This is a genomic window from Pseudomonas sp. IT-P294 (assembly GCF_949767865.1).
Taxonomy (GTDB): domain Bacteria; phylum Pseudomonadota; class Gammaproteobacteria; order Pseudomonadales; family Pseudomonadaceae; genus Aquipseudomonas.
The window spans coordinates 455,671-513,341 of record NZ_CATKQW010000033.1 but is presented as its reverse complement, the minus strand read 5'-3'; the positions used below and the strand labels follow the sequence as shown (position 1 = coordinate 513,341).

Below are 57,671 nucleotides of genomic sequence, written 5' to 3'. Positions count from 1 at the left end.
ATATCGTCAACATGGTCGACATACACCACATGCTCCCGCCGTTCCGCCCACAACATGACGACACCGCCCAAAACCAAAGCCACGGCCACGGTAATTGGGTTAAACAAATATTCATGAATCTTGTCGGCGAACATTACGCCCAAGACAACAGCCGGCATAAAACCGATCAATACGTTCAAGGTAAAACGTTGCGCGTTACGCTGTGCTGGCAAGCCTTTAATAATCTCGAAAATCTTGCGCCGAAATTCCCAGACGACCGCCAGAATGGCGCCCAATTGAATAATGATATTGAACGCCATCGCACGTTCACCGCCGAAGTCGAGCAAGTCCGCGACTATAATCTGGTGCCCTGTGCTTGATATGGGCAAAAACTCCGTTAGCCCTTCTACCACGCCTAAAATCAATACCGTAACTGTCGTCCAAAAATCCATTAGTCTCTCTCACTGACAAAAGCACATCAACTGATCTGCTTTAGATGTATCGCCAACGAGAAATTAAAACGCATCCAGCCGAGTATTAAAACTTAATGTTATTAAATGTCCAGCGTCACCCTATTAACAGCGATGTTATATAACAACAAATATTAATTATAGACAGACCGAAGACCCACCAAAACGTCTCTACCAACTAGACCTGCCGTGGGCATTAACAACGTCCTCAGAAATCGGTATGTAACAGAATGTGTGAGTCGCGTGTAACGTTCATTGATCTGGAAAAGCGAGCGATCACAAAAAAAGATGGCACAATGACACTCTTTTGCCAGCCACGTGCTACATGCTGGAACTGCAAAGAATCACGTCGTAAGCCCCTGCAATGTTAAAAATTTTGTGACGGCCGCTGGAAAATCCCGTGAAATGTTACCAATTGTCAGTCACAAATGAGAATTGGTGCTTTAACATCCAAATGTCAGCACCCAGCCGAGTCAAAGCATGATGCTTACAAGGAAAACAACGACGACCCGCCACTACCACGCGAAGGAGGTGCCAGGCATTCTCACCATGGGGCGGACCCATTCAATAGCGGAGGATTTCAGAACATTAGTTACCAGCCACGTGGCGCATGATATACCCGTTGATACAATGTGCTACAACAATTCATTTAGAAGAAACAGGGACACTCATTCGTACCGCGCAATCTTCATTGTGATTGACAGCCCTCAGGTTTTTATTGAAAGCCTTGCGCTGGTAGATAGTATTCGCGCCCAGAATCAGGCAAGCATTATATTTGTCGCGATTACGGGAAAAGGCACTTACAACAAGATGAAATATTATCTTGCTGGCGCCGATCACTGCATTAAATTCGCGACATTACCGAATGAACACTGCGACGTACTTACTGATTTCTTTGACAGTGCAGAGTGGCAGAAGAAGCACAGCTTGCTCCTCGATCCGACGCGTATGTGCCTGATTGGAGATTATAAAAAGCTGGACGTTTCGTTTCCAGAAATGAAAATTCTTGAAGCATTTTCTGAAACCAGAAACCAAATATTGAGCCACGACGAAATCGCCAGAATCATGGGGCTAAATATAAATTATTACGACCCACGGGCTTTGGAAAAATCGATAAGCCGTCTTCGCGGCAAAATAAAAGGCATGTATGGCACCAACGCCATACAAAGTATTCGTGGCCATGGATATCGTTTAATCAGGGGTCTGATCGCGACCGCTTGATGAGTTAACAGGCAAGGGAGTTATTGCATTATGAACGCAACGGGGAGCGCGTCTTACGTCTATCCTGCGAGTCATTATTTGTCTCGACAATTGATCCTCACTCGCGATGACTGCCCTTTTGGCAGCGAGATCAGAATACAGTTTGACGACCATCAGGCTCAGCCCGCGCCTGCATGGGTGAACCCGATGAGTAGCCTTTACAGTGAAGTACTCACGCAAACACGGCTGATTGCCTTCTCACTCAAAGACCGCAATACCTCAAGCGAAAGCAAGTACCTGAGCCGTCGATTCGTATGCGTCAGGCAGTCGGATCTCGCCAGTTCCGCCCTCGCTGAAGAGTTGATCCAGTGCGGCGATGCGCTGGGAAATCTTGGCCAGACGCTGGTGATCGCACTCAATGAGCTACCCCTCTCGGAGGTCAGCTTCGTCGAAAAAAAGAAAATCCTCAACAACCTGTACCTGTTGAAAGATCACGGCATTGAAATCGCCTTGGATGATTACAACATCGACGATGAAAGTATCGAGATGTTTACAACCCTGAATTTATTCGACTATATAAAGATCTCGCTTTCAACCCTAGACTTGAGCCTTAAACTCACTGGCAACCCAGACCTTTTCAATCGACTCCACGAACGCATGACGATGCTGACGCACACCACCAAAGTTGCATTTATAGCGGACAGAGTGGAGCAAGCTGCTAGCCATATACTGGCTCGCGCATTGCCTTTTGAATACTTTCAAGGGAGCCACTACTCCCCTGCCGACACCCTATTGAATTAAAACTGAGCGTACCCTTCAGGAGAGAGACATGGAAAGCAGTACACCCCTCCCCAGAAAATACTTTGTCGTCGTCACTCACAGCCCGGCATTACAACTTGAGCTTGAGGCATTACTCTCAAGCGAGCGATATAACTCATTCGGCACGTCGCAGGCAAAAATGTTTGTCGAAGGTGTTGCCCGTCCCTCATCAACGCCGAAACTCATGGAGTTTATCTCCCCTCACCTGGACAACAATGTCCCACCTGTTATCAAGCATGATACTCAGCGCATCCTCTCGACATTTGAGTCCGAATGGTTAGCCGCGCAATCCGACACATCGTTTAATAACATCACCTCGCTGACAGGCGACACTCGGGACGAGTCCGTCTCATTGCATGTGCAAGCCCCCTCTCCCTGCTCAGACGTCTGGCAACTGAGCAATGGCAGCGGTGCGCTGATCAAAGATGATGTCGAAATTGTCTTGACCGGCCTTGAGGCGACACTGGTCAATAAAATGCTGCATCATGATGATCGAGTGGTCAGCAAAGATGATCTGATTCGCAGTATTGGCAGAGAGCCCGAGCACTATCGCGGCCTCGAAATGTGCCTCAGTCGATTACAGGAAAAGTTTAAAAATGCCAGTAATGGTGAGCGCCTCTTCCGCGCGGTTCGAAACCGTGGCTATTGCCTGATACAGAAAATCACACGGGGGAAAAGTATCACCTGAGCCCAACTAATGACCCTTTTTTGTAGTGCATTACAAAAACAAGAAAGCACTTCACGACTCTACTTTTCCGCCCACCTTTCACCCTGACTTATTTACTCCCGCCCTGCCTTGCGCCCCCTTACTTAATTATCGACCATTTCTAACACCGCCCATCCAATCTAACGCAACCAACAACTAACAACTCGTTAAAAGTCGTCAGACTGCTTTTACATCGATCAATTAATCTATTCACTGACGAGCGCGCCGCACAGTGGCGTTTCGATCGTCAACGCAACGCCATCTTATAAAAACAATAACGCTGATTTATCAACTTTGGCTGTTGTCTGTCGACGCGCAAATGGACGTATTTTGGGGATATCGCATGGTTAACAATCTTCGTATCAATCGAAATACCCACCTCAAAGGACTGACCTTCTGGGGACAGTGGGCATTGGGTCAGGGCTATGTAATGGCCCTGTTGTTTTTATTGGTTTATTACCAGACCGGAACACTGGAGTTCTATTATCGAGTCTGCGCCATTCTGACGGTATTGGCCTCGGTACCCGCTTATACGTGGTGTGGCGTCTATGCCAAGAAGGACAACTATCTGGCGGGACTGGGACGTTTGCTGATGGGCTGGTCAATGACACTCGCGGCATTGGCCTGCGTGGCATTTATCTGCAAGGCTGATGAGCTGTTTTCGCGCCAGATCATCCTGGTGTGGGCGGCAGCCGGTTACCTGGGGCAAGCTCTGCTGTACGTGCCGCTGCATGGATTCTCGCAATACTATCAACGGTCACTTCAGAGCGAGCATAAAACCCTGATCGTCGGTACAGGCGAGTTGGCATTGGGGCTCGCCAGAAAGCTGCGCAGCCTTGAGCACTTTCCGCTGGTGGGTTTGGTCAGCACGGACACCACGCTCCCGCTGGGCTTGGGAGCGCCGCGTATCGTCGGTCCTCAGGAGCAACTGCTGGAGTTGATCAAAGCCCACGACATCCGCCGTTTGTACATCACGCTGCCCCTGAGCGAAGCGGCAAAGATCGAAGCCATGTACATCGATCTGTTGGGGGCCAATGTCGATGTGGTCTGGGTGCCGGACTTGAACAGCCTGACGTTGCTCAATCACTCGGTACGGGTCGTGGACGGCTTGCCGGCGATCTATTTGAACGAAAGCCCGTTGACCAGCCAGCCCACCGCCGCACTGAGTAAAAGCCTGTTGGAAAAGAGCGTGGCGCTGATGGCCATTATCCTGCTCAGCCCCCTGCTGTTGCTGATTGCCCTGGCTGTGAAACTCAACTCTCCAGGGCCGGTGTTCTTCAAACAGGACCGTCACGGCTGGAATGGCAAGGTAATCCAGGTCTGGAAGTTTCGCTCGATGCGCGTGCACGACGACCATGAAGTCAAACAGGCCAGTCGAAACGATTCGCGGATCACCGCGGTGGGACGGTTTATCCGCCGCACGTCGCTGGATGAGTTGCCGCAACTGTTCAACGTGCTGCAAGGGCATATGGCCCTGGTGGGCCCACGTCCGCACGCGGTTGCGCACAACGATTACTACTCCGGAAAAATTCTCGCCTACATGGCCCGTCACCGAATCAAACCGGGTATTACCGGCCTGGCTCAAATCAACGGATGCCGCGGCGAGACCGACACCCTCGACAAGATGCAGAAACGCGTGGAAATCGACCTCAAGTACATCAACAACTGGTCGTTATGGCTGGACCTGAAGATCCTGGTGAAGACACCCTTCACCTTGCTCTCCAAAGACATCTATTGATGGCTTAGTGGCCGGGCACCGCAGTATGACAAGGGGACGCAAGTCCCCTTTTTCGTGGGCGTCTATCAGGCTTTGCCGCCCGATCAAGGCCATTGACCGAGCGTGACAGGAGCGCCGCCGGGGATCTGGCTTACGGGTTTCAGTGGGTCGGGGATAACGCAGCGAACGCTGCACAGAAGAGGCTTCACCGTACGACCTTAAGGGCACGGCCCTTGCGGTTGGATCGCATTGCGAGCTACAGCGCTGATCGCCCTGTAGCCCGCTCGCTTTTACTCAGTGATCTTGTCGAAGTTGCGGTAGAACATGTCGCTGTCACGGCTATCGGTCATGGAGTGTAGCCAGTAGCTACGATTGAGCCGCGCGCCACCGTCCCGGGTCAGTGGTGACCAGACGATATTGGCGCGGCGCATGGTCGACATGCTCATGAGTTCGTCGAAAGGAATCGAGAGGTAGATGCCTTTGTCGAAACTGCCTTCGCCGTATTCTGCTGTGGTGGCAGTGGTCAACGTGGCCCAGGCACCGAATCGCACGCCATTGGAAAACTCCCGCGACAGGTCGATCGTGGTGCCCCAATCCCGCGCCAGGTAGCGTCCAACGCTCACGGCGGCCTGGGTATCGAAAGGCAAATCGGTGTAGCCGGTGATGTGGCCTGTCACGGTCGAGTAATCACGCAGGCCAAAGCCCTGGTTGAACTCGCGCTGACGCACATAGTTCAGGTCCGCGCCCACCGACCAGCGCTGGCCCGTCGGACGAAACAGCACCTCACCGCCAACGCCGGCAAACATCGATTCCAGATAACCGCCGTAGACCATGCCAAACAGGTCTTTATCGAGCTGCTCGGCGTGGCTGAGCTGAAACGTCGGCATGGTGACGTCCGACGTCGTCAGGTACTTTCGCAGGTCAGTGCGCACTCGGGGCAAGCCGCTCGGCGCGTCGTAGGTAAAGTGGTCGTAGTTGTTCGCCAGATTGGCACTGAGCATGCCGCTCCACCACGTATTACGCGTGAAGCGATACTCGGCGTCCGCATCGGCACTCAACTGATAGAGCAAGCCATCAGGGCCGCCGACGTTCTGTTTATAGCCCAGCCCGACCCCGTAATTGAACGGATCGCGCGCTGCGGTATAGAGCGTGGTCTCGGTGTGTGGCATCGCCGCATTGACCTCGGTGCTGCGGTGCAGGGCTTGCAGCGGTTCCTCATTGTTGACCACTTCGCGAAAGGTCTCGCGCGGCACGCTGGTTTCTTCCAGCGGCAGGTCGTAGCGCTTGTTCACCAGGGTGAACCAGTCGATGTCGTCGTTGACGCTGTTGTCCAGAATCCGGCTGGCGCGACCGACTGCTTTTGCCGAATGGAAATAATTCGACTGCTCGCCATACACAAACAACTCTGAGCCACGCTGGGTGATGCGCTCGACTTTGTAGCCGGCGTTTTTCTGCAATCGTTGCGACACGTTGGCCCAATTGACCTGGTCCGGCGCAGTGTTGGGTGCGTGTGCCGGCAGACGCTCCGCCGGCGGATCGTAAGTCTTGGCCGGCGCTTTGCGGCTGACGAAGTTGGTGTGCAGGGTAATGCCGAACATCGCGGTATTGCCACGTTCCCAGCCAGCGCTCAGGTCAACCGAATCGGTCAGTTTGAACACCGCGCCCAGGTTGATGGGCGAGTCTTGCTTGATCACGTTGTCCTTCGGTTCGTTTTTATAGTCGTTGCCTTCGTACTCGAGTTTCAGGCTGAGCGGCTCCCAGGGGGTCTGGTAGGTCACGCCGCCAAACAACGAGGGACGTCCACGGAAATAGGCGCTGGTATTGACGTCACCGGTGCCCTCGCCCTCCGGCCGGGTCTTGAAGCGATCATCCGCCCAACCCAACGGGTTTTCGAAATCGCCTCGATTGCCGATGTAGCCCCAGGCAATGCCCGCGCTGAAATCGAAATCGTCATAGCGTTTGTTGGCGACCAGGAACTCGCTGGAGAACAGACCGGTGCCGCCCACGTCGCGAAAACCCAGGGCCACATCAGGTGCCCAGTGGGTTTCTTGCCACAGGCGCACCTTGAGGTCCACGGCCTTGTCTTTGTAGCTCTGGTCGCCGCTCAACGATTCGGGACCGTACCGGCGGTTGGTGATGGCGGTGTAGCGAAACGAGCCTTCCAGCCATTCAAATGGCTGCAATGAAACGCTGTAGCGACTGTAGGGGCTGGTCCGACTGGCGTTCACACTCAACTCGCCGGCCGGGGCCATTCGGGCGGTCGGCGTCTGCATCAAGCCCACGCCGCCGAAATCATTCTGAGTCAATCGCGGCTCTGCGTGAGCCAGACCACACGGCAATAACAACACTGCTGCAAAACGTAAATTCAAGGAACCACCTCAGCCAGTTGCGTGGCAAGAAATTCGGCCAACTGCTGATTCAGTTCAGGTATAGGCGGATTGAGATCATCGTTTTTGACGGGGACCAGGATCTTGCTGCCTGCGGCGGGCACCTGACCGCTTTCGCGATTCCACGGCGCGATGCCGACCCGTCGGGTAACGCCATCGGGCTGAATGATCCACAGGTAATCGGCTTCGGCGTCGTCGCTCAGCGGCGAACACGCTTGCAGGTAATCACGAGCCTCTTGCATCGGCCGATAGGTCAGCCGGCACGGTTCGGCGACCGCGCCCAACACGTCAACCACATTCGAACGCGTCGGGTAGATCAGGCTGTCGCCGCCATTGAGGCGAAAGTTGCGCGCGAACCCGACTTCGACCGCCACAGGGTCCAGCACGGCCACCTGGCGCCCGGTCACCGGCAAGCGGCTGACGTGCTCATACAACTGCAACGCCAACGCCGCCCGGCTGGGACGGTCAAAGAGCAACGCCATGCGCTGCAGCACTTTCAAATCGAACAAGACGCCTGCTTTGAGCTGAGTCTGCTCGTCGAGCAGTGACCGTCGCAGCCAGGCCGCCGCCAGCCAGTAGCTTTCTGGATTGGGCCGCGCCATGCGCATCACGTCCAGCACGCGGCCACCGGGTTGCAGCTCGACCGGCCCTGGGTGGCCGACGTCGCCATCAACGCTGACCGCCGCCTGGCTCACGCCCGCCAAAACCCAAAACAGACACAGGCATAACACCTTTGAAAGCTTCAACGGACCGCCCCGCGTTCAGCGGTCAACTGCACGATCTTCACGCGCAGTTGCGTCGTCAGTTGCTGCTCACTTTGCAGGATGAAACCACTGTCGGGATCGACCCAAAAATGATTGGTCGCGCGCAGGCCAATCGCCGGCGCATCAATCTGCTCATCGACACGCAACACAGCGTATTCCTTGTCCAGAATCCTGATGGTTTCCATGGCTTGCCGGGTGAAGCGACTGTTCACCGCAACCCCCACTTCGTAGCCGTGATAGAGATCGATCCAGCGCTGGCTGGTGTAACCGTCGGGCAGCCGATGGAGGCCTTGCCTGAACGGCGAGACCGCGTCAAAACGGGTCCCGTCCAGATCACCACCAAAGCCCAGACCGACAGTGCGAACCGCCAGTCCATCGCGCAGCATCAGCACTTGCTTGCCGGACGCGACCCAGTACTGCAAATCACCTCGGGCACGCACCATTGCCAACACCCCGACGCCGGACGGGGTGGTCAGTTTGAGTTGGGGGTATCGAACTTCGGCCACTTGGGCCGGGGTCAATTCCAGATCATCCGGACCGCTGGCCACGGCTTTGAAGTTCGCCAGCGTGGCCTTCATCAGGGGATTACATCCACACAACAGCAAGGCCGCCATCAAGCAGACGCTAACGTTCAACGTTCTCACAGTGGGACCAGGCCTTATCTGCTGTTGGCTTCACTTAAATTGTTTTGTGCCGCCGCGCCCATACCGAGAATCGAGGCGGATGGCACCAACTGACTGATGAAGCGGTTCCAGCGGGTGACGTTGGCAGGGCCCACGTAGACAATGTCTTGCGGGCGAACATCGAAGTGAGTGGCGAGCGCCATGGCGGACGGCGACTCGGCTTGCAACTGATAGATTTTTGCGGGTTCTGTATCGAGGTTTTCCACACCCCGGATGACGTACACGGCATTGCCGTTCGACGTGGTCTGGTTCAGGCCGCCGACCGAGCCGATGACGTCAGACAGATTCATGGTGCGGGTCTTGAACGTCAGCGCGCGCGGCTGATTGACCTCGCCCATCACGTAGATCTTTTTGCTGTCGTTGTACGGCAGGTACAACTGATCGCCGCCCTTGAGGTAGACCTTTTGCAGCTCGGCATTCTGTTGATTGAGCGCATCGAGATTGAGCGGGTATACCCGTCCGTTGCGCGTCAACAGCAGTCCCGACAAGTCGGCATTCACCGGGTCGATGCCGGCCGAGCCCAAGGCTTCGACCACATTCAGCGCATTGGTGGAAATCGCTTGCGGGCCGGCTTTCAATACCGCGCCCGAGACCACCACTTTCTGACTGGCAAAGCGCAGCACGGCCACATCCACTTGCGGGTCCGAGATGAAGGTCGACAACTTCTCGGCGATATCGGATCGCAGTTGCTGAACGGTCTTGCCAGCGGCCTGGACCTCTTTGATGTAGGGGTAATAGAGCGTGCCGTCGGAACGAACCAGACGGCCATTGGCATCGATTTGCTGTTGCGCCCCCGAGGGTGCGGTCAGTTCAGGGTGGTCCCATACCGTGATGTACAACACATCGTTGTTACCGATGCGGTATTCGTCCGGCGGGGTCAACAATTCTGCGGGCAGTGACTCGTGTTTCTGCGAGGCCCTGTCCATGGCGATGAGCTTGGGGGTAATCGGAATAAGCTCGACCCGACTGCTTTCACTGGCACCTTCGCGCGTAATCTCGCTGGTACTCAGATGTTGCCCCGGCGAAAACATACAACCTTGCAAAGCAATACTTGCCAGCATTAAAAATGGAACACTACGAATCATAATGGCACTACGCTATTCAAGGGCAAACCCAAAACAAGATCGCCCAGTGTTAGCCGGGCAATCTTGAATGACACCTGCGATATTTATCAGTTACTTGTGCCGGTCGTCCCGGTAGTGCCCGTTGTCCCGGTGCTGCCGGTTCCGCCATTGGAACTTCCGCCGCTGTTGGACGCGGCCACGGCACCGGCCACCAATGCGGTGCTGGCCAGCGCCGCTTGGCCAGCCGTCACGTCACCCACAACTTGGGTGTCCAGTGTGAGCGCTTCTTCCGCGGCAAGTGCCCAGCCGCTCGTCATGGACAACAAGGCACATAGCATCATCTTTTTCATATCAAACTCCTTCCGGCGTGTTCTTTATATCTACGGACTTGCGTGTGCTGTTTCCAGTCAATTTTCCCGACCTTAATTAACATCGCCGCCGGATATAACAGTTGGGCGAAAAACACTCCGTTGAAAGCACGCCCATCAGCCTTGATTGAGGTATCCCTTGGGGTGGTTCGATTGCCAGCGCCAGGTGTCCGTCATCATTTCCTGCAAACTGCGCGTGGCCTTCCAACCGAGTTCCTTCTGCGCCTTGGAGGAATCAGCCCAACACTCGGCGATATCGCCCGAGCGGCGCGGCATCACGCGATAAGGCACCGACCGCCCCGAAGCCTGCTCGAATGCACGAACGACTTGCAGCACGCTGTAACCGTCGCCGGTGCCGAGGTTCCAGACATTGATTCCGCTACGCGTCGAGATCGATTGCAGTGCCTTGAGATGCCCGTCCGCCAGGTCCACCACATGAATGTAGTCGCGCACGCCAGTGCCATCGACCGTGGGGTAATCGTCGCCGAATATCGACAGTTCCTGCAGGCTGCCGACGGCGACCTGACTGATGTAAGGCACCAGGTTATTGGGAATCCCACTGGGATCTTCACCCATATGCCCGCTCGCGTGAGCGCCGATCGGATTGAAGTAACGCAACAGCGCGATGCTCCATTTCGGCTCTGCCGTGCACAGGTCACGCAATACGTTTTCGATGATCAGCTTGGATTGCCCGTAAGGATTGGTGGGCGTGCCCGTGGGGAAATCCTCGCGAATCGGCATCTGCTCAGGCGCGCCGTACACCGTGGCCGACGAGCTGAACACCAGCCGGAACACACCGGCCGCGGCCATCGCCTGGCACAGCGTGATGCTTCCGCAGACGTTGGTTTCGTAATATTCAAGAGGCTTGCGCACGCTCTCGCCGACCGCCTTGAGGCCGGCGAAATGCAGGACGGCATCAATGGCATGCTGCTGAAAAATCCGGTCCAGCAAGGGCCTGTCGCACACGTCCCCGTGAATCATTAACGCGGATTTCCCGCAGATGGCTTCTACCGCATGCAGCGCGGCGTCAGAGCTGTTGCACAGGTTGTCCAGCACGACCACTTCGAAGCCCGCTTCAAGCAGCGCAAGTGTGGTGTGAGAACCGATATAACCGGTTCCACCCGTTACCAGAATCTTCATAGAGCGGTCCATAGTGGGGGTATTTAAGTGTTCAACTGTCCGGTGCCAGGTCTATAACTCCCGGCACACATCACACAGCGACGCCCACTACTAATTAGCACCTCACCCGAACTAACACTATTAACCGACACCGACTAAAACTAACTAAACTCGCACCGGCCAGACAACTAATAACATTTCCAAAGTTACAAGCGTGCCACTAATTGCCATGAGTCCACCGCTGGGGTATTAAAGTGCAAACGCTGTAATACATCGATATTCACAGTCCCGTCTTTCGTGTTCTGTGAACAATGACTTTCCAGGATATATCTATGATTCGTAAATGCTTGTTCCCCGCCGCCGGCTATGGCACGCGCTTCTTGCCTGCTACTAAAGCAATGCCAAAGGAAATGCTGCCGATCGTCAACAAGCCTTTAATTCAATACGCCGTGGAAGAAGCACGAGATGCCGGCTTGCAGCACATGGCAATTGTGACTGGCCGGGGCAAACGTGCACTGGAAGACCATTTCGATATCAGCTATGAACTGGAACACCAGATTCGCGGCACCGAAAAAGAAAAGTTTCTGGCCGGCACCCGCGAGTTGATTGAAACCTGCACCTTCGCCTATACCCGCCAAGTCGAAATGAAAGGCCTGGGGCACGCGATTCTCAGCGGTCGCCCCTTGATCGGCGATGAACCATTTGCCGTGGTGCTGGCCGATGACTTGTGCCTGAACCTGCAAGGCGACGGCGTCCTGGCGCAGATGATTCAGCTCTACAAAAAATTCCGCTGCTCGATCGTGGCCATTCAAGAAGTCCCCCATGACCAGACGCACAAGTACGGCGTCATTGCCGGCGAACTGATTTCCGAAGGGATCTACCGGGTCAACAGCATGGTCGAGAAACCGGCCCCTGAGGATGCGCCCTCCAACCTGGCAATCATCGGCCGCTACATTCTGACCCCGGACATCTTCGACCTGATCGCCGACACGCAACCTGGCAAGGGCGGCGAAATCCAGATCACCGACGCACTGATGAAGCAGGCGCAAAATGGCTGTGTGCTGGCCTACAAGTTCAAAGGCCTGCGCTTTGATTGCGGTGGCGCGGAAGGCTATATCGACGCGACCAATTTTTGCTATGAGCAGCTGTACCTCAACGGCCTTTAAGCAACGCTCACCCTGCGCATCCGACATCAAACCCCTTCATCCAGGCAGGCCACTATGACCACCGCAAAACGCTCGGCAGACATCGAACCGAAGGCGAGCAACTTCGCAGTGATGGCCTGGCTGGGCACCAGCCTGCTGGTGGAGCGCATCGGGGTGTTTCCCTCGTCGGGCGATCTCCTTCGCCCGGTCAAGGCGCTGCGTCCCCTGCTCGCTCACCTGAAGAGCCTGTACGTTCAACAGGCGCTGGACATCGAGGAGCACAACGGACTGAAAATGATATTCAACGACTGGCGATTCCGGGTTCGCCCCCATGACAGCGGCCCGGTTGTCGTGATCACGGTTGAGACACGCTGCGATGCTGATCTGATGCCGCTGAAAACCGCAGAGTTGCTGGGTCATCTGGAGCATTTTGAGCGGTGACGATTATTTCAACCCGGCACCGCAACCCTGCTCACCGACCCCATCGACGATCAGTCGATAGAGATGATCGGCAATCAGCCGGCCGCCCGTACCGGGAATGGGATGGATCTTGTCCGGGCCGATCATCGGGGTCGGCCCGTCACTGGCATAGCGTTTGAAGTCGGGACCGAATGCACACTGCAAACTCAAAAACGTGATGGTTTGCGAACGCGCCCAGGGTTCCAGCACCCGGGCATAATCCGCCATCGGATAGGCACTGGATCGCGTGGTGTCCTGACGCAGGATCACGTCGATGCTCGCCGCTGGATGGATCTCGCGAATCATCCGCACCAGCCCTTTGATGTTCTCCAGATAATCCTGGGGCTTTACGCCAAACCCCTGATCGTTACCACCCAACATGATCAGGTAAACGTCCGCCGGTATCTTTGAAACGACTGCCTTCCACTGGGTTTGCCACTGGCTGTCGTCTTTATAAAAGTCAGCGGATGTGGCGCCGGAAGCGGCGAGCTTTGAGACCCTGACGCCGCCGCGATTATTGGCCAACCACAAACCGAACAACGTCGGCGCACCCTTCACCACTTCGAGTCTTAACGCCCAATCCGCGCTGGCGGGGACGCTCAGTTGCACTTCCTGTACCCCGGAACCCGCCATCTTCAACGCCTGCCAAGGGTCTGAAGGTGCCCACCGATAGCGCAACTCATTGGTTTTGCCGTCGCCCAGATAGAGCAATCTGGCCTGGGCAATGGACGTATCGATGACGGCCGTTTGACTGGAATCCACCTCAAGCCACGCCCCTACCTGGCCGGTCACAGTGCGGCTGTCCGGGCTCGCTTGGCCAAGCCTGGAAACGTCCCAATCACCACTGAAAAACTTCTCGCTGCTGCGGGTGTATTTGACGTTGGTACCGCCGAGCGCGCCGCCGTGGTTGAACCCGACATACCCGGGCCCGGCGAAACCGAAATCCTTGGCCAACCGCTGAGTCAGGCTGTTCAGATAAAAGTCCTGCCCGGCGCTGTAGCTGTCGCCAATCACTGAGATGTCCAGCACCTCCCCGGCTTTACCCTTGCCCAGCGCGGCAAATCGCTCACTTGAACTGCGCACCTCGACAACCGGAGCCGGCACGGGACGCACATCATCGACATAGGCCATTGACTCATCCCTCCTATCAAATCACCCGCTGAACACTGCTCAGGATTGAGAGACTTTCAGCTCGGGTATTGGCGTCTTTTTACCGCTCGCGCGCTCACCCAGAAACAGCACGGACGTCAGGGCGAAACGACTGAACATATTCGACAGCAGCACCGGCCCCAACAGCCCGCAGAGCACACCGCCGATGACCAGGAGGCTTTCGTCCGTAATGCCCAGTCGACCGAACGCGAACCGTGAACTGGCTGCAAACAACACGTGAAACAGGAAGATCGCGTAAGAATATCCACCCAGCCAGATCAGTGCTTTTGAACGCATGTCACTCGACAACAGCGCCACGCAGGACGTACAGCCGACAAGTAATCCGACAAGGCTTCTGCGATCGACGATCAATTCGCGGTCCACGGCTGCAATGTAGAGCAATGCGATGGAGATCAACACAAACACGACCGGCCCGATCACTTTGAGCGATTGCTTTATCACCGCGACTTTCTCGTGGCAGATCATTCCCGTGACGAAAAACGGCAGCAAATAGAACGCGCCATTAATGCCAAACGCATCGATCGAGAAAGGCGGCAACAAGAACGCCACCGCTGAAAACAGCAACAACAGGTACAGCCGCGTCATCGTCTGCAACAGACCACGCCACTGAAGAAAACCGACAAACATGAAAATGATGAACACCGCCTGCAAAAACCAAAAATGGTTAACCGGCACATAAAACGACAACAAGGCCTGGAATAACCCGACGTCCTTGTTCACACCCGGCGCCACAGCCTGCAACACCGAAAATGGAACACCGACAAAAAACAACGGCACGATCAACCGTCTCACCTTGCCTGTGCAGTAAGCGGAAAAGTCATTGCCCCTGATTTTGTAGATGGAATAGATGTAGCCCGATATAAAGGTAAATAGCGGCATCCTGACGTACACCATCGAGTCAGCCAGCACTCGAAACGGCGACCCCAGGTCTATTTTCAATCCGCCCCCCAGCGGCCCGATCACGTGATAGAGCACCAACAACAAACACGCCAGGCCTCTGAGGGTTTCTATTTCCAGCGACTTCTTCTTGCTTTGCATACAGCACAAACCTCAGTTCAAGACCCGTGATTCAACCGGCTCGGGTTTTCTTGCGCGCAACTGCAGCCCCAGCCCCAGAAAGAGCACCGGCACCACCATGGAGAAATGCCGCGCGAACGAACCGAAGTCAGGCTCGAACAAGCCCTGCACCAATAAAAACGATAGAGGGATCGCAACCAGCTCTTTGACTTTCGGTTCGATGATCGAGCCCTTGAAATGACTCGCCGTCATCATTTTGAAGATCAACAACGAGGTCATCATCATCAGCACGACAAAGATGATCTGGCCAAGGCCAGACAGCAGGATCAACTCCACCGGGAACGACAACCTGAAGAAGATGCTCATCGAATCCACGGCCTGGGAAACGAAGTCACCGCCGCTGAGCCACGACACAATCAATGACTTCGAGCCCTCCTCCCCCAGGGTCCGCTGTTCGTTGTTACTGGCGCGAATGGACGACACCGAATAGCCGACCAGCAGTTGAATCGCGGTGGCAATCACCAGGTAGAACATGAACAACATCACGAAAAAGCTGAAGCGCGACACACGCTTCTTCATCACGCAGACACCGACCCAGACCAACGAAAACAATATCCAATAGGGCCGAATCAACACGCCATAGAACAGTGCAGAAAGAAAAAAGCCCGCCCGGTATCGCTTCGAAAAAGAAAAAAACAGGATGGCGATGACCGCCACCGACACGATGATTTCCTTGGTCAGGTTATCCAGAAAAAACGACCTGACCACGCCCCACAGGCACAGGGTGAGAAAGATCGTCAGCGGTATTCTTCTGAAGATAAAGATCGGAATAGACGTCAGGAACAAGTTGCACAACATGCCGTAAGCCCACGCGTTATCCAGGTTGATCCCGGTGGGACGCAACAGGTACGCGGAACATTCGTAGGAAGAGCGGTCTGGCGAAAACGGATTCCAGAAGTTGCAGTTGTCCGAGCGAACGTAGGACGTCCACAAGGTCATCGCATCAGGACCCGGATCGCGGTGCATCAACAGCGGCATCGCAATGGACAGGAAAAGACCGCAAAACAGAATCAGGAATGAAATGGACGAATCCAGTTTTCTGCCGCGAAACTCGATGGAAGGCAGGGATAACGCCATTACACAGTCCCCTTCGTCCGGGCAAACCGAGTCAGCAATGCAATGACGACCAGTTGCACCGTAATCGAAAAGACATTGCCCCACGCCGCGCCATAGATTGAATAGTGCTTGATCAACACGTAGCTGACGGGCAGCGAAATCACCAGGCAGATCGCCGCACTGGCCAATGACACCCGACTGTTCTTGGAGGCAATAAGGCCTCCCCAAACGATGTCGCCAATGGCGCGAAGCGCAAACGAAAAAATCAGGATCGCCAAAATCCTGTTGTCCGGTCGCGGGACTGCTGCATCGACATAATCCAGCAGGATGTTGAAAAAGGCATAGATCGCCACCGCCACAGCGCCGCAAACCAACAGGGAACGCAGCACCCATTGATTGAGGAACAACTGCCGAACCGTCAGCGCCTGTGGATTATTCTTGTAGCGCTTGGCGAGCACGGGAATGCCGACGACAGCAACCACCGCGTAGGACAGCGCTTGTAAAGTGTTGGCGGCGGACCAGGAATACACGTACTTGCCGAGGCTGGCGTAGGGTTCAATGTCCAGAATCAGAAAGCGCTCGGCGTATTGGCTCAACGCGATCAAACCACCGCCCAGGTAAAAAGGCAGCCCGGCTTTCCAGACGGACACCGTGGTGACGGTACTGACCTCCCGCTCCCGGTGAACGTTAACCACAATGAAGTAGCCGGCCAGGATCACCAGCACGTTGGTGACCACCCACAACCACAGCACGCTGGCGATGGAGGACACGACGCCCGTCATGAGTCCGCCCACGGCAATGAGCGCCCAGAGCCCGGTTTTTATGAAGAACAGCAACGCGCCCCAGTTGGCTTTTTGTGCGGAAAAAACAAACGAATTGATTTCGAAGGACAGATGCTCGGTGAGCAATAACAGCGTCACGCACGCGATCAACGCAGCACTCGCTTCGACATCGCCGATCAGTGAGTAAAGCGTGACTGTCGCCACCGACAACAACAGACCCACCGCCAGGTACAGGATCAGCACCTTGTCGACGACACTTCGCGAACTGCCGCCGACGCTGATCAGCCGGTTGATCTCGGAACTGAACCCGACGCTGTAAAACTTCGAGGCTATCAGTGAGGCTGCGACCACGACGCCGTAAAAGCCCAATGCGTCATAGCCCAGATAATGAGTAATGGCCAACACCAGCAAAAACTTGGCACCGAGGGCGCCGCCCCGCAGCAACAGCCGGAATATCATCGAACAATCCCTTTGATGATAGTGTCCATCTGCAGCGTTTTGGCTTCGATTTCCTTACAGGTGTCCGTGAGTCTTTTGCCGAATCGGGTCAGCGCATTCGGCGCATAAACAGTGTCGATGATGGTGTCGACGTTGATGTCCGCACCGTTGATCACCCAGTCTTCCACGCCCATGTCTTCATAGGCGCCAAAGCCTTTGCGCTCATAGCTGATATGGAACGCCGGTACGCCGGCCAGCAGCGACTCGATGGCGCCATGCAGTCTTACGGAAATGACCAGGTCGGGCTGATATTTGGCCAGCGTCGCCTTCAACGGCAGCAGGTCCTCGGTAATACCGAGTTCACGATAAAACGCTCCGTCATCGTTGCCGCGCACCGCGCTTTGCACCGCGCACACCACTTTGCTCTTGGCCCGCAATCGCTGCAGAAGAAGTTTCAGATTGGCCACGTAGCCGACTTTCTTGTCTTTGCTCCATTGCGGCGGTTTGCGTAACACCACGCAAACCACGGCCGGCGACGCTGCACAGCGAGTGAACTTGGGTTGAAGCAGGATCTTCTTGGCCAACGCCTGGACCGCCAGATCCGGCGCGCGATACACGTTTTCATGGGCCGCAAAAATGGCTGAAGAACGGTTGTCGCGGACAAACACTGCATCGGCGCTGGCGTAGTGCTCTACGATCTTGCTGCTCTGGCCATGGAACGGACCGATACTTTGCGGCAGGTAAACCGACGGCACCTTGCTCAAGATGGCTGTTTCGAGTTGCTTGGCATGCCCCAGTTTCAGCTTGATATGTTCAAAGGCACTTTTGGAGCGCATGTACCCACCGCCGACCCCGACAATCAAATCACAGGTGCTCAACAGATCAGCCAGCGCGGTGTAAGACTGGTTGAGAAACACGGCTTCCTTGACCCGGCCAAATCCTTTAGCCGCCATGACAGGCGCGTCATAGCGCTTATAGGGAAGATAACTAAATGATTGGGGGTCCGACGCAACTACGTTGATTAAAGTGTCAGGCCCGAAATTTCGCAGCACCAAGGCAATTGCCAAATCCACGAGAAGGCCATCGCCCGAGTTGGACGCACTGTAGCCATGCAGAATAGTTACGTTCATCATCTTGATTTCTACTTAATAGGTTTGAGCGGAATACACGTCGTAGGTTTGCTGAATCATCAAGGTCGCACTGAACCGCTCGCGCACTTTCTTGCGGCTTTCGGTCCCGAGTTCGAACAATTTTTGCTTTTTGATGTTCAGTAGAATGTTGGCCAGCGCCTGGTAATCGCCCGTCGAAAACAAGTAGCCGGTGATGTTGTCCGTCACCAGTTCGGGCAGCGAGGTGCAGTCACTGGCAATCACCGGCACGCCCATGGCCATGCCTTCAAGCGGCACCATGGCAAAGCCTTCCCAACGACTGGGAACAATCAAGGCATCGGCGGTTTTATACAGCTCGTTGACTTCCGCAGGCGTCACCCAAGGCAGGTATTCCACGGCATCGATGGCTGGGCACTCGACGGACTCTTCATTGACAGCACTGCCCACAACCGTAAGCCGCAAGTCTGTTCGCTCGACTTCAGCAAACGCCTTCAGCAGGACATCGAAGCCCTTCTGATAGTCGAGTCGACCCACGAACAACAGCTGAATGTCCGTGCTCTCGCCTGACTTGTTCTCTTCGCTTTTGTAATGAATACCGTTGTAGATCAGCTTCATCCGGTGCCGGTCGATACCGAACGAGGCCGCCTTATCCATTTCGTACTGGCTGACACAGATAATGACGTCGGTGACTTTCTGCAAAAGCCGCTCGACCAACGAATACACTTTCTGTTTGACCGCAGAGCTCTCCATCAAGAAAGAAAACGCATGCGGGCAGTAGATGATTTTGGGTGCGCGCCATGGACGCATGAGCAGACAGACACACCGGCCAATCACCCCGGAAAAAGTGCTGTGCAGGTGCACGACATCAGGCTTTTCCTTGAAGATCACCCGGAACAGTTGCCAGGCAAACCGCAGGAGGGAGATCACATCCCGCTTGTTCCTAGAGAAGGTTCTGATGTCTTTCTCATCAATACCGTGCAGTTCTTTTTTCTGATCGAACGGGATCAGATACACCAACTCATATTGACGAGCGTCGCCCTCGGGGGGCGTCGATATCGTACGAATGACTGTTGCCACTCCGCCTTTAATCGTTTCGGCCACGTGCAGTATTTTTTTCACAATCTACCCATCTCCATGATCGTAGTCGCAGGCGATAAAGTGCTGAGCGCGGGTATGTTTCACCCCACGCTCGGTTCAATTACCTGGCAGATAGAAATCGCGTCACGCCTTGTCAGAGGCGTATTCATAGTTGTAATAGCCATCGCTGCTATTACCGTAATAACTGGACGCCCGTTTCTCGACGCCATTGAAAATGGCGCCCTTCAACTCGATGCCGTTTTGAGCAAACCGGCGCATGGTCAGCTCGATCTCTTTGGCCGGATTAACGCCAAAGCGCGTCACGATCAGATTGATGGCCGCTTCACGTCCGACAATGGCCGCATCGGTAACAGCCAAAAGCGGCGGAGTGTCGATGATGACCACATCGTAGCGTTCGCTGAGTTCCACCATCAGCTCTCGGAAGTTGGCATGCATCAGCAGTTCCGAGGGATTAGGCGGTACTTGGCCACGACTGATGAAGTGCAGGTTTTCGACCTCGAGTTTATTGATCGCCTGGTCCAGGCTGCAGCGTTTGACCAACAGGTCCGACAAGCCATTGTTGATCGGGGTCGCCAACGTCTTGTGCAAATGACCTTTACGCATGTCGGCATCGATCAGGATGACTCGCTGCCCGCTTTGAGCCATGACAGCCGCGAGGTTAGAGGAGACAAATGTCTTGCCGACCTGAGGGCTCGGGCCAGAAATCATGATGCGGTTGTTGGTCGCGTCCAGCCCCGCAAAATGCAAACAGGTGCGCAGGCTGCGTATCGATTCGATGGACAAATCGGTGGGGTTGCGCAGCGCCAATAGAAAGCCATGATTGGGGCTACTGTCGCCCAGCCGGAGTTTCTTAGTGTCCTCTTCCTGCTGCAACGCGCTGTACGGAATAGAGGCGTAAACAGGCAGCCCAAGTTGCTCGATGGCTTCGGGCCCTTCAAGTCCGCGGCTCAGCGATTTGCGTACCAACACCAGGGCGACGCCGACAAACGCGCCCAGGAAAGTCGCAATAAGCACGATCAGGGCTTTACGTGGTTTGACCGGGGTGGTGATGTCGACATCCGCCGTATCAATGAGCCGCGCATTGCCGACCGCACCGGCCCTCACGATGTCCAGCTCCTGGGATTTGTTCAGAAGTTGGGTGTAGATCTGGGTCGCCACTTCGACATCACGGGTGAGGTTCAACAACTCTTGCTGTGTCGCCGGCAGATCCTGAACCTTCTTCTCCAGTCCACGGCGCTGGCTGTTCAAATCGCCCATCTGAGCCATCAAGGCGCGGTAAGCCGGGTGCTCGCGGGTGAATTTGCGATCAAGGTCGGCTTGCTGCAGCTTTAAATCCGAGAGGCGCGTATCCAGCACCACAATCTGCTCCAGGACAGACTTGGTCTCCAGGGAGATATTCACGGTGTTGCCGCGAGTCTGATAGCTGTTGAGCGCGTTGCTGGCTTTGACCAGATCGTCTTTGACTTGAGGAAGTTGTGCCTGCAAAAATTCCAGGCTCTGAGCCGCCTCGGCAGACGTGCGCTGCACGTTCTGCTGCACGTACAGGGTCGATATCTTGTTGAGTATCTTCACCGCCAGGGCGTAGTCGGTGCTGGCCAGGCCCAGGCTGATGATGCCCGACTCCTTACCTTGCTCGGAGACATCCAGGGCGTCCTGATAACTTTGGATGGTGACGATGCGAGGATTGCGAACCACCTCGAATTTCGTCCCCGGGTTGGCGGCCATACCCGTTACGAGCACTTCGACGCCATTCTCCGCGACGGCAACACCTGCGGCACCGCTGACCAACAAGCCACCGTTGTCATCAAACAGCTGGAATCGGTTTTGCTCACCGGCAACTAGCATCAGCTTCTTGCCCAACAACTCATCGGGCAGTTTGAGCTGTTCGATTTCAAGGCGCTCACCGCCCCAGGCATAACTGCTCATCCCAAAGCGTGCAGGTGACACCGGTTGATCAGGAGCGCTTTTATAACGACGCGCCAGAAAGCCACCTACCACGGGAAAGGTGTTGGGCGTGACCACAATATCCAGGCGCAGATCATCGACCGTTTTACCGATGACCGCGCGGGACTTTATGATGCCAATCTCGGTAGCCGCCGGCGATTGCCCACCCAGCATGCTGCTGATATCCGAGAAGCCCAGCATGTCGTTCTTTTTCGGCTCGACCTGTACCAGCGCGTTCGCCAGATACACGGGCGGCGATAACACCGAATACGCGGCACCGGTCACCATGAACGCACCGGTGATAGCACCTATTAACCATTTATGGTCAATCAATGTGCCGAGTAAACCGAGAAGATCAATCTCGTCTCTATCTTTATCCCGGGTGCTGATTACTGACGGTAACTGCATAAGGTCTATTCTTTTACCAATATTGCTAATCTGAAAATCATCCATCAACGTCCGAGGCGCTGCGCCCATGAGCAAACAGCCTCTTCAATCAATGCATGGGCATGGACAAAAGCAGCTTTTCCCTGACGATATGGATCCTTTATTTCGCGCTCACGCTGCCACTTCCCCAAAAGAAACACTTTGCCTCTGGCATGTGATGCAATATCGAGCACGCGTTTTACATGCTCTTTTTCCATGACCAGAATAAGGTCTGATTCATTAACGATGGCCGCTGTTATCTGCCGTGCTTTGAAGTTCGGCGCATCGCGCCCATGTTCTTCCAGTACCGAAAGTGCATCGGGCTCCATAGACTCGCCCACCCGCGCGCCAAGGCCCGCAGAGGTCACTGAAATTGAAGGTTCCAGCGCATTGCGCAGCAACATTTCGGCTGTGGGACTTCGGCAAATATTGCCGACGCAAACGACAAGAATTTTTTTGAACAAGGCTACTCTTCCCGTTGTAGTGTCGAATCGGCCAATGTGCAGCGGGAGTTGAGTGAACCCATAAGATCGTCCCGCAGTCAGCGCTGGATCCATCATGAAATTACAAGTGTATTAAATACCACGACCCACAAAAGACGCCCAACCAGAATAACTGGACCAAAAATAACAACAGCATGTCCGCGATTATTTATCCGACAAAAAATAACAACAGCGTGTTTTAAGCAATCGATTAATGGGATGGCTGTATTGACGAGTCGATGGTACTTTCATTCAACTAACACCGGGACGATACACTTGATTACCAGGAAACCTGCCAATGACCTTGACGCGCTTTCGATTGATGACAACTTCCGTGCTCTTTCTATGCGCCGCCAGTCCTGCTTACGCCGGGCAGCCATTTGCAGTGCTGGCGAAAGACGACAAGACAATAGGCGTTCAAGTCAAAATCCAGAACTTCACCGCTAACGATGCTCAACAGATCAAAGCCTCGGGATTTGGGTTCGTGCGCTTTGGCGTATGGACCAACAGCTTGGGCACCCCGTCGTATCAACAGCAGATCAGCGAAGCCTTCGCCGCCGCCAAAACCGCTGATCTGCCGGTATTGATGACCGTGCGCTCAACCAAACCCTTGACCAGTACGACAAACAGCAGTGACAGTGATCTCGCCGCGGCAGGTGAGGCATTCGCCCGCTCGGTCATCAGCCTGGACAACGCATACCGCACCCAGCTTGTCGCCATCGAAATATGGAATGAACCGGACTTGCCGAAGTATTGGCCGACTCAAGACTTCGAAGTAACGTTTGTGCCCTTCATGAACGCCGTGTGCAACGGGCTGCAAAAACGCGACACTTCAACCCCGCTGATCGGCTTTGGATTTGCAAAGGCACCTGCCCAGGGCTCCAAGGCTACCGTCGCACTGAACAAAATCATCAATGACCACCCGCAGTGCCTGAGCGCGGTGTCCTATCACCCCTACGGCATGTCGAGCGCGCAAATCAGCGATGCTCAAGCCTTCATACTCGATAACTTTCATCTGCCGGGTGTCATCAGCGAATGGGGCGTGCCATCGCTCAGCTCCATCGGCGGTACCACCGGGCAAGCCTCGCGAATCAGCCAGTTCATCAGCGACACCCAAAAACTGAACATACCGCTGACATCCATCTACGAATGGAAAAACAGCGATTCTGGAGGCAATGATCGCGAGAGAAGTTTTGGGATCTTGTCATCGGACGGGACTTCAAAACCTGCGGGAACGGCGGTCAAGTCGCTATTAAAATCACACTAGCCAATCTATGCCCCTTCTATTGGAGAGGGGCTTCTTTGTCCAACTGCGAATAACGCTCGATGTCCATCGCCAGCGATGCCTCCACCAGCGCATCAAACAGAACGATTTGCGCTTGGAAACGCGGGGCTTGCTTGAGCGTCTGCGCGTCGTTCATTTGCTCGATCAACACATGGGAGACCTGGATGGATGTGCTGGATTCCACGCGCTTCAGCCAGAAGGGAATGTGGGCTGCGCCTTTGATGCTCGCCATCTCCAGCAAACCCTGCATATTGTCCGGGTGGTGTTTCCTGGAAACCTCCATCAACGCTTCAAAAACGTCGGTCAGTTTTCTCAAGACATAACCCAGAATAAGGCGATCGACGACCTCCACACTGACGCACGCTTGTTGCTCCTGTGAAGCCATGTTCCGATCCACTGCATCCATTTATCAGCAGCACATTACACGGCATCCGCACCTCTCTATTTGACATCTTATAACGTCTGCACCTGACCCTTTTTAACCGCGACAGAGGCTCAAATTCAGGCATGGAAGTGGACGCACCGGCGTTGACCGAGCGATGCCAACGGTCAATCGCTTTGAACCTGTGTCGTGTTTTGGCATCGTATTATCACTACCGTGCCCCGCCTTTCAAACATCCGTTTTCCGGTTGTTGCCGCCGGGACCCATCGATACATACATGCGCCCTTGAGTGGCTGTCAGCGCTCGGGTAATGTCATTAGACCCATAGGACAGAGCACGCCCATGACTTCCAAGCTGGAACAACTCAAACAAATGACTACCGTGGTTGCCGACACCGGCGACTTCGAAGCTATCGCTCGCGTTAAACCCGTGGACGCTACCACCAACCCTTCCCTGCTGCTCAAAGCCGCGGCCATTTCCGGTTATGCCGAGTTGCTGAACGCCTGCGTTCACGACTGCAAAGGTGATGTGGGCCTGGCCAGCGACCGTTTTGGCGTTGCCGTCGGCCAGGAAATCCTGAAGGTCATACCGGGTCGCATTTCCACCGAAGTGGATGCTCGCTTGTCGTTCGACACTGACGCCGTATTGAAGCGCGCGCACCGTCTGATCGAGTTGTATGACAAAGCCGGCATTGGCCGCGACCGCGTGCTGATCAAGATCGCTTCCACTTGGGAAGGCATCCGCGCTGCCGAGATCCTGGAAAAAGAAGGCATCCAGACCAACCTGACGCTGTTGTTCTCGTTTGCCCAGGCTGCCGCGTGTGCCGATGCAGGCGTGTTCCTGATTTCGCCCTTTGTCGGTCGTATCTACGACTGGTACAAGAAAGCCAACGGCAACGACTACACCGGCGCGGATGATCCGGGCGTGCAGTCGGTAACGCGCATCTACAACTACTACAAGGCCAACGACTACAAGACCGTGGTCATGGGCGCCAGCTTCCGCAACTTGAATCAAATCGAGCAGTTGGCCGGGTGCGATCGCCTGACCATCAGTCCGGACCTGCTGGAGAAACTGGCGGCCGACACCGGCAAGCTGGAGCGCAAACTGGCGCCGGGTCATGCCGGTGAAGCGCGCTTGAGCTTGAACGAAGCGCAGTTCCGCTGGTTGTCCAACGAAGATGCGATGGCGACCGAGAAGTTGGCTGAAGGTATTCGTCAGTTCGCTCGCGACCAGGAAAAACTCGAAGCATTGCTGCAAGCCAAGCTCTGATCCAGCAAGGCAAACGCAAAAAGGGCGAACCTTGACGGGTTCGCCCTTTTTTATGCGTTGATTTTGGGGCTGTCGCGCAGCCTTGGGGGAGCTTGCTCCCTCACCAGACGTCAGTGGCGCTCGAGCGCGTTCACCAGGTCATGGAACGCTTCACGATTGGAGTCGTTCAGTCCCATGAGGATCTTGTGCGCTTCCAGCACTTTGATTCGCACCACTTCTTCGGACTGGTCCTGATCCGGCAAGTCGGTCAGGCACTCAGGGCACGGAATCGGGCGGTCAACAATGTTGAACACTTGCTCGAAGCCCATGGACTCCAGCAGACGCGTGATGTCTTCGTGGGTGGTGACGACGGTCGGCAGCAGGCCGACCTTTTGCCGCGACAGGATCGACAATTTGGCCAGCAGGCCAAGGGTGGTGCTGTCTATGCTGCGGGTTTCGGTCAGGTCGATCACGATCGCGTTGAAGTTCAACGCCGTGAAGATCCGATCAATAGTCGCATCCAACGCCGAACACAGGGTCAGGCGAACTTCACCGACGAACTTCAGGACAAAGGTGCCGTCCTGCTCGGCGAACTGGATTCTACCGGTACTCATTAAAGATTCCTGCTCAACACCAACAGGGCGATATCATCCGGCATCTCCCCTAGCGTGGCCAATCCAAAAACCTGCCGCAGACCATCCAGGCTGCCGCCCGCTGCCTTGACCCGTTGGGGCAAAGCCGCTTCTTTTTCTTTGAGTGTCGGTTCTGGCAAAAGGTCCAAAATGCCATCGGACATCAGCGTCAGGCTGAACGTCGGCGGCAGTTCCAGTACGTGGTCTTCGTAGGTAGCTTCATTGAAGAGGCCCACCGGCAGGCCACGCCCTTCCAGATAACGAACACTGTCTGGCGTGTACAACACTGGCAACGGCAAATGACCACCGATGCTATAGGTCAACAAACCTGTCTCCTCGTCGATGACTCCACCGACCATTGTGACGTGTTTACCCAGCTTACAACTGATCAGGCCCCGGTTGATATGACCAAGAACCTCTGAAGGCTTGAATTCCGGCAACGTACCGCTGCGCTTGGACTCGAAAAGCAAGCGCGTGGTCATGAATTTCAGCAGCACAGTGACGAAGGCTGAAGAGGCGCCATGACCGGAAACGTCCGCCAGGTAGAAGGCTACCCGACGCTCGTCGACCCGAAAGTAGTCAACGAAATCACCCGACAGGTACAGCGACGGGATGATCTGGTGAGCAAACTGGAACTCATCGATGGTCCAGGGGCTGACCGGCAGCATGTTCATCTGCACCTGGCGACCGGCGTTCTGGTCTTCCTGGAGCAGGTTCAGGCTGGCGGCGAGCTCACGGTTGGCTTTTTCCAGCTTCTCGCGGTAACGCTGGTTTTCCACCAGCAAGCGTGCGCGATCCAGGGCTCGGCGCACAGAGTGCTCGAGCACAGCCAGATCTTCGAGAGGCTTGATCAGGTAATCCGCCGCGCCCAGGCGCAAGGCCTCGACCGCGTCGTTCATCACCCCGGCGCCCGACACCACGATCACCGGGGTTTGCGGTGACCGCTCGGTGACCTGACGAATGAGTTCGAGACCGCCCATCTGTGGCATGCGCAGATCGCAGATGACCAAATCGGGCTTGTCTTGCTCGAATACCTGAAGACCCTGCTGGCCGTTACTGGCCTGCAGGACACTGAAACCACTGTCTTCCAAGTAGGCCGCGAGGCTCGCGCGCACTACTTCGTCATCATCGATTATCAGCAGCGTGGCACTGGTTTTTGGCATGTGGGCAAACGGCGCCAGAATTAGGTTGGCGTAGCAGGCGGGGCTGTGGCCCGGCTCACACTACTGGATTCGCTTTCTAGCCTCTCTGTCGCACCATTTTCGAGCATCCGCCCTACTCACAGGTCCACCAGAGGTGCCCTTCTAAGGCGCAGACGGTACTCCCATCCGCGGGGCGTTTCAAGCTCACGCCGATGGTCGCTTGACGACTTTACTTGTCAAATCACCGGGAGTTATAAGAACAGGCAAATCCGTAACCCAATGGAAGGATGGAGCCCATGCGTAAAACCGATCGGGACTACAGCGAAAAGCGCGATTTCATCCGCATGCGGGTCGATGCCGATGTGTCGCTGATTCATGAAGGCGATGAGGTGCCAGCCGTCTGCATCGACCTTTCCAGCAGCGGCATGCAGGTCGAGGCGCCGCGTTTGTTCAAGGTCGGAGACCGGCTCAGCGTGCGTATCGATTCCGATCATGCGGCGCTCAAAGGGCTTGAGGCCGACACTGAGGTGGTGTGGGTGAAGGAACAGGACGGGGGCAGTCAGAAACTCGGGCTTACAATCTTGAAGATGAAATAACCCCCAAACGTAAAGAAGGCGGCCAATTGGCCGCCTTCTTCGTTTTACCGGTCGAGATCAAAAATCGTCTACGACCTTGCCGTCTTTGACTTTGAATTCGCGGTTCTGCAAATACGCATTGCGAATGAAGGTGTATTTGTCGCCGGTGATCAACTTCTCGCTCGACAGCAGACTGGCGCGGGTGTCGACAATGTTCAGACCGAAGACCGAGTTACGCACAGGCACATCGTTGATGTACGGGTATGGGCCGGTGTAGTTGTCGACGACCTTGGATGGTGCATCACGCAACGTGCTTGGACCCAACAGCGGCAGCATTACGTATGGACCGCTGCCCACGCCCCAATACCCCAGGGTCTGGCCGAAGTCTTCGTCGCTGCGATTGAGGCCCATTTTGGTGCCCACATCGAAGAAGCCCAGCAGGCCAAAGGTGGTGTTGAAGATCAGGCGAGCCGTGTCGACGCCGGCGGCGGCTGGTTTGGCCTGCAAAATGTTGTTGGCAAGGTTGGTGACATCACCCACGTTGCGGAACATGTTGTGGATGCCGTCTTCCAGAAACCGTGGCGTCACGAACTCATAGCCCTGCGCGATGGGCTTGAGTGCGTACGTATCGACGAAATCGTTGAACTGGTAGATCGGACGGTTGACGCTTTCCCAAGGGTCTTCTTCCGTAGCAGCCTGGGCAACAAACGGAACCAGCATTACGCTGGCACACACACAAAACTGAGCTAGCTGATTGCTCCAGCGCATAGAAAAACTCCTTGGATTGTACTGGCACGGGCGCATGAGCCCAGGCGTTAAGCTGGTCAGTATAAGACGTAAACACCGATTTAGGCAGCCTCACCGTGACAGGCTACAGTTGATTCCTCTGGATCGAGAGCGGTTCACCTCTCTGTCACGCAACTGTAATGGACGACACCTAGCCTTGTAGCTATTTCAGGGACGTTGATATGCCGCACGCCAACACCTTGCCCCTCGCTGTACCCAGCCTGACCGCCGTGTTGTTCGGCCTCAGCGGTTGCCTGGTGGATTTCGGTGCCCGGACGCGCCACGGCAACCCCGCCGCCGAGCATGCAGAGACCACGCCCGGCGCGCTGGACAGCCTGCGCAGCTTGCAGCGTCAGCAGATTCCGTGTGCCTGGCTCGACGAATTGCCCCCCGCCCTCTCCCACTCGCTGGCCGCGGCCCTGCCTTCCTGGATCAAATCTTCGCAACACCTCGCAACGCACGCTCCCTGGCCAGCACCGAACGCTTGCTGGCATGCCCTGATGGCGTTGAACGTCGGGCAACTGGATGGCTGCGTGCTGGTCAGTGGCGAACCGCGCTTGTTGCAGTCAGGCCTGAATGCCGGGTTGTGGACCATCGGCCTGGCCTCCTGCGGCTCGCTCTGCGGTCTGGCACCCACTGAATGGCTCGCCTTGAGCCCGAAGGAGCGCGAACACCTGCGCGGCCAGGCGACGATGCAACTGTTCAGCCTCGGCGTGCACTCGGTGATCGATCACCTGGGCGAACTCGACACCTGCCTGGCGGATATCAGCCTGCGTCGGCTCAAGGGCGAAAAGCCCTGACTGAGATCATGCAGGTTGCGCGCGAGTGGATTAATCTAAAGGTCAGCCATAGACCTTTGGCCTCCTGCTGCGGTCTATGCCAGTGCCTATCGATAAAAGGAAGAACGCCATGCCTGCCCGCGAACTGCAAGAACAGCTCAACACTCTGCGCGAGCAACTGGAACAGAATCCACCGCTAACGGAAGCCGAGCGCGCCGACCTGCACGCGCTGATGCAGCAGATCGAACTCGAACTTGAGCTCGAAACCAAAACCCAGGACTCCAGCCTCGCCGATGGTGTGAACCTGGCCGTCGAACGCTTCGAACTCGAACACCCCGTCATTGCCGGCACCTTGCGCAGCATCGCGCAAACCCTGGGTAATATCGGAATCTGAATCCCGCAGATGCAAAAAAGCCCCGCTATCGCTAGCGGGGCTTTTTAATGTCTTCGATTTGAAATGCAATCCCTGGGTTTACTGGCGCACCAAGCGATGGTTCGGCAGTTGCACGTCTTCAGTACTGCGATACGGGTTGATGTCCAACCCACCGCGCCGCACATACCGCGCATACACGGTCAATTTCTCGGGTTTCAGCAAGCGCTGCAGATCGAGGAAAATCCGCTCCACGCACTGCTCATGGAAGTCTGAGTGCTGGCGGAAGCTCACGATGTATTCCAGCAGACTCGCGTGATCCAGCGCCGCGCCACGGTACTCCACCGCCACGCTGCCCCAGTCCGGCTGACTGGTCACCGGGCAATTGGACTTGAGCAGATGACTGTGCACTCTCTCTTCCACAATGCGCGATGGATCGCAGCGCAGCAGCTCGGGGCGCGGGTGCTCGTAATTGCTGACGCTGATCTCCAGATCGTCAATGCACTCACCCGGCAGCGCCACGACACCTTCGGCTTCAACCTCCTTTAGGCTGCGAATTCTCACGCCCACCGGTTTGCCGGCAGCCGCCGACAGGTCTTTCACCAAGGTGGCTTCAAGGGTGGCGGTATCGGCGAACGGCGTCTGGTTCAAGGAGTTCAGGTACAGCTTGAACGACTTCGATTCGATGATGTTTGGCGAATCAGCTGGAATGCTGAATTCACCGATCGCCACCACGGGTTTGCCGGACAGCAGCAGCCAGGACAGCTCGAAGCAGTTCCAGAAATCCACGCCCTTATACGGCAGGGTTTCAGCGGTCAGGCCCAGCTCCGCCCATTTCGCGGTGCGCGGGATCGGAAACAGCAAAGACGGCGTGTAAGTGGCGATGTATTCGCTGGATTTGCCCAGCGGCGAGTGTTCGGCTGCGGGATGCATGGCGGAAACCTGACTGAAGAATCAGCGGATTCTACCAGCCTTTGCTCCCGCCTTTGAGTGCTTACTGACTGACAGTCACCTTGCCGACCATACCGGCCTGATAGTGACCTGGAATATTGCAGGCAAATTCCAGGTTGGTGGCCTTGGTGAAGGTCCAGGTCAGCTCGGCTGTTTTGCCCGGTTCGACGAGGACGCTATTGGGATCGTCGTGTTTCATCATGCCATGGTCCATGCCCGCCATCGAACCGTGGTCCATTTCCTTCATACCGGTCGGCGTGAGCATGCCGCTCTGCTGCATCTTCAACATTTCCTGTTGGTGCCTGGCATGCATCGCCGCGTCGCCGAGGTTGAATTCGTGCAACAGCTGGCCTTTGTTCACCAGGACAAAACGCACCGTCTCACCGGCCTTGATATCGATGGCCTTGGGGGTGAAAGACATGTCGCCCATTATCACCTCGACACTGCGGGTCGCCTTGGACGCCGGGGCCGGTTCACCGAAATCGTAGGTCGACGCAGGCGAGGCCCATACCGGCGAGCTCAGCGCCAGCAAACAAGCGGCCAGCAGCAGCGGTTTGCGCAAAAACATAGTCGTACTCCAACAAGATAAGGTTCAGCCTGTGGAAAACTCTAAACTGCTACCACTGCCCGCAAGCTGACAGCCAGATTACAACTTTGTCAGGTTGACCTGTACTAACGCTGCCCACGGTATAAAGCGTTCGTTCCACTTGCCTTGAGTTGCCCATGAAACTGCTGATTGTCGAAGACCAACCGAAAACCGGCCACTACCTGCGCCAAGGCCTGACCGAGGCCGGGTTCAACACGGAACTGGTGGCCGACGGCAACACCGGACAGCAATTGGCGTTGAGCGGCGACTACGCGCTGTTGATTCTCGACGTGATGCTGCCCGGGCGCGATGGCTGGCAGATTCTGCAAGCCGTGCGCGGTGCCGGTCTCGATACACCGGTACTTTTTCTGACTGCGCGGGACGCGGTGGAGGACAGAGTCCACGGCCTCGAACTGGGCGCCGACGACTATCTGGTCAAGCCTTTCGCCTTCTCCGAGTTGCTGGCCCGGGTCCGCAGCCTGCTGCGCCGTGGCAGCGCTTCGCCTCAGGAAACCAGCCTGCAACTGGCCGACTTGCGCCTCGACCTGATCCGGCGCCGGGTAGAGCGCAACGGTCAGCGCATCGACTTGACCGCCAAAGAGTTCGCCCTGCTGGAAATGCTCCTGCGACGCCAGGGCGAAGTGCTGCCCAAATCGCTGATCGCCTCTCAGGTCTGGGACATGAATTTCGACAGCGACACCAATGTCATCGAAGTCGCGATCCGTCGTTTGCGCCTGAAGATCGACGATGAATTCCCCAACAAGCTGATTCACACCGTGCGCGGCATGGGTTACGTCCTTGAAGAGCGCCCTGCCTGATGCGCCGTCTTTCTTTAAGCAGCCGCCTCGCGCTGTTGTTTGCCGCATGCACCGCCGTGGTTTCATTGTTCGCCGGGGTGTTGTTCAGTCGCGCCAGCGAGGCGCACTTCGTTGAACTGGACCAGCAGTTGCTGGATGGCAAACTGATTGGTCTGCGCCGGGCGCTTCACGACATTCAATCGAGTGAAAGTGAAATCAGGCTGGCCGATGAATTGAGCCGACAAGCCGATCTGTCGCTGCGGATCACGGGCAGCGACGGCAAGCGCTGGTACGACAGCTCGACAGGTTTGCTCGAGGATTTGCCGCATCAGCCAGGATTGTCGACGGTCAGCGACGAAGGCACGGACTATCGCGTATTGAATGCCCCGCTGTATCTCGACAAGCCCGACTCGCCACAACTGACCCTGCTGTTGGACATCACCCATCACCAACATTTTTTACAGCGCATGCAGCGCCTGATCTGGCTGACCGTGGGGTTGTCGGCGCTGGCCACGGCGTTGCTCGGTGCATGGGCGGCGCGTAGTGGGTTGCGGCCGTTGCGCAGGATGAGTGCGATTGCCAGCGGCGTTTCGGCGCAGTCGCTGAATGCCCGGCTACCCGAAGAGAATATGCCCTCAGAACTCACGGATCTGGCCCACAGTTTTAACGCCATGCTCGGACGCCTTGACGACTCCTTTCAACGGCTCTCGGCGTTTTCCGCTGACATCGCCCATGAACTGCGCACCCCGTTGTCGAACTTGCTGACCCACACCCAGGTCACCCTCACCCGCCCGCGCGCCCTGGAGGATTACCGCGAAGCGCTGCACAGCAACCTCGAAGAGCTGCAATGGATGGCGCAACTGGTCAACGACATGCTGTACCTGGCCAAGGCTGACCATGGATTGCTGACGCCTAATCGAGAGCCATTGGAGCTGGCAGAGGAAGTGGATGTGTTGCTGGAGTACTTTGCGCCGCTGGCCGAAGACGCTCATGTGGCGCTGAGTCGCGAAGGAAGCGCGCGCATGGAGGGAGACCGAAACATGTTGCGTCGGGCACTTTCCAACCTGCTGGATAACGCGTTGCGCTTCACCCCCGCCGATGGCGAGATTCGGGTGCTGATTGCCGATCAGCTCAACGGTTTGAGCCTGACGATCGAGAACAGCGGAGATGGTATTGACCAGGCGTTGCTGCCGCGCTTGTTCGATCGCTTCTACCGCGCTGATCCGGCGCGCCAGGAAGGCAGTAGCGAACATGCGGGATTGGGGCTGGCGATCACCCAGTCAATCATCCGTGCCCATGGCGGGCAGATTCATTGTGAGTCGGATGAGGGATGGACGCGGTTTGTGATTGAGTTGCCGAAGGGGGATTGAGACCAGCAGGCCTGGCCTCTTCGCGGGCAAGCCCGCTCCCACAAGGTCCGGAGTCGTTCACAAGTTTGTGGCTCTTCTCGGTCACTGTGGGAGCGGGCTTGCCCGCGATGAGGTCTGACAGATTACGAATACCGCAACGCGGTAGCCGGTTCGACTTTCGCCGCCCGCCACGCCGGATAAACCGTCGCCAAAAAGCTCATGATGAAACCGGCGGAGCAGATCAACAAGACATCCCCGCCCTGCAGTTCCGAAGGCAGATTGCTGACGAAATACACATCCGAACTGAAGATGTGCTGCCCGCTCACCCGCTCCATCCAGCCCACCAGTTCACTGACGTTCAGCGCCGCAATCACACCCAGCACGCCGCCAATCAAGGTGCCGACAATCCCGATCACCGTGCCCTGCACCATGAAGATCGCCATGATCTCCCGGGGTGTGGCACCGATGGTGCGCAGGATCGCGATGTCCGCGCCCTTGTCGTTCACCACCATGATCAGGGTTGCAATGATGTTGAACGCGGCCACGGCAACGATCATCAGCAACAGCAGACCGATCATGGTTTTTTCCATCTTCATCGCACTGAACAGGCTGCCCTGGGTATGGGTCCAGTCGTCAGCCTTGTAAGCAGTGCCCAGTGCGCCGGCAATATCGCTGGAGACCTTCGGCGCGGCGTACAAATCCTTCACCGCCAGGCGCACGCTCTGCACCTGATTCGGCTGCCAATGCTGCATCTGCGCGGCATCGGCCATGTGGATCAACGCCATCGACCCGTCCAGTTCGGCGCCCACCTTGAACACACCGACCACGTTCAACCGCTGCATGCGCGGGGTGATGCCACCCGGCGCGGTGCTGACTTCCGGCACGATCAAGGTGATCTTGTCGCCAACATTCAAACGGAAACGCCGCGCGGTGATCTCGCCGATCACCACGCCGAATTCACCCGGCTTCAAGGCCTCGAGACTGCCCTGCACAATGTGCTTGGCAACAATTGATACCTTGCCTTCCAGCGCGGGATCGACGCCACTGACCTGGATCGGCTGCATCGTTCCCTTATAGGAGAGCATGCCTTCCATTTCAGTGAACGGCACGGCGGCGGTGACTTCCGGGTTTTTCATCGCGGCGGCGGCCACTGGCTGCCAATCGTCAATCGGATTGACGCCGACGATGGTCGCGTGCGGCACCATGCCGAGGATGCGTGAGCTCATTTCGCGCTGGAAGCCGTTCATTACCGACAGCACCACGATCATCGCCAGCACGCCAAGGGCGAGGCCGATCATCGAGGTCATCGAGATGAAGGAAACGAAGCGATTGCGGCGCTTGGCGCGGGTATAGCGCATGCCGATAAAGATCGATAACGGTCTGAACATTCGCTGGGGCACCGTATAAAAATAAAAGACCCGACGCACCGTTCAGTAACGTCGGGTTTCGTCCAGTCAGATGGGGGTCAGGCAACCTTCCTGCAAATGCAGGACGCGGTCCATCTGGCGGGCCAGGTTCATGTCGTGAGTCACCACCAGGAACGCCGTGCGCATCGAGGTGCTGAGTTCCAGCATCAAATCCTGAATGCCCTGGGCGGTGTGGGAGTCGAGGTTGCCGGTCGGCTCGTCGAGCATCACCAGGCCCGGCTTGTTCACCAGGGCACGGGCGATGGCCACGCGCTGACGTTCGCCGCCGGACAATTCGGACGGCTTGTGTTCCAGGCGATGGCCCAGCCCTACCCGCTCCAGCAATGCCGTCGCCCGCTGACGCGCCTCCGGGATCGCGGTCTTGCCGATCAGCAGCGGCATGCAGACGTTTTCCAGTGCGGTGAATTCCGGCAGCAAGTGGTGAAACTGGTAAACGAAACCCAGCGACCGGTTGCGCAACAGACCGCGTTTTTTCTCGCTCAGGGCCGACAGTTCTTCGCCGTCGAGCCAGACGCTACCCTTGGTTGGCGTGTCGAGACCGCCCAACAGGTTAAGCAAAGTGCTTTTGCCCGAGCCGGAGGTGCCGACAATCGCCACGCGCTCACCCGGATGCAGTTCCAGTTGCAGCCCTGCCAGAACTTCTACCGACTCCGGGCCTTCCTCGTAGGATTTGCCCAGGTTGCGGCAGCTCAAGATTGCTTTATCACTCATGCCCGACTCACTCATAACGTAGCGCCTCCGCAGGCTGGGTGCGCGCGGCACGCCAGGCTGGATACAGGGTGGCGAGGAAACTCAGGACCAACGCGGCGGCGCAGACCATCAATACATCCTGGCTCTGCACTTGCGACGGCAGGTAATCGATGAAGTACACGTCGGCGTTGAGGAATTTATGCCCGATCAAGCCTTCAAGGACCGAAATCGCGGCGCTGACGTTCAGCGCGGCGACGATCCCGACCACGGCGCCAATCAGCGTACCGATGACACCGATGACCGTGCCCTGCACCATGAAGATCGCCATGATCTGCCCCGGCGTGGAGCCGAGGGTGCGCAGGATCGCGATGTCGCCCTTCTTGTCGTTGACCACCATCACCAGCGTGGAAATGATGTTGAAGGCCGCGACGGCGACGATCAGCAGCAACAGCAGGCCGATCATGGCTTTCTCCATGCGGATCGCCTGATACAGGTTGCCGTGGGTGCGCGTCCAGTCGCGGGCATAGAAGCGGTCTTCACCGAGCTGCTGGGCGATCGTCCACGCCACGCGCGGCGCCTGGAACAGGTCGTCGAACTTCAGGCGGATGCCCTGGACCTGATCCGGCTTCCAGCGATGCAGCCGGGCCAGATCCTGCAGGTTGGTGACACCCAGGTAACCGTCGATTTCGCCGGCGCCGACATGGAAAATGCCAACCACGGTAAAGCGTTTCATGCGCGGAAACATGCCGGCTGGGGTCACCGTGACTTCGGGCGCGACAAACGTCAGCTTGTCGCCGATGGCCGCACCGAGCTTGGCCGCTGCCTTGTCGCCAATGACGATGCCGAAGCTGCCTGGCGCCAGATCGTCGAGTTTGCCCTGGATCATGAACTTGTCGATGATCGAGACCTGGCGTTCCAGCGCAGGGTCGACGGCATTGAGCAGCACTTTGGACACCTTGCCATTGTTGGTCAGCAGGCCCTGCATCTGGGTGAATGGCGCGACGGCCGTCACCTGCGGGTTCTGCTTGACCTTGGCGGCCAGGCTCTGCCAGTCGCTGATCGGCTCACTGGACTCGATGGTCGCGTGGGGCACCATGCCCAGCACGCGGGTGCGCATCTCATGATCGAAGCCGTTCATGACCGACAGCACGACAATCATCACGACCACGCCGAGGGCCAGTCCGATCATTGAAGTCAGGGAAATGAACGACACAAAATGATTGCGACGCTTTGCACGGGTATAACGCGTGCCAATAAATACGAAGAGAGGTCTGAACATGTCGGGGCTTGTTCGGAGGGAAAAGGAACGTCCTTGTGGCGGGGGTCGGTAACCAGCTTTACACTCAGACCACCGCCGCTACCATGGGTTCGCCATGTCGACATTAGATGAAGAAGATCGCCGCGAATACTACCGTATCGAGGACATGATCGCACTGGAAATTCGGCCCCTGTCCGCTCCCGAAGCCGCAGGCCAGGAAGTGTTGCAGGATGCTTCTCCACTATTCAACTTGCTCAGCGAGCTGCACCTGAGCGAATTCGAGTCGCAGCACCTGCTGCGCCAGATCAGTGAGCGTGACCGCAATCTCGCGGCGTTCCTGAAATCCCAGAACAAACGCATCGACCTACTGAGCCAGGTGATCGCCATCACCGTGCTCGGGCAGATTGGCGAACCACAGCCGGTGATCATTTCCGAAGGCGGCGTGGAGTTCCAGCACCCGACCCCGATCGCCGTGGACGCGCACCTGTCAGTCAAACTGGTGCTGATGCCACAAGCGCTCGGCCTGTTGTTGCGCGCGCGCGTCACCCATTGCGATCGCAAGGGCGAAGGCTACGAGGTCGGCACTGAATTCGAATACCCGACCGATGCCCAGCGCCAGCTGCTGGCCCGTTACATTTTGCAGAAGCAGGCCCAGGAACGACGTCTGGCCCGCGAAAACGAATCAGGCATTTAATTTAAGGAAGAACCGTGACCCTCATCTACGGCCATCGCGGCGCCAAGGGCGAAGCACCGGAAAACACCCTGACCAGTTTTCAGGAATGTCTCAAGCACGGCGTGCGCCGTTGCGAACTGGATTTGCACCTGTCCAAGGACAACGAGCTGATGGTCATCCACGACCCGACGCTCAAACGCACCACAGAGCGGCGCGGCAAGGTCGTCGAGCACACGGCCGCCGAGCTGTTGACCTATGACGCGCGCAAGGGCGGCCCCGGCTGGATCAAGCCCTGCCCGATTCCGTCACTGGAAGAACTGTTCGAGAAATGCGATTTCGAGCACTGGCAACTGGAAGTCAAAAGCGCTTCACGCACCCGCGCCGCGACAACCGTGCTGGCGATTCGCGAGATGGCTCAGCGTTTCGGCCTGCTGGATAAAGTGACCATCACCTCAAGTTCGCGCGAAGTGTTGAAAGCCGCGCTGGACCTGGTGCCGGACGTGTCCCGCGGATTGGTGGCCGAGTACGCCTGGCTCGACCCGTTGAAGGTCGCGCAAAGCTATGGCTGTGAGATTCTGGCGCTGAACTGGACCCTGTGTACGCCGGAACGCCTGCAAAAGGCTCAGCGTCAGGGGCTGCATGTGTCGGTATGGACAGTCAACGAGCCCGCGCTGATGCGCAGACTCGCCGACTTCGGCGTTGACAGCCTGATTACAGACTTTCCCGGTTTGGCCAGCGCCACGCTCGAGAATTGCTGAAATCGGTCTCCCCGGCCGGCTCAGGCCACCGGCCGGAGCCGCTCAAAAAAGCCGGTTGAGGCCATCGTACGCCGCTACCCGATAGGCTTCTGCCATGGTCGGGTAGTTGAACGTCGTGTTGACGAAGTACTTCAGCGTGTTCAGTTCGCCCGGCTGGCTCATGATCGCCTGACCGATGTGAACAATCTCCGACGCCTGATAGCCGAAGCAGTGAACGCCCAGCACTTCCAGGGTCTCGCGGTGGAACAGGATCTTCAGCATGCCCTGAGGCTCGCCGGCAATCTGTGCACGCGCCATGCTCTTGAAGAACGCCTTGCCCACTTCGTACGGCACTTTGGCTTGGGTCAGCTCCTGCTCGTTCTTGCCGATCGAGCTGATCTCCGGAATGGTGTAGATGCCGGTCGGCACGTCATTCACAAAGCGCCAGCTGTTGTTATCAACGATGCTGCCAGCGGCCGAACGGCCCTGGTCGTGCGCGGCACTGGCGAGGCTCGGCCAGCCGATCACGTCACCGGCACCGTAAATGTTCGGCACGCAGGTGCGGTAGGCTTCGTCGACTTCGATCTGGCCACGGCTGTTGACCTTCACGCCGATGTTTTCCAGGCCCAACTGATCGGTGTTGCCGGTACGACCGTTGCACCAGAGCAAGGCGTCGGCCTTGATCTTCTTGCCGGACTTGAGGTGCAGGATCACACCGTTGTCCACACCTTCGACGCGGTCGTAGTCTTCGTTGTGGCGAACCGTGATGTTGTTGTTGCTGAAGTGGTAGCTCAGTGCCTGGGAAATTTCCGAGTCGAGGAAGCTCAGCAACTGACCACGGTTGTCCACCAGCTCAACCAATACACCCAGGCCACTGAAGATCGAGGCGTATTCGCAGCCGATCACGCCAGCGCCGTAAACGATGAGTTTGCGCGGGGTGTGGCCGAGGCTGAGGATGGTGTCACTATCGTAGATACGCGGGTGATGGAAATCGATGTCCGCCGGGCGATACGGGCGCGAACCGGTGGCGATGATGATGTGCTTGGCGACCAGCTTTTCGACCACGCCATTGGCGCAGACCACTTCGATGGTTTGCTCGTCGGCGAAGCTGCCGGTGCCGAAGAACACGTCGACACGGTTACGGGCGTAGTAGCCGGTGCGCGAAGCGACTTGTTTGGAAATGACTTTTTCAGCGCTTTTCAGCACGTCCGGGAACGAGAACCAGCGCGGCTCACCAATGGCCCGGAACATCGGGTTGGTGTTGAACTGCATGATCTGCCGGACCGAGTGACGCAGTGCCTTTGACGGAATGGTGCCCAAGTGGGTGCAGTTACCGCCGACCTGGCGACGGCTATCGACCATCGCCACCTTGCGCCCTGCTTTAGCGGCGTTCATCGCCGCGCCTTCTCCCGCCGGGCCGGAACCCAGCACCACCACGTCGTAGTTGTAGACAGCCATGCGTACTCCTCAGAACAGGCCGCGGCGCCCTCGGCACCTGCGGCTAAATCACGCCATCTGGGCGTGAAGGAACAATTTGGGGCCAATGCAGAACCCGGACACAGTCTATAGAAGCGTCAACGCCGGGCACATTAACCCTTGGTCGCGTCGTAGGCTAGTTTTGCCTGCACTACAACACCAGTCTTCAATGCACGAATCGCCGTGATCATTCGGTTTTTCCGGCACTGAGCCGCTCAAAAGCCTGATTGGCTCGTGTGACAAAACCTGTATCGGCACGAATCACAAAAAATGCGCCGATATCGTGTTTTTCTGCGTAGTCCCAACCCCGTTCGGGGCCGAGAATCAGCAACAGCGTCGATAAGCCATCGGCCATCAACGCGGAAGGATTAATCACCGTCACGGAGGCCAGGTTGTGCAAGACCGGCGCACCGGTTCGGGCATCGAAGGTATGGGAATAGCGTCGGCCATCCTGCTGAAAATAGTTGCGGTAGTCGCCGGAGGTGGACAGACCGTAGCCGTCGACCGCGATGATTTTTTGCGCGACCTGCTGATCGTCACGGGGCTCTTCCAGCGCGATCTTCCAGGGCGAGCCATCGAGCTTCTTACCCGACGCCTTGAGTTCCCCGGTGGCTTCGGCGAGGTAGTCGTGGATGCCCATCGCCTCCAGTTTTGCGGCAATCGTGTCGACGGCGTAACCGGCGGCAATACTATTGAAGTCGACTTCGACGGCGGCGTCCTTGCACAGCTGATCGCGATCGATGCGCAAGTGCTGATACCCGACTCGCTGCCTGACATCGGCCAGCGCCTGGGCGGTGGGGACTTTTTCTTCACGAGCCTGCGGACCGAACCCCCAGAGATTGAGCAGCGGCTCCACCGTCAGGTCGTAGGCGCCTTCGCTTTGCTCCGAGAGTTGCTCACCGAAACGGATTAGCTTGAGGATAGGCGCAGGCATTTTCTGACAGCGATTGGCGGGTAAATCGTTGAAACGCTCGATGTCGGAGTCGCTGCGATAGGTCGACAGTTGTTGATCGACCTCGGCGAGGATCTTTTCGACTTGGGCCTGGACTGCGTTCGGGGCAGGAAGACCGGCGTGACGTACGTACTTGATCGAATAAGTGCTGCCCATGGTCGGGCCACCGAAGCTTTCCATGGAATCGCCGTTGCCGCAGCCTGATAACGCGGCGATCAATATCAAACATCCGGACAGCCGCCATTTCGACAAAACCTGTATCCCCCTGAAGTTTTACCTGGCACACCGCCAAGGCCAGCCATTATGCGACACAAACGCTGAAGCGTTGATCGCAAACGGTAATTCACTCCAGTGCGCAATTCATACCGGCTAATGGCTATATCGTTTAAGCAGCAACCTAACTAGTTGTTGCCTATCCATCTTCATACACATATCGTTACAAAGTTGTTCGCCGAAGGAGCCTGCCTTCATGGCGGCGGCGAGGACGCGTCTAGACCAGGGATTTACAACAAGACAACTAAAAGTGAGTACGTATACATGTCCTCGAATACGGGCAAAGGCAAAGCGATTTTTCGCGTTGTCAGCGGCAACTTTCTCGAAATGTTCGACTTTATGGTCTACGGCTTCTACGCCACGGCCATCGCCAAAACCTTCTTCCCCGCCGACAGCGCCTTCGCTTCCCTGATGTTGTCACTGGCCACCTTTGGTGCCGGCTTCCTGATGCGTCCGTTGGGGGCCATATTCCTAGGCGCCTACATTGACCGTCATGGCCGTCGCAAAGGACTGATCATCACCCTGGCGTTAATGGCTGCCGGTACGGTGCTGATTGCCTGCGTGCCAGGTTATGCCACCCTGGGTGTCGCGGCGCCGCTGATCGTGCTGTTTGGCCGATTGCTGCAAGGCTTCTCGGCTGGCGTGGAATTGGGCGGTGTGTCGGTGTATCTCGCTGAAATCTCCACCCCGGGCCGCAAAGGCTTCTTCGTCAGTTGGCAGTCTGCCAGCCAGCAAGCCGCGGTGGTGTTCGCCGGCCTGCTGGGTGTGGGTCTGAACCACTGGCTCAGCCCGGAACAAATGGGTGACTGGGGCTGGCGCGTGCCGTTCCTGATCGGTTGCATGATCGTGCCGGTGATCTTCGTGATTCGCCGCTCACTGGAAGAAACCCCGGAGTTCCAGGCGCGCAAACATCGCCCTACCCTGCGGGACATCCTCCGTTCGATCAGTCAGAACTTCGGCATCGTTATCGCGGGCATGGCGCTGGTGGTGATGACCACCGTGTCGTTCTACCTGATCACCGCCTATACACCGACCTTCGGCAAAGCCGAGCTGCATTTGTCGGATCTGGATGCGCTGCTGGTAACGGTGTGCATCGGGCTGTCGAACTTCTTCTGGCTGCCGGTGATGGGCGCGCTGTCCGACAAGATTGGCCGTAAACCCCTGCTGTTGGCGGCGACGATTCTGGCGATTCTCACGGCTTACCCTGCCCTGTCGTGGCTAGTGGCGAACCCGAGTTTCAGCCATTTGCTGATCGTCGAGTTGTGGTTGTCGTTCCTGTATGGCTCGTACAACGGCGCCATGGTGGTGGCCCTGACCGAAATCATGCCGGTGGAAGTTCGTACGACCGGTTTCTCGCTGGCCTACAGCCTGGCGACTGCGACCTTTGGTGGTTTTACACCGGCGGCCTGTACTTATCTGATCCATGTGCTGGACAACAAGGCCGCACCGGGGATCTGGCTCAGTGGCGCGGCGGTGCTGGGCTTGATTGCCACGCTGGTGTTGTTCCGCGGTAATCGGCATGAGTTGCGGACTGCGCAGGCGTCAGTGGTCCGCGGCGCTTGACAGACCGCAATCGCTAGCAGGCTAGCTCCCACACTGGATCTGTGGCGTTCACAAGTCCTCTGTGGGAGCTAGCCTGCTAGCGATGAGGCCAGTGTAGGCAACAAAGACCCAACAGACACACAAACAAAAACGCCCCGACCTAGGTCGGGGCGTTTTCATGTGCAGCTAATGAAGCTTAGCGCGGGAAAGCTGGCGGGTTTACACCGGCCATGTCTTCCATCACGCGAACCACCTGGCAGCTATAACCGAATTCGTTGTCGTACCAAACGTACAGAACGACGCGGTTGTCTTGGGTGATGGTCGCTTCAGCGTCCACAACGCCTGCGTGGCGCGAGCCAACGAAGTCGGTGGAAACCACTTCCTGCGAGTTGACGTAGTCGATTTGCTTATGCAGATCGGAGTGCAACGCCATGTAGCGCAGGTACTCGTTCATCTCTTCACGGGTAGCGGCTTTCTCAAGGTTCAGGTTGAGAATGGCCATCGACACGTTTGGCGTCGGAACGCGGATCGCGTTACCGGTCAGCTTGCCAGCCAGCTCAGGCAGGGCCTTGGCAGCAGCAGTGGCAGCACCGGTCTCGGTGATGACCATGTTCAACGCGGCGCTACGACCACGGCGATCGCCTTTGTGGAAGTTGTCGATCAGGTTCTGGTCGTTGGTGTACGAGTGAACGGTTTCGACGTGGCCATTGATGATGCCGAACTTGTCGTTGACAGCCTTCAGCACCGGCACGATGGCGTTGGTGGTGCAGGAAGCGGCCGAAACGATCTTGTCATCAGCGGTGATTTCACCGTGGTTGATGCCGTGAACGATGTTCTTCAGCTTGCCTTTGCCAGGCGCGGTCAGCACGACGCGGTCGATACCCGGGCAGGACAGATGCTGGCCCAGGCCCTCGGCGTCACGCCATACGCCGGTGTTGTCCACCAGCAATGCGTCTTTGATGCCGTACTGGGTGTAATCCACCTCAGTCGGGTTTTTCGCGTAGATCACCTGGATCAGGTTGCCGTTGGCGGTGATGGTGTTGTTGGCTTCATCAATAGTGATGGTGCCATCGAACGGACCATGAACCGAATCACGACGCAGCAGGCTTGCACGCTTGACCAGATCGTTCTCGGCGCCCTTGCGGACAACGATGGCGCGCAGACGCAGGCCGTCGCCACCACCGGTTTTCTCGATCAGGATACGCGCCAGCAGACGGCCAATACGACCGAAGCCGTAGAGAACCACGTCAGTGCCTTTGCGAGCGGCAACGTTCTGTTGGCCAACCACGTCAGCCAGTTCTTCACGGACGAACTGCTCGGCAGTACGGCCATTGCCTTCGGCCTTGAACTTGACGGCAAGCTTGCCCAGGTCGACCGAAGCGGCGCCGAGCTTGAGCTCGCTCATTGCTTTGAGCAGCGGGAATGTTTCGTGGACGGACAGTTCGCTGTCATCGGACTGGCGGTGACGAGCAAAGCGATGAGCTTTGAGAATCGCAATGACTGAACGGTTGATCAGGCTGCGGCCATAGATCGAGCTCACCACGTTGTTATTGCGGTAGAGCTGACCGATAAGCGGAATCATCGCTTCTGCGAGTGCTTCACGGTCGATCCATTCACCAAGACACTGGTCGGGCTTCTGAGTCACGGGAACCTTCCACATGTAGGGGCAGAAAAAAGGGGCTACATTATGCCGCCGAGTGCCTCCCGTAGCAATGCGCGCCTGTCGTGCGATCCGTAACAAATTCCTGTTCAAAAAAATCACGCATCGCTAAAGCCCAGTAAATCCGCGGCTTTCAGCGCAGTCAATTTTTTGGAGATACCGCTGTCTTATCCGTAACCCTCCGTAACACTCGATCGATTTGCCACTACATAATCGTCAATTTCGAGTAAAAACCGGCCGTATTTTGTCTTTACCACTACATTTCGCCAAACCTGCGTAATAGACACACTAGCAACTGACAGGCGGCACCCGGGACCGCTACAATTACCGACTTTGTCGCAACGCTTGGAGCTCAACCTTCCGTGCCCGTTCTGCGTCTACCGCTTCTCCCTGCCGCGGCAGGTAAACAGCACTGGGGCAACTTGCCCGGTGCCGCCCTGAGCCTGGCCATCGCCGAGGCCGCCAGCGCTGCCAAGCGCTTTACCCTGCTCCTGACCGCCGATAGCCAAAGTGCCGAACGGCTGGAACAGGAGCTGAGTTTCTTCGCCCCGGATTTGCCGGTGCTGCATTTCCCGGACTGGGAAACCCTGCCCTACGATTTGTTTTCGCCACACCAGGACATCATTTCCCAGCGTATCGCCGCCCTTTATCGATTGCCGGAACTGAGCCACGGCGTGCTGGTAGTACCGATCACCACGGCCCTGCATCGCCTGGCGCCGACCAAATTCCTGCTCGGCAGCAGCCTCGTTCTGGATGTCGGTCAGAAGCTCGACGTCGAACAAATGCGCACCCGACTGGAAGCCAGCGGCTATCGCTACGTCGATACGGTTTACGAACACGGTGAATTCACCGTGCGTGGTTCGCTGATCGATCTGTTCCCGATGGGCAGCAAACTGCCCTTCCGCATCGATCTGTTCGACGATGAAATCGAGACGCTTCGTACATTCGATCCGGAAAACCAGCGCTCCATCGACAAAGTGGACACCGTTCGCCTGTTGCCCGCGCGGGAGTTCCCGCTGCAGAAAGACGCGGTCACACGCTTCAAGGCACGCTTTCGTGAACGCTTCGATGTCGACTTCCGGCGCTGCCCGATCTTTCAGGACTTGAGCAGCGGGATCACGCCGGCCGGTATCGAGTATTACCTGCCGCTGTTCTTCGATGACACCTCGACCCTGTTCGATTACCTGCCTCAGGACACGCAAGTGTTCTCCTTGCCGGGCATCGAGCAGGCGGCGGAAAACTTCTGGAACGACGTGCGTAATCGCTACGAAGAGCGTCGCGTCGATCCATCCCGTCCTTTATTGCCTCCGGCCGAACTGTTCCTGCCGGTGGAAGATTGCTTTGCCCGCCTGAAAAACTGGCCACGGGTGGTGGCCAGTCAACAGGACGTGGAAACCGGTGTCGGCCGCGAGCGCTTTCCGGCGCGCGAATTGCCGAACCTGGCCATCGAAGCCAAGGCCAACCAGCCGCTGGCGGCGCTGGCCGGCTTCCTCGACGAGTTCCCCGGACGCGTGCTGTTCACCGCCGAGTCCGCGGGTCGTCGCGAAGTGCTGCTGGAATTGCTCGAACGCCTGAAGCTACGACCGAAAACCGTCGACAGCTGGCCGGACTTCGTGGCGAGCAAGGAGCGCCTGGCAATCACCATCGCGCCGCTCGACGAAGGCCTGGTGCTGGACGATCCGGCCCTGGCGCTGGTCGCCGAAAGCCCGCTGTTCGGGCAGCGCGTGATGCAACGCCGCCGCCGCGAAAAACGCGCCGATGCCAACAATGATGCGGTCATCAAGAACCTCACCGAGCTGCGCGAAGGCGCGCCGGTGGTTCATATCGATCACGGCGTCGGTCGTTACCTGGGACTTGCGACCCTCGAAATCGACAATCAGGCCGCCGAATTCCTGACCCTGCAATACGCCGAGGGCGCCAAGCTTTACGTGCCGGTGGCCAACCTGCACCTGATCGCGCGTTACACCGGCAGCGACGATGCTCTGGCCCCGTTGCATCGACTTGGCTCCGAAACCTGGCAGAAAGCCAAGCGCAAAGCCGCCGAACAGGTGCGCGATGTGGCTGCCGAGTTGCTCGACATTTATGCCCGTCGCGCTGCTCGCGAAGGTTATGCCTTCGAAGACCCGAAAGCCGATTACGCGACATTCAGCGCTGGCTTCCCGTTCGAAGAAACGCCAGACCAGCAAACCACCATCGACGCCGTACGCGCCGACATGCTCGCGCCGAAGCCGATGGATCGACTGGTCTGCGGCGACGTTGGTTTCGGCAAGACCGAAGTTGCAATGCGCGCCGCGTTCATCGCCGTGCATGGCGGTCGCCAGGTGGCGATCCTGGTACCGACCACCCTGCTCGCCCAGCAGCATTACAACAGCTTCCGCGACCGCTTCGCCGACTGGCCGGTGACCGTGGAAGTCATGAGCCGCTTCAAGTCGACCAAGGAAGTGAACGCAGCGGTCGCAGACCTTGCCGAAGGCAAGATCGACATCGTCATCGGCACGCACAAGCTGCTGCAGGATGACGTGAAAATCAAAAACCTGGGGCTGGTGATCATCGACGAAGAACACCGGTTTGGTGTCCGTCAAAAAGAACAGCTCAAGGCCCTGCGCAGCGAAGTCGATATCCTGACCCTGACCGCCACGCCGATTCCGCGCACGCTGAACATGGCGGTGTCGGGCATGCGTGACCTGTCGATCATCGCCACGCCGCCGGCACGTCGGCTCTCGGTGCGCACCTTCGTCATGGAGCAGAACAAGAGCACGGTCAAAGAGGCCCTGCTGCGTGAGCTGTTGCGTGGCGGCCAGGTCTATTACCTGCACAACGACGTGAAGACCATCGAGAAATGCGCCGCCGACCTCGCCGAACTGGTGCCGGAAGCACGGATCGGCATCGGCCACGGACAGATGCGCGAGCGTGATCTCGAACAGGTGATGAGCGACTTCTATCACAAGCGCTTCAACGTGCTGATTGCCTCGACCATCATCGAGACCGGCATCGACGTGCCGAGCGCCAACACCATCATCATCGAGCGTGCCGACAAGTTCGGCCTGGCGCAGTTGCACCAGTTGCGCGGTCGGGTCGGTCGCAGCCACCACCAGGCTTACGCGTATCTACTGACGCCGCCGCGCCAACAAATCACCCCGGATGCGGAAAAACGCCTGGAAGCAATCGCCAACACCCAGGACCTCGGCGCGGGCTTCGTCCTTGCTACCAACGACCTGGAAATCCGCGGCGCCGGAGAACTGCTGGGCGACGGTCAAAGCGGTCAGATCCAGGCCGTCGGTTTCACGCTGTACATGGAGATGCTTGAGCGCGCGGTGAAGTCGATCCGCAAGGGCGAGCAACCGAACCTCGATCAGCCGCTCGGCGGTGGCCCGGAAGTCAACCTGCGAGTCCCGGCGTTGATTCCCGAAGCCTATTTGCCGGACGTGCATGCCCGACTGATTCTCTACAAACGCATCGCCTCGGCCACTGACGAGGAAGGCCTCAAGGACCTGCAGGTGGAGATGATCGATCGTTTCGGCCTGTTGCCTGAACCAACCAAGAACCTGATGCGCATCACGGCGTTGAAGTTGCAGGCCGAACTGCTGGGCATCAAGAAAGTCGATGGCGGCCCGCAAGGCGGTCGAATCGAGTTTGCGGCGCAAACACCGGTCGACCCGCTGACGCTGATCAAACTGATTCAAGGCCAGCCCAAACGCTACAAATTCGAAGGCGCCACGATGTTTAAATTCATGGTCCCGATGGAAAGCCCGCAAGAGCGCTTTAATACTGTAGAGGCGCTGCTTGAATGCCTCATCCCGAAAACTGCTTGAAGGACGCCGCATGCGCCTGTTTCGTTTACTGACTTTGCTGACAACGGTGTTGATAACATCGTTCGTCCCGACGGCGTTTGCCGATGACCTGTATCAGATTGAAATGATTCTGATCCGGCAGAACTCCGTTCCCGCCATTGTCAGCAAAGCCGCACCCGAAGACTGGGCTGCCGGCGCCCAACGCATCAACCCCGACAGCTTGCGCACGCCGAGCCTCAATAGCGAAGTGGCAAAACTCACCGCCAGCACGGAATACACGGTGTTGCTGCACAAGGCCTGGCAACAGACCCTGGGCGAAGCAGCCAGTAAAGTTGCGATCAACGACGGCAAGGAACAGTTCGGCCAGTTCCCGATCGAAGGCACCCTGACCCTGAAACTGGGGCGTTTCACCGACGTCGACGCCGACTTCTGGGTCAACCAGATTGACGCCAACGGCCTGGTGACCGCCAGCGAACGCCTGAAGCAGAACAGTCACACCAAGAACGGCCAGCTGAATTTCCTCGACAACGGCCACTTGGCCATGCTGATCAAGATCACCTCGCTGACCGTCCCTGCGCCTCGGCCAGTCCCCGATGAAATTCCGGACTGATTGAAGTCCTTATGGCCCCGACCCTGAGCAAACCCCTGGCACCTTCCTGGGTCAGCCGATTCAAGGAACAAAGCCTGGAGCGCGGCCGCCGCTACGCGCTGGAGAACCGCGTCAGGATTGTCGAGGCCGGCGATGCAACGATCCTCGCTGCGTGCGAAGGCTCTGGCGGTAACGTCTACCGTCAGACCATTCGCCTGCGCGAATCAGCCAAATCCACGCTGCTGATGGTCGATGCGACATGCACATGCCCGGTGCACAGCAACTGCAAGCATTGCGCGGCGGTGTTGCTGAAGGTTCAGGAAACCCTGGCCTACCCCGCCGCCGCGCAAGATGCCGAGCTGCTGGAAAAACTTCAGGCGGTGCTGGAAAACCGTAGCCCCAAGGCGCCGCCACAAGTGCTGGTGGAGAACGTGCAACCGGTGCCGCGCCTGTGGCTGGCAAGCATCGAGTTCAGCGCCTTCGAACCACGCAACGGCAAGATGCAGCGCTACATCCAGCATCGCGCGGCGTTGTCGTTCAGCTATCTGGATGAGTACGTCAGCGGGCAGAAGAATGCCGACATCCTGATCCGTCAGGAAACCCAGACGCTGCGGATAAAGCGCCACCCCGAAGTCGAACAGGCCTACAGGGAACAGCTGCGAATTCTTGGCTTCAAAGTCGCCACCCGACAAAGCAAAGCCTTGCCGGAAAGCGCCGGCGAACTCTATGAGATGGTCAACGACAGCGCCTGGCTGACCTTCACCCTCAATGAGCTACCGAAACTGCGCACCCAGGGCTGGGAGCTGCAGATCGACGAAGATTTCGGTTTCGACCTGACGGCCGTGGACGATTGGTACGCCACCGTTGAACAGGCGCCGGAGCGCGACTGGTTCGATCTGGAGCTGGGGATCATCGTCAACGGCGAGCGACTGAGCCTGCTGCCGATCCTGCTGAACCTGATGCGCTCCCACACCGAAATCCTCAACCCGGAACGCCTCGCCCGCCGTCGTGATGACGAACTGATTTTGGTGAACATCCCCAATCGCCCGAATTCCGAGTACGGCCCCTTGCAGGTCGCCCTGCCCTTCGGCCGATTGAAACCGGTGCTGGCGACCCTCGGCGAGTTTTATCTGCAGGAACCCGGCGAAACCACATTGCGCCTGAGCAAGGCCGATGCCATACGCCTGAACCCACTGGAAGACATGCCTTTGCTGTGGGAAGGCGGCGAGCAGATCCGCACCTTTGCCCAGCGCCTGCGCGACATCAAAGACTACACCGCTGCCGCGCCAGAAGGCTTGAATGCGACCTTGCGTCCGTATCAGCTCGAAGGCCTGAGCTGGATGCAGTCGTTGCGGCAACTGGAAGTCGGCGGAATTCTCGCGGACGACATGGGCCTGGGCAAAACCCTGCAAACCCTGGCGCACATTCTCAGCGAAAAAATCGCCGGACGCCTCGACAGACCGTGCATGGTGGTAATGCCCACCAGCCTGATCCCGAACTGGCTGGATGAAGCGGCGCACTTCACGCCGCAGCTAAACGTACTGGCGCTGTACGGTGCCAGTCGGAAAAAGCATTTCGACACCCTGGCCGATTACGACCTGATCCTGACCACCTATGCATTGCTGCCCAAAGACATCGAACGACTGGCGGCGCAGCCGCTACACGTGCTGGTGCTGGACGAAGCGCAATACATCAAAAACCCCAACAGCAAGGCCGCCCATGCTGCCCGCGAGTTGAACGCGCGCCAGCGCCTGTGCCTGAGTGGTACGCCGCTGGAAAACCACTTGGGCGAACTGTGGTCGCTGTTTCACTTCCTCTTGCCTGGCTGGCTCGGTGACGTCAAAAGCTTCAACCGCGATTACCGAGTGCCCATCGAAAAGCGTGCCAGCGAAATCAGGCTTCAGCATCTGAACGGTCGGATCAAACCGTTCCTGTTGCGCAGGACCAAGGAACAAGTCGCAACGGAATTGCCGCCCAAGACCGAAATCATCCATTGGGTCGAACTCAACGAAGCACAGCGCGATGTATACGAAACCATGCGCCTGGCGATGGACAAGAAAGTCCGCGACGAAATCACCCGCAAAGGCGTGGCGCGCAGTCAGATCATCATTCTTGAGGCGCTGCTGAAGCTGCGTCAGGTGTGCTGCGATTTGCGCTTGGTCAACGATGCTGTATTGCCCACTCGCGGCAGCACGTCGGGCAAGCTCGACAGTTTGATGGAAATGCTTGAGGAATTGTTTGAGGAAGGTCGGCGGATTCTGCTGTTTTCGCAGTTCACCTCGATGCTGGCGCTCATCGAAGTGGAGCTGACTAAGCGCGGCGTTGAATATGCACTGCTGACCGGACAGACCCGAGACCGACGTGCGCCGGTGAAAGACTTCCAGAGTGGTAAGCGTCAGATCTTTCTGATCAGCTTGAAGGCTGGTGGTGTTGGTTTGAACCTGACCGAAGCGGATACGGTGATTCACTACGATCCGTGGTGGAACCCGGCGACGGAAAACCAGGCGACTGACCGGGCGTATCGCATCGGCCAGGAGAAACCGGTGTTCGTCTACAAGATGATTGCCCGCGGAACGGTGGAAGAGAAGATTCAGCACCTGCAAAAGGAAAAATCCGATCTGGCGGCCGGCGTGCTGGACGGACGTCAGACCGGAGACTGGAAGTTGCAGAGCGATGATATCGAAGCGTTGTTTGCGCCATTGCCGGACAAGCTGGAGAAGCGCTGAAACGCCGGTGCCTGATAGATTGCATTCGCGAGCAGGCTCGCTCCCACATTGGATTTGGATTGCCCGCAATACCGGGGACAGCATCAAACCATTGTGGGAGCGAGCCTGCTCGCGAAGAGGCCCTCACTCATAAACTATTGATCAAGATTTGAGACCAGGCAGCGGCGCAAACAACGCCTCGATATCACTCTGCTCAAGCTTCAACCCGCCTGTCGTCCCGCCCTCAAGCACCGCCCCTGCCAACGCAGCCTTCTCCTGCTGCAACGCCTGTATTTTTTCTTCCACGGTGCCACGGGCAATCAGCTTGTAGACGAACACGGGTTTGTTTTGCCCGATTCTGTAGGCACGGTCGGTCGCCTGATTTTCTACCGCAGGGTTCCACCAGGGGTCGAAATGAATCACCGTGTCCGCAGCCGTCAAATTCAGGCCTGTACCCCCGGCCTTCAAGCTAATCAGAAACAGCGGCACTTTACCGCTCTGGAAATCCTTGACCGGCGTCCGCCGATCCGTCGTTTCACCCGTCAGCAATGAATAACCGTAGCCACGCTGCTGCAACTCCTCCTCGATCAACGCCAGCATCGAGGTGAACTGCGAAAACAGCAAAATCTTACGACCTTCGCTGAGCAACTCTTCCAGCATCTCCATCAAGCTGACCAGTTTCCCACTGCCTGATCGAAGAGCCTTTGCCGTGATCGGCATGTTGATCAAGCGCAAATCGCAGCAGACCTGACGCAACTTGAGTAACGCATCGAGGATGATGATTTGACTGCGGCCGACGCCACTGCGCGCGATTTCGTCCCGGACCTTTTTGTCCATCGCCACGCGCACGGTTTCATACACATCCCGCTGCCCATCGCTGAGATCAACCCAGTGGATGATTTCAGTCTTGGGCGGCAATTCCGTGGCGACCTGATCTTTCTTGCGACGCAGCAAAAAGGGTTTTATCCGCGCGTTCAAATGTTGCATCCGCTCACTGTTGCCGTGTTTTTCAATCGGCGTGCGGTAGTCGCGATTGAAGGTTTTGCTGTCGCCAAGCCAACCGGGCAGTAAAAAGTGAAATTGGGACCAGAGCTCGCCGAGGTGGTTTTCCAGCGGTGTGCCACTCAGGCAAAGCCGTTGACGTGCCTGTAGATCACGGGCGGCCTGAGCCGCTTTGCTGATCGGGTTCTTGATGTTCTGCGCCTCATCGAGAATCAGCACACTCCAGACCTGAGGCTGTAAAACCGCTAGATCCCGCGACAACAGTGCGTAGGTGGTCAACACCAGGTCATATTCGGCCAGGCTGGCAAAGTCTTTTTGCCGTGCCGTGCCATGCAGCGCCAACACCTTCAATTGCGGAGTAAAGCGCTGTGACTCGTCTAGCCAGTTGGGGATCAGGCTGGTGGGCATCACGGCAAGTGCCGGACGATCAAGCCGCCCGGCCTGCTTTTCCGTCAGTAGGTGAGCCAGGGTTTGCAGGGTTTTCCCCAGCCCCATGTCGTCGCCGAGAATGCCACCGACTTCCAGCTCCCGAAGGGTTTGCATCCAGTTAAGACCTTCCAGCTGATAGGGCCGCAGTGTCGCTTTCAAGCCCTCGGGCGCAGAGACATGAACATGGTTCGACTCTCGCAGACGCTTCGCAAAACTACGCAGTCGTTCACCGCCCTGCCAAACCAGCGGGACACCTTCCAGTGCACTGAGGCGCGCGGCATCCGGCAAACTCAAACGCAATGAATCACCTTGATGCCCCCCCAGGTACAACTCGCCCAGGGTGGCCATAAGCGGTTTTATCCGACCATAGGGCAGCGCGACTTTGCCATGGGGTTTGGCTCCGAAACGCCCATCACCCAGGCCAATCAGCAACAATTCGTCATCGTTGCGTTGGGCCAGAGTTGCAGGATCCATCAACTGTGGCTGGCTACGCAGCAAATGCAGCAATATCGGCAGCAGGCTGTGGCGCTCGCCGTTGACCACGATGCCCAGTTGCAGGTCAAACCACTGATGCCCCGACTCTTCCTCGACTTGCGCATACCACTCTTCTACGGGCTGCACGTTAAAGTGGAATTTATCGCCGATCTCGATCAGCCAGTTTTTCTCCCTCAGCGCCGGAACCCCCTCCTGCGCAAAGGCAAGCCAGGCTGCGTCATCCGCCAGGGTGAACATTTCGCCGGGACGGTCCAGGCTGCTTTTGCGCGTGGCCTTTTTGAAACCATGCTTTTGCAGGGCCTGACGCAGCGCTTTCTCCGCGAAGGGGTTGCGCTGTATACGCTGGGTTTCAGTCCCGGAAAGGATTAACACTTCCGGATTTCTGTCCGACGTCGGATGGCCGTTGTAAGTGATCGCCAATGCGGCACGATGCTCCGGCTCATACTTCCAGTTTTTGTAGCGCATGCCGCTATTGAGCGTCAGGTGCGCTTCGGGAAAAATGTCATCGATCACCCGCTCCGTCAGCCTTTGCGGTGGAGCAACTTTCGTCGAGGCACTCATCCGATGGCTGAATTGCATGGCCTGACCCGCCGGGATTTCCGGAGCCAAAGTCAGGTGACAAGCCAGTTTGTCATCCAGCTCGCTGAATAGCGGCCCTACTTGCAGCCGCTCGCGATCCAGATAATACAAGGGCTCCAGGGCCAGAATTGTTTCTACTGGGGCCGTTTCACTGCCCCATTGCGGGCGAAAACTGCCATTGGTTTGTTCGGCCCAGGAAAAGTGCCCCGCTCTTCTCATTCCCGGCGTCAGGGGCTGCGGTTGTTCGAGATCAAGGAAAAGTCGCGAGGTTCGCAACAGCATTTCGATAAGTTCGGCGCCACTGCTGCTTTCCAGGGGGTAGCCGGAGTAATAGGCGTGGTGGGAGTGAACGGCGACTAACAGCCTGGCGATTCGAAGATCCAACTCGGTCAGGTAACCGGGCTGGCGTATGAGTGTGTCCGACAGCGAGTACATCGACCTGATGTCTTGAAAACGGCCATCCTTTAGCTGACGCGCCTTGAAAACCTCCAGCGTCCATTTCCCGGCGACGGACGTTGCCTTGAGTTTGTAGAGCAGGCGCGCATTTGTCCCCACCGCCGGCTCAACGGGCGTCTTGTCTGTAGAAGGAATTGCGTCGAGCCAGCGCTCCAATTCGCGATTCAGGTGGACCTGAACGGCGCTTTCAGGCTGTTGACCGTGATGATCTTGCAGGTGATAGATAACTGCAGCGCAGTGCTTGCAATTGAACATGACAGGACAGGAACAAACGCATCGAAGCTCTTCTTGCCCCTGCAGAGATTCAGAGAGCTCAATGACTTGCTCATACACCTGCGATTTGGAGCCGACGCACGATGCGACAATCATCGAATCGTCGATCTGATGGATCGTTACCCGATCCTCATCCGCATAACTGCGGGCCTTCTCGAGAGCGCGATGACTGAACACTTCTGCCCAACGAAGCGTATGAAGTTGCTTGGTTATTGTCGTCATAAATCAACGTCGCTTGAAATCAGTACGGCAGCCGGACATTTCATCAGGACGGAATTCAACCCGCCAATACCCGCGCCAATGTCGACTTCACCTTACCCATCCCGTCATGCAACGCCTGCTCGATCTGGGCCATGGTGATCACCGCCGAGGACTTGCCTGCTGCCGGGTTTACCACCAGCGCCAGACAGGCGTAATCGAGTTCTAGTTCACGCGCCAACGCCGCTTCCGGCATGCCGGTCATGCCGACGATGTCGCAGCCGTCACGCTCCAGTTTCGCGATTTCAGCAACGGTTTCCAGGCGAGGACCTTGAGTGCAGGCGTACACGCCTTGATCGCTGTAGCCAACGCCTTCAGCCGCCAGCGCCGCAATCAATTGCTGACGCAGTGATTCGCTGTAGGGGTAGCTGAAGTCGATGTGAGTGACGTGTTCCAGGTTATCGGCGAAATAGGTGTGTTCACGGCCGCTGGTGTAGTCGATCAGTTGGTGCGGCACGCAAAAATGCCCGGTGCCCATCGCCGCGTGAATCCCGCCCACGGCATTGACCGCCAGGATCGCTTCGGCGCCAGCCTGCTTCAGCGCCCAGAGGTTGGCGCGGTAGTTCACCTGATGCGGCGGAAACCGATGCGGGTGACCGTGACGCGCGAGAAACAGCACTTCCTTGCCCGCGTACTCACCGATCTGCACCTCAGCCGAAGGGGCGCCGTAAGGAGTGTCCACCGCCAGCGACTGACGAATGTTCAGGCCTTCGAGCTGAGTCAGGCCGGTGCCACCGATAATCGCGTAAACCGTCATAACGAAAAGTCCTTAATCAATCAGTTGGGCTTCTTTGAGCGCGCCGACAGCGGCGAGCCAGCGCGGGTCTTGACGGTATTCGGTGCCGGCGAATGACTGCCCGCGCATCCGCGCGATACGCGGCGACGGCTTGACCCTCATGCGTTGGGCGGCGCTCAGCGCCAACTCCGCGGCCGCACGGTCATTGCACACCAGGCCCATGTCGCAACCGGCAGTCAGCGCGGCTTCGATTCGACTGGCCGCATCGCCGACCACGTGGGCGCCCGCCATGGAAAGATCATCACTGAAGATAACCCCGTCGAACTGCAACTCGCCACGCAGGATGTCTTGCAACCAGCGTCGGGAGAAACCGGCTGGCTGGGAATCAACCTGTGGATAAATCACATGCGCCGGCATGACGGCAGCCAGTTGCTTGCTCAGTCGAGAAAACGGCACCAGGTCTTTGGCGCGGATCTCGTCGAGACTGCGTTCGTCGGTAGGAATAGCGACGTGGGAGTCTGCCTCGGCCCAGCCGTGACCCGAAAATTCTTACCTGTGGCGGCCATGCCGGCACTGTTCATTCCGCGGATGAAGGCACCGGCCAGAAGCGCAGCGCGCTCCGGGTCACCTTCAAAGGAACGGGTACCGACAACGACGCTGCGCTGGTAGTCCAGGTCGAGCACCGGGGCGAAGCTCAGGTCCAGACCAACGGCCAATACTTCGGTCGCCATGATCCAGCCACACTGCTCGGCCAGGTATTCGGCGTTCGGGTTGTCGGCGATGGCGCGCATGGCCGGCAGCCGGACGAACCCCTGACGCAGACGCTGAACCCGCCCCCCCTCCTGGTCTACCGCCAACAGCAGATCGGGGCGGATGGCGCGAATCGCGGCGCTCAACTCGCGCACCTGGCGTGGGTGCTCTATGTTGCGGGCAAAAATGATCAGGCCGCCCACTTCGGGCTGGCGCAACAATTGGCGATCTTCGGCCGTCAGCCAGGTACCGGCGACGTCCACCATCAACGAGCCTTGCAGGCCAGCAGTCATAGAGATTCCTTGAAAACGATGAGTCCGGCTCGCACATAATCGCCGCCGTGGGCGGTGCCCGGCGGGACGGCGATATCAATCGGGAGCGGGTTCAGAACGAGAGTCGGCATGGGCGGCTAGCTTAGCGGATGTCAGCTGCCCCGCCCACCCGTGTGCGGTTAAACCTTGGCGGCAACCGGGGCTGATTTGCTGCGAGGGCGTAACTGCGCGGTGGCCATCGCCGAATCGGTGACGCCGGTTTCGGCGCGCATGCCAGCGGCCAGGAACGGCACCATCAAGCGCATGACCTGCTCGATGGAGGTGTTGACGCCGAAATCGGTTTCGGCAATCGCTCGCAGCGCCTTGATCCCCGACATGCTGAAAGCCGCGGCACCGAGCATGAAATGTACGCGCCAGAACAACTCGATCGGTGGAATACGCGGCGCGGCTTCGTTAACCAGCATCATGTAGCGGCGAAATACCTTGCCGTACATGTCTTCCAGATAACGTCGCAAGTGGCCCTGGCTCTGACTGAAAGCCAGGCCCAGCAACCGCATGAAAATAGACAGATCGTTGCCACTGCGTGGCTGCACGACGAGCGCCTGCTCGACAAGAATTTCGAGCAACTCTTCAAGCGTCGGCTTGTTTTCAGGCTTGGCCTGACGGCGCTCGAGCTCTTTATCAAGGCTCAGGCAGAACGGGCCGAGAAAACGCGAAAAGACCGCCTGAATCAGCGCCTTTTTCGATCCGAAGTGATAGTTCACCGCCGCCAGATTGACACCGGCCTTGCTGGTGATCAGGCGCAAAGAGGTTTCCGCGAAACCTTTTTCCGCGAACAACTGCTCGGCAGCATCAAGAATGCGTTCAACGGTTTCCGACTGGGCCATGGCTACTCCGCCTGACAAACACTTGTTTGAAACATACGTTTCAGCCTGTGCGTTGTCAAGCCTGCCGGTTCGTTTTGGGAATGGTCGGTCAGCTATTTAACCATACATCGTCAACGCTTTAATCAGCAGCCTGATTGACCGTCCAGCGGCCAACAAAAAAAGGGGCATTGCCAAGACCGATCCACTGTATATAATCCCAGTCACTGTATAAAAAGACAGAGCGATCAATATGCTAAAGCTGACGCCACGCCAAGCAGAGATTCTGGCCTTCATCAAACGCTGCCTCGAAGACAACGGTTACCCGCCGACACGTGCGGAAATCGCTCAGGAACTGGGTTTCAAATCGCCCAATGCGGCTGAAGAGCACCTGAAAGCACTGGCCCGAAAAGGTGCTATCGAGATGACCCCGGGCGCCTC

51 protein-coding genes and 1 pseudogene (2 of these 52 only partly in view) are annotated in these 57,671 nt (G+C 57.2%); 21 read left to right on the top strand and 31 right to left on the bottom strand.

All coding sequences use genetic code 11. The features are described 5' to 3' along the window. A protein-coding gene (locus tag ACM6I0_RS21345; protein ID WP_285435699.1) for an undecaprenyl-diphosphate phosphatase crosses the window boundary here: on the bottom strand, positions 1-431 show its 5' portion. Its footprint begins 403 nt before the window's first position; 431 of the gene's 834 nt are visible here — the first part of the coding sequence; it begins with the start codon at positions 429-431; its stop codon lies beyond the left edge, outside the window. 498 nt (positions 432-929) lie between these two features. Here ACM6I0_RS21345 and ACM6I0_RS21340 point away from each other — a divergent pair, with 498 nt between their 5' ends. From ACM6I0_RS21340 to ACM6I0_RS21325, 4 genes are all read left to right on the top strand, one after another. Continuing rightward, positions 930-1,670 (top strand): winged helix-turn-helix domain-containing protein, encoded by a 741-nt coding sequence (locus ACM6I0_RS21340; protein ID WP_285435701.1) that lies wholly within the window; start codon positions 930-932, stop codon positions 1,668-1,670. A 30-nt stretch (positions 1,671-1,700) separates the two neighbouring features. Beyond that, entirely contained in the window at positions 1,701-2,450 is a 750-nt protein-coding gene (locus ACM6I0_RS21335; protein WP_414923177.1) for an EAL domain-containing protein, read from the top strand. A gap of 28 nt (positions 2,451-2,478) precedes the next feature. Beyond that, entirely contained in the window at positions 2,479-3,156 is a 678-nt protein-coding gene (locus ACM6I0_RS21330) for a winged helix-turn-helix domain-containing protein (protein WP_414923176.1), read from the top strand. Between the two features lie 361 nt (positions 3,157-3,517). Further along, on the top strand, positions 3,518-4,912 hold the full coding sequence (locus ACM6I0_RS21325; protein ID WP_414923175.1) for an undecaprenyl-phosphate glucose phosphotransferase: 1,395 nt from the start codon (positions 3,518-3,520) through the stop codon (positions 4,910-4,912). Positions 4,913-5,181: 269 nt separating this feature from the next. Here ACM6I0_RS21325 and ACM6I0_RS21320 read toward each other — a convergent pair whose 3' ends face one another. The 6 genes from ACM6I0_RS21320 to galE form a co-directional block, all read right to left on the bottom strand. Further along, positions 5,182-7,260: a YjbH domain-containing protein gene (locus tag ACM6I0_RS21320; protein ID WP_285435708.1), complete on the bottom strand. Its 2,079-nt coding sequence runs from the start codon at positions 7,258-7,260 to the stop codon at positions 5,182-5,184. After that, a complete protein-coding gene (locus tag ACM6I0_RS21315) occupies positions 7,257-8,024 on the bottom strand; it encodes a capsule biosynthesis GfcC family protein (protein WP_414923174.1) in 768 nt (255 codons plus the stop codon). The genes ACM6I0_RS21320 and ACM6I0_RS21315 overlap by 4 nt, the downstream gene beginning before the upstream one ends. Continuing rightward, positions 8,021-8,686: a YjbF family lipoprotein gene (locus ACM6I0_RS21310; protein WP_414923173.1), complete on the bottom strand. Its 666-nt coding sequence runs from the start codon at positions 8,684-8,686 to the stop codon at positions 8,021-8,023. The genes ACM6I0_RS21315 and ACM6I0_RS21310 overlap by 4 nt, the downstream gene beginning before the upstream one ends. 14 nt (positions 8,687-8,700) lie before the next feature. Then, entirely contained in the window at positions 8,701-9,756 is a 1,056-nt protein-coding gene (locus ACM6I0_RS21305; RefSeq protein WP_414923172.1) for a polysaccharide biosynthesis/export family protein, read from the bottom strand. Positions 9,757-9,896: 140 nt separating this feature from the next. Next, on the bottom strand, positions 9,897-10,139 hold the full coding sequence (locus ACM6I0_RS21300) for a hypothetical protein (RefSeq protein WP_414923171.1): 243 nt from the start codon (positions 10,137-10,139) through the stop codon (positions 9,897-9,899). Positions 10,140-10,274: 135 nt separating this feature from the next. Continuing rightward, complete coding sequence (galE, locus tag ACM6I0_RS21295) at positions 10,275-11,297, bottom strand: UDP-glucose 4-epimerase GalE (protein ID WP_414923170.1); 1,023 nt, start codon at positions 11,295-11,297, stop codon at positions 10,275-10,277. Positions 11,298-11,608: 311 nt separating this feature from the next. Here galE and galU point away from each other — a divergent pair, with 311 nt between their 5' ends. Next, on the top strand, positions 11,609-12,442 hold the full coding sequence (galU, locus tag ACM6I0_RS21290; protein ID WP_222585489.1) for a UTP--glucose-1-phosphate uridylyltransferase GalU: 834 nt from the start codon (positions 11,609-11,611) through the stop codon (positions 12,440-12,442). Between the two features lie 54 nt (positions 12,443-12,496). Further along, positions 12,497-12,862, top strand: a complete 366-nt coding sequence (locus ACM6I0_RS21285; protein ID WP_285435716.1) for a mannose-1-phosphate guanylyltransferase — start codon at positions 12,497-12,499, stop codon at positions 12,860-12,862. Positions 12,863-12,865: 3 nt separating this feature from the next. On the opposite strand, the gene ACM6I0_RS21280 is transcribed toward ACM6I0_RS21285, so the two are convergent. From ACM6I0_RS21280 to ACM6I0_RS21245, 8 genes are all read right to left on the bottom strand, one after another. Then, positions 12,866-14,011 carry an SGNH/GDSL hydrolase family protein gene (locus ACM6I0_RS21280; protein ID WP_285435717.1) on the bottom strand — a complete coding sequence of 382 codons (1,146 nt, stop codon included), beginning with the start codon at positions 14,009-14,011 and terminating at the stop codon, positions 12,866-12,868. A gap of 39 nt (positions 14,012-14,050) precedes the next feature. Next, complete coding sequence (locus tag ACM6I0_RS21275; RefSeq protein WP_285435719.1) at positions 14,051-15,088, bottom strand: acyltransferase family protein; 1,038 nt, start codon at positions 15,086-15,088, stop codon at positions 14,051-14,053. 12 nt (positions 15,089-15,100) lie between these two features. Continuing rightward, positions 15,101-16,204 carry a hypothetical protein gene (locus tag ACM6I0_RS21270; RefSeq protein WP_414923169.1) on the bottom strand — a complete coding sequence of 368 codons (1,104 nt, stop codon included), beginning with the start codon at positions 16,202-16,204 and terminating at the stop codon, positions 15,101-15,103. Next, positions 16,204-17,424: a polysaccharide biosynthesis C-terminal domain-containing protein gene (locus ACM6I0_RS21265; RefSeq protein WP_285435723.1), complete on the bottom strand. Its 1,221-nt coding sequence runs from the start codon at positions 17,422-17,424 to the stop codon at positions 16,204-16,206. Before ACM6I0_RS21265 ends, ACM6I0_RS21270 begins: the two co-directional genes overlap by 1 nt. Beyond that, a complete protein-coding gene (locus tag ACM6I0_RS21260) occupies positions 17,421-18,533 on the bottom strand; it encodes a polysaccharide pyruvyl transferase family protein (RefSeq protein ID WP_285435806.1) in 1,113 nt (370 codons plus the stop codon). The genes ACM6I0_RS21265 and ACM6I0_RS21260 overlap by 4 nt, the downstream gene beginning before the upstream one ends. Before the next feature lie 15 nt (positions 18,534-18,548). Then, complete coding sequence (locus ACM6I0_RS21255; RefSeq protein WP_350310397.1) at positions 18,549-19,631, bottom strand: glycosyltransferase; 1,083 nt, start codon at positions 19,629-19,631, stop codon at positions 18,549-18,551. Positions 19,632-19,733: 102 nt separating this feature from the next. After that, positions 19,734-21,962: a polysaccharide biosynthesis tyrosine autokinase gene (locus ACM6I0_RS21250; protein WP_285435726.1), complete on the bottom strand. Its 2,229-nt coding sequence runs from the start codon at positions 21,960-21,962 to the stop codon at positions 19,734-19,736. Between the two features lie 44 nt (positions 21,963-22,006). Further along, the gene (locus tag ACM6I0_RS21245; protein WP_285435728.1) at positions 22,007-22,444 is read right to left on the bottom strand and encodes a low molecular weight protein-tyrosine-phosphatase; all 438 of its coding nucleotides are present in this window, start codon (positions 22,442-22,444) and stop codon (positions 22,007-22,009) included. A gap of 316 nt (positions 22,445-22,760) precedes the next feature. Between ACM6I0_RS21245 and ACM6I0_RS21240 the strand changes: the two genes are divergently transcribed. Next, positions 22,761-23,729: a glycosyl hydrolase family 5 gene (locus ACM6I0_RS21240; protein WP_285435730.1), complete on the top strand. Its 969-nt coding sequence runs from the start codon at positions 22,761-22,763 to the stop codon at positions 23,727-23,729. Positions 23,730-23,745: 16 nt separating this feature from the next. Here the strand turns inward: ACM6I0_RS21240 and ACM6I0_RS21235 are convergent, their stop codons facing one another. Beyond that, positions 23,746-24,153: a hypothetical protein gene (locus ACM6I0_RS21235; RefSeq protein ID WP_414923168.1), complete on the bottom strand. Its 408-nt coding sequence runs from the start codon at positions 24,151-24,153 to the stop codon at positions 23,746-23,748. A gap of 318 nt (positions 24,154-24,471) precedes the next feature. Between ACM6I0_RS21235 and tal the strand changes: the two genes are divergently transcribed. Then, entirely contained in the window at positions 24,472-25,398 is a 927-nt protein-coding gene (gene tal, locus ACM6I0_RS21230; RefSeq protein WP_090182140.1) for a transaldolase, read from the top strand. Between the two features lie 110 nt (positions 25,399-25,508). On the opposite strand, the gene rssC is transcribed toward tal, so the two are convergent. After that, a complete protein-coding gene (gene rssC, locus ACM6I0_RS21225; RefSeq protein WP_090182139.1) occupies positions 25,509-25,991 on the bottom strand; it encodes an anti-sigma factor antagonist RssC in 483 nt (160 codons plus the stop codon). Beyond that, positions 25,991-27,172 (bottom strand): two-component system response regulator RssB, encoded by a 1,182-nt coding sequence (gene rssB / locus ACM6I0_RS21220; protein ID WP_090182138.1) that lies wholly within the window; start codon positions 27,170-27,172, stop codon positions 25,991-25,993. The genes rssC and rssB overlap by 1 nt, the downstream gene beginning before the upstream one ends. A 275-nt stretch (positions 27,173-27,447) precedes the next feature. Here rssB and ACM6I0_RS21215 point away from each other — a divergent pair, with 275 nt between their 5' ends. Further along, entirely contained in the window at positions 27,448-27,747 is a 300-nt protein-coding gene (locus ACM6I0_RS21215; protein ID WP_285435734.1) for a PilZ domain-containing protein, read from the top strand. 57 nt (positions 27,748-27,804) lie between these two features. Here the strand turns inward: ACM6I0_RS21215 and ACM6I0_RS21210 are convergent, their stop codons facing one another. Beyond that, positions 27,805-28,494, bottom strand: coding sequence for a VacJ family lipoprotein (locus tag ACM6I0_RS21210; protein ID WP_285435735.1), 690 nt, complete (start codon positions 28,492-28,494; stop codon positions 27,805-27,807). Between the two features lie 200 nt (positions 28,495-28,694). Here ACM6I0_RS21210 and ACM6I0_RS21205 point away from each other — a divergent pair, with 200 nt between their 5' ends. Beyond that, complete coding sequence (locus ACM6I0_RS21205) at positions 28,695-29,312, top strand: HAD family phosphatase (protein WP_414923167.1); 618 nt, start codon at positions 28,695-28,697, stop codon at positions 29,310-29,312. A 109-nt stretch (positions 29,313-29,421) separates the two neighbouring features. Next, positions 29,422-29,685: a DUF4404 family protein gene (locus ACM6I0_RS21200; protein ID WP_285435739.1), complete on the top strand. Its 264-nt coding sequence runs from the start codon at positions 29,422-29,424 to the stop codon at positions 29,683-29,685. Between the two features lie 78 nt (positions 29,686-29,763). On the opposite strand, the gene queF is transcribed toward ACM6I0_RS21200, so the two are convergent. Beyond that, entirely contained in the window at positions 29,764-30,594 is an 831-nt protein-coding gene (gene queF, locus ACM6I0_RS21195; protein WP_414923166.1) for an NADPH-dependent 7-cyano-7-deazaguanine reductase QueF, read from the bottom strand. A gap of 61 nt (positions 30,595-30,655) precedes the next feature. Then, positions 30,656-31,180 carry a cupredoxin family protein gene (locus tag ACM6I0_RS21190; protein ID WP_285435742.1) on the bottom strand — a complete coding sequence of 175 codons (525 nt, stop codon included), beginning with the start codon at positions 31,178-31,180 and terminating at the stop codon, positions 30,656-30,658. 155 nt (positions 31,181-31,335) lie between these two features. On the opposite strand from ACM6I0_RS21190, the gene ACM6I0_RS21185 reads away from it, so the two are divergent. Beyond that, on the top strand, positions 31,336-32,016 hold the full coding sequence (locus ACM6I0_RS21185; RefSeq protein WP_285435744.1) for a heavy metal response regulator transcription factor: 681 nt from the start codon (positions 31,336-31,338) through the stop codon (positions 32,014-32,016). Then, complete coding sequence (locus ACM6I0_RS21180; protein WP_414923165.1) at positions 32,016-33,365, top strand: heavy metal sensor histidine kinase; 1,350 nt, start codon at positions 32,016-32,018, stop codon at positions 33,363-33,365. The genes ACM6I0_RS21185 and ACM6I0_RS21180 overlap by 1 nt, the downstream gene beginning before the upstream one ends. Before the next feature lie 122 nt (positions 33,366-33,487). On the opposite strand, the gene ACM6I0_RS21175 is transcribed toward ACM6I0_RS21180, so the two are convergent. The 3 genes from ACM6I0_RS21175 to ACM6I0_RS21165 form a co-directional block, all read right to left on the bottom strand. Further along, on the bottom strand, positions 33,488-34,732 hold the full coding sequence (locus ACM6I0_RS21175) for a lipoprotein-releasing ABC transporter permease subunit (RefSeq protein ID WP_285435746.1): 1,245 nt from the start codon (positions 34,730-34,732) through the stop codon (positions 33,488-33,490). Between the two features lie 66 nt (positions 34,733-34,798). After that, positions 34,799-35,482, bottom strand: a complete 684-nt coding sequence (lolD, locus tag ACM6I0_RS21170; RefSeq protein ID WP_167362278.1) for a lipoprotein-releasing ABC transporter ATP-binding protein LolD — start codon at positions 35,480-35,482, stop codon at positions 34,799-34,801. Between the two features lie 7 nt (positions 35,483-35,489). Next, positions 35,490-36,740 (bottom strand): lipoprotein-releasing ABC transporter permease subunit, encoded by a 1,251-nt coding sequence (locus ACM6I0_RS21165; protein WP_414923164.1) that lies wholly within the window; start codon positions 36,738-36,740, stop codon positions 35,490-35,492. Positions 36,741-36,834: 94 nt separating this feature from the next. On the opposite strand from ACM6I0_RS21165, the gene ACM6I0_RS21160 reads away from it, so the two are divergent. Then, complete coding sequence (locus ACM6I0_RS21160) at positions 36,835-37,413, top strand: PilZ domain-containing protein (RefSeq protein WP_285435747.1); 579 nt, start codon at positions 36,835-36,837, stop codon at positions 37,411-37,413. A 14-nt stretch (positions 37,414-37,427) separates the two neighbouring features. After that, the gene (locus ACM6I0_RS21155; RefSeq protein ID WP_285435748.1) at positions 37,428-38,150 is read left to right on the top strand and encodes a glycerophosphodiester phosphodiesterase; all 723 of its coding nucleotides are present in this window, start codon (positions 37,428-37,430) and stop codon (positions 38,148-38,150) included. 42 nt (positions 38,151-38,192) lie between these two features. On the opposite strand, the gene sthA is transcribed toward ACM6I0_RS21155, so the two are convergent. Further along, positions 38,193-39,587, bottom strand: a complete 1,395-nt coding sequence (gene sthA, locus ACM6I0_RS21150; RefSeq protein WP_007907752.1) for a Si-specific NAD(P)(+) transhydrogenase — start codon at positions 39,585-39,587, stop codon at positions 38,193-38,195. 205 nt (positions 39,588-39,792) lie between these two features. Continuing rightward, positions 39,793-40,737: an FAD:protein FMN transferase gene (locus tag ACM6I0_RS21145; protein ID WP_414923163.1), complete on the bottom strand. Its 945-nt coding sequence runs from the start codon at positions 40,735-40,737 to the stop codon at positions 39,793-39,795. Between ACM6I0_RS21145 and ACM6I0_RS21140 the strand changes: the two genes are divergently transcribed. Both ACM6I0_RS21140 and ACM6I0_RS21135 read left to right on the top strand, forming a co-directional pair. Next, positions 40,736-40,930 (top strand): hypothetical protein, encoded by a 195-nt coding sequence (locus ACM6I0_RS21140; RefSeq protein ID WP_414923162.1) that lies wholly within the window; start codon positions 40,736-40,738, stop codon positions 40,928-40,930. The two genes, ACM6I0_RS21145 and ACM6I0_RS21140, sit on opposite strands and share 2 nt — an antisense overlap. A 164-nt stretch (positions 40,931-41,094) precedes the next feature. After that, a complete protein-coding gene (locus tag ACM6I0_RS21135; RefSeq protein WP_414923161.1) occupies positions 41,095-42,393 on the top strand; it encodes an MFS transporter in 1,299 nt (432 codons plus the stop codon). Between the two features lie 175 nt (positions 42,394-42,568). Here ACM6I0_RS21135 and ACM6I0_RS21130 read toward each other — a convergent pair whose 3' ends face one another. Beyond that, positions 42,569-44,032: a glyceraldehyde-3-phosphate dehydrogenase gene (locus ACM6I0_RS21130; protein WP_222585466.1), complete on the bottom strand. Its 1,464-nt coding sequence runs from the start codon at positions 44,030-44,032 to the stop codon at positions 42,569-42,571. 362 nt (positions 44,033-44,394) lie between these two features. On the opposite strand from ACM6I0_RS21130, the gene mfd reads away from it, so the two are divergent. From mfd to ACM6I0_RS21115, 3 genes are read left to right on the top strand one after another with little or no spacing between them, the layout of a single operon-like run. Beyond that, a complete protein-coding gene (gene mfd / locus ACM6I0_RS21125; protein ID WP_285435752.1) occupies positions 44,395-47,844 on the top strand; it encodes a transcription-repair coupling factor in 3,450 nt (1,149 codons plus the stop codon). 10 nt (positions 47,845-47,854) lie between these two features. Next, entirely contained in the window at positions 47,855-48,433 is a 579-nt protein-coding gene (locus ACM6I0_RS21120) for a CsiV family protein (protein ID WP_285435753.1), read from the top strand. Between the two features lie 11 nt (positions 48,434-48,444). Further along, positions 48,445-51,138, top strand: a complete 2,694-nt coding sequence (locus ACM6I0_RS21115) for a DEAD/DEAH box helicase (RefSeq protein ID WP_285435754.1) — start codon at positions 48,445-48,447, stop codon at positions 51,136-51,138. Positions 51,139-51,279: 141 nt separating this feature from the next. Here the strand turns inward: ACM6I0_RS21115 and ACM6I0_RS21110 are convergent, their stop codons facing one another. From ACM6I0_RS21110 to ACM6I0_RS21095, 4 genes and pseudogenes are all read right to left on the bottom strand, one after another. Then, on the bottom strand, positions 51,280-54,573 hold the full coding sequence (locus ACM6I0_RS21110; protein WP_285435755.1) for a DEAD/DEAH box helicase: 3,294 nt from the start codon (positions 54,571-54,573) through the stop codon (positions 51,280-51,282). A 55-nt stretch (positions 54,574-54,628) separates the two neighbouring features. Further along, positions 54,629-55,366, bottom strand: coding sequence for an S-methyl-5'-thioinosine phosphorylase (locus ACM6I0_RS21105; RefSeq protein WP_285435756.1), 738 nt, complete (start codon positions 55,364-55,366; stop codon positions 54,629-54,631). A gap of 12 nt (positions 55,367-55,378) precedes the next feature. Continuing rightward, positions 55,379-56,388 (bottom strand): annotated as a pseudogene (nagZ, locus tag ACM6I0_RS21100) (beta-N-acetylhexosaminidase). A gap of 158 nt (positions 56,389-56,546) precedes the next feature. Continuing rightward, a complete protein-coding gene (locus ACM6I0_RS21095) occupies positions 56,547-57,254 on the bottom strand; it encodes a TetR/AcrR family transcriptional regulator (RefSeq protein WP_090182102.1) in 708 nt (235 codons plus the stop codon). A 229-nt stretch (positions 57,255-57,483) separates the two neighbouring features. Between ACM6I0_RS21095 and lexA the strand changes: the two genes are divergently transcribed. Then, positions 57,484-57,671, top strand: the beginning of a protein-coding gene (gene lexA / locus ACM6I0_RS21090) for a transcriptional repressor LexA (RefSeq protein WP_090182100.1). The gene runs 421 nt beyond the window's last position; 188 of the gene's 609 nt are visible here — the first part of the coding sequence; its start codon is at positions 57,484-57,486; its stop codon lies off the right edge, out of view.

Bases quoted from the DNA above. Each gene is read 5' to 3' on its own strand.
- ACM6I0_RS21340 (WP_285435701.1), top strand. From the start codon at position 930: ATGATGCTTACAAGGAAAACAACGACGACCCGCCACTACCACGCGAAG.
- ACM6I0_RS21335 (WP_414923177.1), top strand. From the start codon at position 1,701: ATGAACGCAACGGGGAGCGCGTCTTACGTCTATCCTGCGAGTCATTAT.
- ACM6I0_RS21330 (WP_414923176.1), top strand. From the start codon at position 2,479: ATGGAAAGCAGTACACCCCTCCCCAGAAAATACTTTGTCGTCGTCACT.
- ACM6I0_RS21325 (WP_414923175.1), top strand. From the start codon at position 3,518: ATGGTTAACAATCTTCGTATCAATCGAAATACCCACCTCAAAGGACTG.
- ACM6I0_RS21305 (WP_414923172.1), bottom strand. From the start codon at position 9,756: ATGTTTTCGCCGGGGCAACATCTGAGTACCAGCGAGATTACGCGCGAA.
- ACM6I0_RS21300 (WP_414923171.1), bottom strand. From the start codon at position 10,139: ATGAAAAAGATGATGCTATGTGCCTTGTTGTCCATGACGAGCGGCTGG.
- galE (WP_414923170.1), bottom strand. From the start codon at position 11,297: ATGAAGATTCTGGTAACGGGTGGAACCGGTTATATCGGTTCTCACACC.
- galU (WP_222585489.1), top strand. From the start codon at position 11,609: ATGATTCGTAAATGCTTGTTCCCCGCCGCCGGCTATGGCACGCGCTTC.
- ACM6I0_RS21285 (WP_285435716.1), top strand. From the start codon at position 12,497: ATGACCACCGCAAAACGCTCGGCAGACATCGAACCGAAGGCGAGCAAC.
- ACM6I0_RS21280 (WP_285435717.1), bottom strand. From the start codon at position 14,011: ATGGCCTATGTCGATGATGTGCGTCCCGTGCCGGCTCCGGTTGTCGAG.
- ACM6I0_RS21275 (WP_285435719.1), bottom strand. From the start codon at position 15,088: ATGCAAAGCAAGAAGAAGTCGCTGGAAATAGAAACCCTCAGAGGCCTG.
- ACM6I0_RS21270 (WP_414923169.1), bottom strand. From the start codon at position 16,204: ATGGCGTTATCCCTGCCTTCCATCGAGTTTCGCGGCAGAAAACTGGAT.
- ACM6I0_RS21265 (WP_285435723.1), bottom strand. From the start codon at position 17,424: ATGATATTCCGGCTGTTGCTGCGGGGCGGCGCCCTCGGTGCCAAGTTT.
- ACM6I0_RS21260 (WP_285435806.1), bottom strand. From the start codon at position 18,533: ATGAACGTAACTATTCTGCATGGCTACAGTGCGTCCAACTCGGGCGAT.
- ACM6I0_RS21250 (WP_285435726.1), bottom strand. From the start codon at position 21,962: ATGCAGTTACCGTCAGTAATCAGCACCCGGGATAAAGATAGAGACGAG.
- ACM6I0_RS21240 (WP_285435730.1), top strand. From the start codon at position 22,761: ATGACCTTGACGCGCTTTCGATTGATGACAACTTCCGTGCTCTTTCTA.
- ACM6I0_RS21235 (WP_414923168.1), bottom strand. From the start codon at position 24,153: ATGGATGCAGTGGATCGGAACATGGCTTCACAGGAGCAACAAGCGTGC.
- tal (WP_090182140.1), top strand. From the start codon at position 24,472: ATGACTTCCAAGCTGGAACAACTCAAACAAATGACTACCGTGGTTGCC.
- rssC (WP_090182139.1), bottom strand. From the start codon at position 25,991: ATGAGTACCGGTAGAATCCAGTTCGCCGAGCAGGACGGCACCTTTGTC.
- rssB (WP_090182138.1), bottom strand. From the start codon at position 27,172: ATGCCAAAAACCAGTGCCACGCTGCTGATAATCGATGATGACGAAGTA.
- ACM6I0_RS21215 (WP_285435734.1), top strand. From the start codon at position 27,448: ATGCGTAAAACCGATCGGGACTACAGCGAAAAGCGCGATTTCATCCGC.
- ACM6I0_RS21210 (WP_285435735.1), bottom strand. From the start codon at position 28,494: ATGCGCTGGAGCAATCAGCTAGCTCAGTTTTGTGTGTGTGCCAGCGTA.
- ACM6I0_RS21205 (WP_414923167.1), top strand. From the start codon at position 28,695: ATGCCGCACGCCAACACCTTGCCCCTCGCTGTACCCAGCCTGACCGCC.
- ACM6I0_RS21200 (WP_285435739.1), top strand. From the start codon at position 29,422: ATGCCTGCCCGCGAACTGCAAGAACAGCTCAACACTCTGCGCGAGCAA.
- queF (WP_414923166.1), bottom strand. From the start codon at position 30,594: ATGCATCCCGCAGCCGAACACTCGCCGCTGGGCAAATCCAGCGAATAC.
- ACM6I0_RS21190 (WP_285435742.1), bottom strand. From the start codon at position 31,180: ATGTTTTTGCGCAAACCGCTGCTGCTGGCCGCTTGTTTGCTGGCGCTG.
- ACM6I0_RS21185 (WP_285435744.1), top strand. From the start codon at position 31,336: ATGAAACTGCTGATTGTCGAAGACCAACCGAAAACCGGCCACTACCTG.
- ACM6I0_RS21180 (WP_414923165.1), top strand. From the start codon at position 32,016: ATGCGCCGTCTTTCTTTAAGCAGCCGCCTCGCGCTGTTGTTTGCCGCA.
- ACM6I0_RS21175 (WP_285435746.1), bottom strand. From the start codon at position 34,732: ATGTTCAGACCGTTATCGATCTTTATCGGCATGCGCTATACCCGCGCC.
- lolD (WP_167362278.1), bottom strand. From the start codon at position 35,482: ATGAGTGATAAAGCAATCTTGAGCTGCCGCAACCTGGGCAAATCCTAC.
- ACM6I0_RS21165 (WP_414923164.1), bottom strand. From the start codon at position 36,740: ATGTTCAGACCTCTCTTCGTATTTATTGGCACGCGTTATACCCGTGCA.
- ACM6I0_RS21160 (WP_285435747.1), top strand. From the start codon at position 36,835: ATGTCGACATTAGATGAAGAAGATCGCCGCGAATACTACCGTATCGAG.
- sthA (WP_007907752.1), bottom strand. From the start codon at position 39,587: ATGGCTGTCTACAACTACGACGTGGTGGTGCTGGGTTCCGGCCCGGCG.
- ACM6I0_RS21140 (WP_414923162.1), top strand. From the start codon at position 40,736: ATGGAATCGCCGTTGCCGCAGCCTGATAACGCGGCGATCAATATCAAA.
- ACM6I0_RS21145 (WP_414923163.1), bottom strand. From the start codon at position 40,737: ATGGAAAGCTTCGGTGGCCCGACCATGGGCAGCACTTATTCGATCAAG.
- ACM6I0_RS21135 (WP_414923161.1), top strand. From the start codon at position 41,095: ATGTCCTCGAATACGGGCAAAGGCAAAGCGATTTTTCGCGTTGTCAGC.
- ACM6I0_RS21130 (WP_222585466.1), bottom strand. From the start codon at position 44,032: ATGTGGAAGGTTCCCGTGACTCAGAAGCCCGACCAGTGTCTTGGTGAA.
- ACM6I0_RS21120 (WP_285435753.1), top strand. From the start codon at position 47,855: ATGCGCCTGTTTCGTTTACTGACTTTGCTGACAACGGTGTTGATAACA.
- ACM6I0_RS21115 (WP_285435754.1), top strand. From the start codon at position 48,445: ATGGCCCCGACCCTGAGCAAACCCCTGGCACCTTCCTGGGTCAGCCGA.
- ACM6I0_RS21110 (WP_285435755.1), bottom strand. From the start codon at position 54,573: ATGACGACAATAACCAAGCAACTTCATACGCTTCGTTGGGCAGAAGTG.
- ACM6I0_RS21105 (WP_285435756.1), bottom strand. From the start codon at position 55,366: ATGACGGTTTACGCGATTATCGGTGGCACCGGCCTGACTCAGCTCGAA.
- ACM6I0_RS21095 (WP_090182102.1), bottom strand. From the start codon at position 57,254: ATGGCCCAGTCGGAAACCGTTGAACGCATTCTTGATGCTGCCGAGCAG.